The sequence below is a fragment of the Pantoea sp. SS70 genome, from assembly GCF_029866845.1.
GTDB classification, from domain to species: Bacteria; Pseudomonadota; Gammaproteobacteria; order Enterobacterales; family Enterobacteriaceae; genus Pantoea; species Pantoea leporis.
Genome location: NZ_CP117199.1, coordinates 1612873 through 1670543 on the forward strand (window position 1 = coordinate 1612873; position 57671 = coordinate 1670543).

A 57671-nucleotide genomic window follows, 5' to 3' on the forward strand; every position below is an offset into this window, starting at 1 on the left:
CCCAAGCCATTTCAAGCTACACCATGCAACAAACCGCCTTGCAAGCTTCGTATAAGACCTTCACCGATATGTCGAAGCTGTCACTGTTCCAGCTTAATTCGTAATTGACCTGAACCTTTGAGCGTACTTTAACCGGGTGCGCTTAGTTTCTCCCACCGCCTTTCGGGGCTGTGGGATTTTTTTTGCCTGTTATTCAGGTCGCCATAAATGCCGCCTGCAGGCAATAAAAAACCCCGGACTGGCCGGGGTTTGATGTTGACTGACTTGCCAGAGCTTACGCGCTTTCCGGACGGGTTGCCGGTGCGGTTGCCTGATGCGTCGCGCTGTGACCACCGGCTGAGCCGCGGCCCTCGAAGCCAAAGGCTGGACGGACCCAGTCGCTGTTGCGAACCGGTTCAGGTTCCCACGCCGGTGCTGGTGCTTTGGTCATCGGTGCAGTCGCGTGATGCTTGAAGCGCGTCTCAACCGTGGTCACTGCGATATCACGTGCCGCAACCGGCGCATGAGGTTCAGTGACTGGCGTGACTTCGGCTTCAGCCGCGACTGGCGCAGCCAGCACGTCTTCAACCTGAGCTTCAACGGCTGGCGATACATCCACCGGCGCCTGTTCAACAACTGCAGCCACTTCGCTTACTTCAGGCTTCGCTTCTTCAGCCACGGCAGCCGGTTCCGCTTCAGCCGCGGTTTCCTGGGCAACCTGTTCGTCAGCAGCAGAGATCACTGATGGCTCTTCGTTAACGGGCGCGGCAATCGGCGTGACGTCATCCGTATTCACCACGGGCACATCGGTGTGCGCCTGCGGTTCAACCTGATGTACGGCTTCTTCAGCGGCAACCTGCTCAACGGCCGGTTCAACAGCGGCAGCGGGTTGAGTCTCGGCATCCGGTGTTTGCTGGTAACCGTAATCCGACACTTCATGCATCGCATCTTGCGTGCTGTACTCTTCCTGCGCTTGCGCAACCGGGTAAGAGATCCACACTTTGCCTGACGCCATTTCTGGTGAAGCAGCAGCAGATTCCAGCGGCATTGCAGACTGCGTTGGGTAACGCTCGTCACGATAGCGACGACGACGCTGACCGCTTACGCGCAGATGACGCGGTGAACGACGTGAACGGCGCGGCATATTGGCGCTATCACGGTTATCGCTATCATCTTGCTCGTCATTGCTGGCTTCAGGATGCTCTTTGTACTGAGCACGCGGCGCAGTTTCAACGGCAGCATCATGAACCACCGGCGCTTCAACAGTGATGTCAGGCGTTTCGCCAACACGCACGCGCTGTGACAGCTGACGCTGCTTACGACGCGGCATGACCTGAACGCGTTCTTCTTCGTGCTCAACGTTTTCGTCAACCGCAGGCGCCTGAACAACCGGTTCAGCGGCTTTCTGATCCTGCTGCTGAGCACGTTTTTCTTCCTGACGACGACGCTGGCGATCGGCACGCTGTTCGCGGCGCTGTTGCTGCTGCTCATCACGTTGCTCAAGCGCTTCATCGCTCAGTACTGGACGCGCTTCACGCGGCTCGTTCTGACGCTTGTTACGACGGTTGTCCTGATTATCACGCGGTTCGCGGGCTTCACGTGGCTCACGTGCTTCACGCGGCTCGCGCGGTTCACGACCTTCGCGCACCTGACCGTTTTCGCCATTACGCGGCGTACGTTCACGACGGTTGTTGCGACGGTTGTTATTGTTACGACGTTCGCCACGCTGCTGGGTGTTTTCAGATTCAGCGGCAACAACGGCTGGGGTTTCCTGCTTAGTTTCAGCAGGCGCCGCAGCAGGCGCATCACCGGCAAACAGTTTCTTCAAGCCACTCAGCAGGCGAGCCACGAAACCAGCGTTGGTTACTGCAGGCGCAGCAACTGCTGGTTTGGTTTTCACTTCTGCTGCTGGCTGAGACTCTTTCACCACTTCAACCGGCGCAGGCGGCGCATCAGGCATCGCGAAGGCGGCCAGTGCTGGCTGCTCCGGACGACGACGCTCAGCGTGCTCTTCTTCAGAAGGCAGCGCCATTTCCGCTTCGTGCAGTTTCGGTAAGTGATAGCTCAGCGTTTGCGTCTCTTCGCCAGTACGAACACGCAGTACCGAGTAGTGTGGCGTTTCCATCTGATCGTTCGGCACGATGATGGCACGCACTCCGCCCTGGCGTTTTTCAATGGCGCTAACGGCATCACGCTTTTCGTTCAGCAGGTAAGAGGCGACCTGAACCGGAACAATGGCATGCACTTCTTTGGTGTTGTCTTTCAGCGCTTCTTCTTCAATCAGACGCAGAATAGACAGCGACAGCGATTCGTTATCACGGATGGTGCCGGTTCCGCTGCAGCGTGGGCAGACGTGATGACTGGATTCACCCAGTGACGGGCTCAGACGCTGACGCGACATCTCCAGCAAGCCGAAGCGTGAAATGTGGCTGATCTGAATACGCGCACGATCCTGACGTACCGCCTCACGCAGACGATTTTCCACCGCGCGCTGGTGGCGCACTGGCGTCATGTCGATGAAGTCGATAACAATCAGGCCGCCGAGATCGCGCAGACGCAATTGGCGAGCAATCTCATCGGCCGCTTCCAGGTTGGTGTTGTACGCGGTTTCTTCGATATCACCGCCGCGAGTAGCGCGTGCGGAGTTGATATCAATCGCCGTCAGGGCTTCGGTGCTATCGATAACAATCGATCCGCCTGATGGCAGACGCACTTCACGCTGGAAGGCGGATTCAATCTGCGATTCGATTTGGTAGTGGCTGAACAGCGGGATTTCACCGGTGTAAAGTTTGATTTTGCTGCTGAAGTCCGGACGACCCAGTGCAGCAATGTGCTGACGGGCCAGTTCCAGTACTTTTGGATTATCGATAAGGATTTCACCGATATCCTGACGCAGATAGTCGCGGAAGGCGCGCACGATAACGTTGCTTTCCTGATGGATCAGGAAAGGCGCTGGGCGGCTGTCTGCGGCTTTCTTAATGGCTTCCCAGTGCTTCATACGGAAGCTGAGATCCCACTGCAGTGATTCGGCAGATTTGCCCACGCCCGCAGTGCGGACGATCAATCCCATGCCGTCTGGAAGTTCCAGTGCGGAAAGTGCTTCTTTTAATTCGGTACGGTCGTCGCCCTCAATGCGGCGTGAAATACCACCGGCACGTGGGTTGTTCGGCATCAATACCAGATAGCTACCGGCCAGGGAAATAAAGGTGGTGAGTGCTGCCCCTTTATTACCGCGTTCCTCTTTATCAATTTGAACGATAACTTCCTGGCCTTCACGCAGCACATCTTTGATATTCGGACGACCATGTGCGTTGTAATTGGCGGGGAAGTATTCGCGGGAAATTTCTTTCAGAGGGAGGAAACCGTGACGTTCTGCACCATAATCGACAAATGCAGCTTCAAGGCTGGGTTCAACGCGGGTGATTTTACCTTTGTATATGTTGGCTTTTTTCTGTTCGTGTCCAGGACTTTCAATATCCAGATCGTACAGACGTTGTCCATCAACCAGGGCAACGCGCAACTCCTCCTGCTGAGTTGCGTTAATTAACATTCTTTTCATCGTGACTTACTCGTTATTCTCACATGAGTGATCTAGCTGCGGGCATCGTTACCCTGGACGAGAATCAACCGATGGCCCCGTGTCTTAATGCACTGACGTCAACCTCACGGTTGTCGGCGGCTAAAGGGGCGCAAATCTTGTCGGTGGCCTGTTTTTCATAAGGAAATCCAGCGCCTGAAGGTGGAAATGTTACAGAGTATTCAAAAATCCACACATCCTGGTCTGTCGTCCAGGCCGCAACCCGCAGCCCGCTAAGTGCCTGATTTAACATTACGTCTTACGCCATTGCTGCGTGTCCGTTAAATCCGGCAAAATGACTTATTTCGCTCTTTTTCCTGCCTGAATCTTTCCAGGGCAGAAACCCCTGCATTATTCCATTGCTAACTCACATTAAGCAAGGCGACTTTTGCCAAGCTGAGAAGTTTATTCATCCATAACCTGTTCATTTGCAGGGCTAATCATCGCATCGCTGAAAATGTCGCCATTTTCACCGTTTCAATACGCGACAAAGAGAGAGTTAAGCACAGAAAAAGGGGTGGCGCTATCCAGGGACACTAATTAGAATCGCCGCCATGAAAACAGAGAATCCCGGCGTACAGTATGTCGCCATCACGGCTGAAAATGCCGGACAACGAATTGATAACTTTTTGCGCACCCAGCTCAAGGGCGTGCCGAAAAGCATGATTTATCGCATTTTGCGTAAAGGCGAAGTACGGGTAAATAAAAAGCGCGTTAAACCGGAATATAAGCTGGAGGAGGGCGACGAGCTGCGTATTCCGCCGGTCCGGGTTGCCGAACGCGAAGAGAATACGGTTTCACCGAAACTGGATAAAGTCGCGGCGCTCACCAATGCCATTCTGTATGAAGATGATTACCTGATGGTGCTGAATAAACCGTCGGGCACTGCGGTGCACGGTGGCAGCGGATTAAGTTTTGGCGTGATTGAAGGGCTGCGTGCGTTGCGTCCGGAAGCGCGTTTCCTTGAGTTAGTCCATCGTCTGGATCGTGATACTTCTGGCATTCTGCTGGTGGCGAAGAAGCGTTCTGCTTTGCGCTCGCTGCATGAGCAACTGCGTGAAAAGGGCATGCAGAAGGATTACCTTGCGCTGGTGCGCGGTGACTGGCCGTCGCATCTGAAAGTGGTGCAGGCTCCGCTGTTAAAGAACATTTTGCAGAGCGGCGAACGCGTGGTGCGCGTGAGTGCGGAGGGCAAACCTTCCGAGACGCACTTTAAAGTAGAAGAGCGTTTTGGTTTCGCGACCTTAGTGAAAGCCAGCCCGGTGACGGGCCGTACCCATCAGATTCGTGTGCATACGCTGCACGGTGGCCATCCGATCGCTTTTGACGATCGTTACGGCGACCGCGACTTTGACGCACAGCTGGGTTCGACGGGCTTGTCGCGTCTGTTCCTGCACGCGGCTGCGTTGACCTTTACCCATCCCAACACCGGAGAAGTGCTGCGGATGGAAGCGCCACTGGATGGCGCACTGAAACATTGCCTCGCGCAACTGCGTCAGAAGAAAGACTGATTAAAGGGGCATCAACATAATGCGTTGATGCCCACCGCTCTTAACATCTCATTTAGCGCGATCAGCGGTAAGCCAATCAAGGTATTAGGATCGCGACCTTCTAGCCTGTCAAATAAACAAATCCCCAATCCTTCGCTTTTAAAACTGCCGGCACATTGTAGCGGCTGTTCCTTTTCGACATAGCCGCGAATCTCTTCGGCACTCAACTCGCGGAAATGCACGGTAAAGGGTTCGCAAATAACCGATTGGATGCCGCTCTGCGGTTGCAGAAGTGCCAGGCCGGTATAAAAGGTGATGGCGTTACCGCTGGCGGCCGCGAGTTGCTGGCAGGCCTTCTCTACGGTATGCGGTTTACCGGTTATCTCGCCATTCAATACACAAACCTGATCGGAACCGATAATCCAGCGGTCCGGGTAACGTGCGGCCAGCGCCTGCGCTTTGGCTAATGCCAGCCGCTGCACCAGCTCGGAGGCTGATTCGTGAGGCAGCGGGGATTCGTCGCAATCGGGAGCGGCGGTAATAAAAGGCAGGCCCAGTTTGCTTAGCAGCGCCTGACGAAAAGGGGAGGTAGAAGCTAAAACCAAAGGTGTCGTCATTTTTTTTCAGAATAGATAGCGTAAAGATGACAGTCATTTTAAACTATGCGCCGCACTGGATGCGACTAACGGGTGAAAGATGCCGTAAACCGGCCTTTTTCTTTGACTCTATGACGTTACAAAGTTAATATGCGCGCCCTATGCAAAAGGTAAAATTACCCCTGACGCTCGATCCGGTCCGCGCCGCGCAAAAACGCCTTGATTATCATGGTGTTTATGCACCTGAATTGGTGGCGCGCTTGGCCGAAACGGTCGTGAGTGTGGACAGTGAAGTTGAATGCGATATGTCGTTTGCGGTTGATAACCAGCGCCTCGCCGTTCTGCAAGGAACAGCCGAAGTGCAGGTGACTCTGTCATGTCAACGCTGCAACCAGTCGTTTCCACGTCATGTTCACGTAAGCTATTGCTTCAGTCCTGTCTCTTCTGATGAACAGGCCGAGGCACTACCGGAAGCCTACGAGCCAGTTGATGTCAATGATTTTGGTGAGATCGACTTGCTGGCAGTGATCGAAGATGAGCTCATCCTCGCGCTGCCCGTGGTTCCGGTGCATGATTCTGAACACTGTGAAGTGTCCGACGCGGACATGGTATTTGGTCAATTGCCTCCAGAGGCAGAAAAACCAAATCCCTTTGCCGTATTAGCCAGTTTAAAGCGTAAGTAATAGGAGTAAGGTCCATGGCCGTACAACAGAATAAACCAACCCGTTCTAAGCGTGGTATGCGTCGTTCACACGATGCGCTGACCACTGCTGCTCTGTCAGTAGATAAAGTTTCTGGCGAAACTCATCTGCGTCACCATATCACTGCGGATGGTTACTACCGCGGTCGCAAGGTTATCACCAAGTAATCCTCGCGATTACACAAGGCGATACCTTGACACGTTTGACCCTGGCAGTTGATGCCATGGGCGGGGACTTCGGTCCTTGCGTGACAGTGCCTGCAGCCTTGCAGGCACTGGCCTCTCATTCGGAGCTGGTTCTTCTTCTGGTCGGCGATCCCGACATCATCTCGTCATTTCTTGCCAAAGCGGATTCCTCGGTACAGAGGCGTGTGCAGGTTATTCCTGCCGAATCGGTTATTGCAAGTGATGCCAAACCTTCTCAGGCGATTCGTAACAGCCGCGGCAGCTCCATGCGTGTGGCGTTAGAGTTGGTCAAAGAGGGGAAAGCACAAGCCTGTGTCAGTGCGGGAAATACCGGCGCACTGATGGGCCTGGCGAAAATGCTATTAAAACCGCTGGATGGCATTGAGCGTCCGGCGTTGATGACGGTGTTGCCGCATCAGCAGCATGGCAAAACGGTGGTGCTGGATCTCGGCGCTAACGTTGAATCCGACAGCGCCATGCTGGTGCAGTTTGCGATCATGGGCGCAGTGATGGCTGAAGAAGTGCTGGAGATCGCCCAGCCGCGTGTTGCGCTGCTGAATATTGGTCAGGAAGAGACCAAAGGATTGGAAACAATCCGCGCCGCATCTGCGGTGCTGCGAGCGTCACCGCAAATCAACTATATTGGATATCTTGAGGGGAACGATCTCCTCACCGGCAAGACGGATGTGCTGGTTTGTGATGGCTTCGTTGGTAACGTCACGTTGAAGACCATGGAAGGCGTGGTAAGAATGTTCCTCTCTCTGATTAAATCGTCAGAGGAAGGAAAAAAACGGGCCTGGTGGCTAACATTGCTGGGACGCTTGATTCAAAAGCGTCTGGCGAAGCGTTTCGGCCATCTCAACCCCGACCAGTACAATGGCGCTTGTCTGTTAGGATTGCGCGGGACAGTGATCAAAAGCCACGGTGCGGCGAATCAACGTGCATTTGCCGTGGCGATAGAGCAGGCAGAGCAGACGGTGCGAAAGCAAGTCCCTGAAAGGATTGCGGCGCGCCTTGACACTGTATTAGCCAGGAGTGACAAAGCGTAGATGTTTACCAAAATTATCGGTACGGGCAGCTATTTGCCTGAGCAGATTCGCTCCAATGCGGATCTGGAAAAAATGGTCGAGACGACGGACGAGTGGATTGTCACCCGTACCGGCATCCGTGAGCGTCGTATTGCCGCTCCGGAAGAAACCGTTGCTACTATGGGCTTCACCGCAGCACAGCGCGCGTTGGAAATGGCGGGTGTGAATGCGAGCGAAATTGGCCTGATCATTGTGGCGACCACCTCTTCCAGCCATGCCTTCCCAAGTTCAGCATGCATGATCCAGCAAATGCTGGAGATTAACGATTGCGCTGCCTTCGATTTGGCCGCTGCTTGTGCGGGCTTCACCTATGCACTGAGCGTTGCCGATCAATACATTAAAAATGGTGCGGTAAAACATGCGCTGGTGATCGGTGCAGACGTGCTGGCACGTACGCTCGATCCTAACGATCGCGGCACCATCATTCTGTTTGGTGATGGCGCGGGCGCGGTGGTGCTGAGTCAAAGCGAAGAGCCAGGCATCCTTTCTACCCATCTGCACGCCGACGGCCGTTACAGCAAACTGCTGACGCTGCCGTATCAGGATCGTGCCCATCAGGATGAGCCTGCTTATCTGACGATGGCGGGGAATGAAGTCTTCAAAGTGGCCGTGACTGAACTGGCGCACATTGTGGATGAAACTCTGCAAGCCAACAATCTTGATCGTGAAATGCTCGACTGGCTGGTGCCGCATCAGGCGAATCTGCGCATTATTAGCGCAACCGCCAAAAAGCTCGGTATGGGCATGGAGAAAGTTGTGGTCACGCTGGATCGTCACGGTAATACCTCGGCCGCGTCAGTGCCAAGTGCACTTGACGAAGCGGTGCGCGATGGCCGTATCAAGCCAGGACAACTGATTCTGCTGGAAGCCTTTGGTGGCGGTTTCACCTGGGGTTCTGCGCTGGTTCGCTTTTGATTGACAGGAACGAAAGATGACGCAATTTGCTTATGTTTTCCCAGGACAGGGATCGCAGACCGTCGGCATGTTAGCCGAGCTGGCCGCTGAAAACCCGCAGGTTGAAGCCACTTTCCGTGAAGCTTCTGACGCACTGGGTTATGACTTATGGCAGCTGGTCCAGCAGGGACCAGCTGAAGAATTGAATAAAACCTGGCAGACACAGCCTGCGCTGCTGGCGGCTTCTGTTGCCATCTATCGCGTATTGCAGAGCAAAAATGCGGTGCAGCCAAGCATGATGGCCGGTCACAGCCTTGGTGAATACTCGGCGCTGGTTTGTGCCGGTGTGCTGAATTTCGCTGACGCCATTAAATTGGTTGAGCTGCGCGGCAAACTGATGCAGGAAGCGGTACCGGAAGGTACTGGCGCTATGCAGGCGATTATCGGCCTGGATGATGCATCCATCCGTAAAGCCTGTGAAGAGAGCGCTCAAGGCCAGGTGGTTTCACCGGTTAACTTCAACTCGCCGGGCCAGGTGGTTATCGCGGGCAACAAAGAAGCGGTTGAACGTGCGGGTGCAGCCTGTAAAGCTGCCGGTGCCAAACGTGCATTGCCGCTGCCAGTCAGCGTGCCATCGCACTGTGCGTTGATGAAACCTGCTGCCGATAAGCTGGCAGTAGCGCTCGAAGCGATCACCTTTAGTGCGCCTTCGGTGCCGGTGGTGAATAACGTCGACGTGAAGTGTGAAACTGAAGGTGCTGCGATTCGAAGTGCGCTGGTCCGTCAGCTGTATAGCCCCGTGCGCTGGACCGAATCGGTCGAATTTATTGCTGCGCAGGGCGTTGAGCAGCTGCTGGAAGTCGGTCCAGGTAAAGTTCTGACCGGTCTGACCAAACGTATTGTGGATAGCCTGAGTGCCGCTGCGGTGAACGATTCTGCTTCACTGAGCGCTGCACTTACCCAGGAATAAGAGGAAAAACATGAGCTTTGAAGGTAAAGTAGCGCTGGTTACCGGTGCAAGCCGTGGAATTGGTCGCGCCATTGCGGAAACGCTGGCTGCGCGCGGTGCCAAAGTGGTGGGAACCGCCACCAGTGCAAGCGGTGCGGAAGCAATCAGTGCTTACCTCGGCGACAAGGGCAAAGGCCTGCTGCTGAACGTTACTGATGCCGCCTCAATTGAGAGCGTCCTCGAACAAGTTCGCGCCGAATTTGGCGAAGTGGACATTTTAGTCAATAATGCAGGCATTACGCGTGACAATCTGTTGATGCGCATGAAAGACGATGAGTGGGCGGATATCCTTGATACCAACCTGACATCTGTCTTCCGTCTTTCTAAGGCGGTTATGCGTGCCATGATGAAAAAACGCGTGGGCCGTATCATTACCATCGGTTCTGTAGTTGGGACCATGGGTAACGCGGGTCAGGCAAACTATGCGGCAGCAAAAGCAGGTTTGATTGGCTTTAGCAAATCACTGGCGCGAGAAATTGCGTCACGTGGCATTACTGTAAACGTCGTAGCACCGGGCTTTATCGAGACGGACATGACGCGTGCACTGAACGAAGATCAACGTTCGGGTATTTTGGCAGAAGTTCCCGCAGGTCGTTTAGGTGACCCGCAGGAGATTGCCAATGCTGTTGCATTCTTAGCCTCTGACGAAGCAGCCTATATCACGGGTGAAACGCTTCATGTCAATGGCGGCATGTACATGGTCTGATAATCACGAAAACATTTGCTTTATCTACGGTAAACACCGCAGAATAACGCAAAATCGTGGTTCGACCAGCCGGGATTTTGTTGCATCTTTTTCAACATTTTATACACTACGAAAACCATCGCGAAAGCGAGTTTTGATAGGAAATTAAATAGTATGAGCGATATCGAACAACGCGTTAAGAAAATCGTAGCTGAGCAGCTGGGTGTTAAAGAAGACGAAGTGATTAACACTGCTTCTTTCGTTGAAGACCTTGGTGCAGATTCTCTTGACACCGTTGAGCTGGTAATGGCTCTGGAAGAAGAGTTTGATACTGAAATTCCAGACGAAGAAGCTGAGAAAATCACTACCGTTCAGGCAGCGATCGACTACATCACTAGCCATCAAGGTTAATGAATATCTTCAGGCGGTCACCTCGACCGCCTGAGTTTTATGTTTGCCCCACATAGCGTTATTTTTTCCCTCCCTGGAGGACGTGCGTGTCTAAGCGTCGTGTAGTTGTGACTGGTCTTGGCATGTTGTCTCCTGTCGGCAATACCGTAGAGTCTACCTGGAGTGCTCTCCTTGCCGGTCAGAGCGGCATTAGCCTGATCGACCATTTTGATACTAGTGCCTATGCAACGCGTTTTGCGGGCTTAGTAAGAGATTTTAATTGCGATGATTTCATCTCGCGCAAAGATCAGCGCAAGATGGATGACTTCATCCAATACGGCATCGTTGCTGGTATTCAGGCTATGGCAGACTCCGGTCTGGTCGTAACCGATGAGAATGCTGGTCGCATTGGTGCGGCAATCGGTTCTGGTATTGGCGGACTGGGTTTAATCGAAGATAACCACAGCTCGCTGGTCAACGGTGGACCGCGCAAAATCAGCCCATTCTTCGTGCCTTCAACCATCGTCAACATGGTTGCTGGTCATCTCACCATCATGTACGGCCTGAAAGGTCCAAGCATCTCTATCGCAACTGCCTGTACGTCTGGTGTGCACAACATTGGTCATGCAGCGCGTATCATTGCGTATAACGATGCTGATGTGATGTTGGCCGGTGGTGCGGAGAAAGCCAGTACGCCACTTGGTGTCGGTGGTTTTGGTGCTGCTCGTGCGCTCTCCACGCGTAATGACAATCCTCAGGCGGCAAGCCGTCCGTGGGATAAAGATCGTGACGGTTTCGTGTTGGGTGACGGTGCTGGCATTGTCGTACTGGAAGAGTACGAACACGCTAAGAAACGTGGTGCGAAGATTTATGCTGAGATCATCGGTTTCGGCATGAGCAGCGATGCTTACCACATGACGTCACCTCCGGAAGACGGTTCAGGTGCAGCCGCGGCGATGGTTAACGCGCTACGTGACGCGCAGCTGAACGCTGAGCAGATCGGTTATGTCAACGCGCATGGCACCTCGACGCCAGCCGGTGACAAAGCGGAAGCGCAGGCGGTGAAATCGGTGTTTGGTGCGGCAGCTCACAGTGTTATGGTCAGCTCTACCAAGTCGATGACTGGCCACCTGTTGGGTGCGGCGGGTGCAGTAGAAGCGATTTATTCGATTCTGGCGCTGCGCGACCAGGCGATTCCACCGACCATCAACCTCGACAATCCTGACGAAGGTTGCGATCTGGACTTCGTGCCGCATACGGCGCGCCAGGTCAGCGGACTGGAGTACACCTTGTGTAACTCCTTCGGATTTGGCGGCACTAACGGCTCGCTGATCTTCCGCAAGGTTTAATCGCTCCTCAGCCATACAGAGGCCCGCAATGCGGGCCTTTTTTATATTTTTAACGGGCTAATCAAGGCGGCCAGCATGTGGATAAACGGCATACCGCAAACCGAGCTTTCAGCACGCGATCGCGCAGTGCAATTTGGTGATGGCTGCTTTACCACCGCCGCGGTGATTAACGGCCATGTTGTGATGCTGGATGCGCATCTGCAGCGGCTCAAAGAGGGCTGTGCAAGGCTAATGATGGATGCGCCGGATTTAGTTCAGCTCGCTACAGAAATGCATAATGCCGCTGCGGGACACACACAGGCGGTGCTGAAGGTGATCGTGACGCCGGGCGCAGGCGGACGCGGTTACAGCCGCGCAGGCTGCCACTCACCTACGCGCATTCTTTCGCTCTCGCCGTGGCCGCAGCATTACGCCACGTTGCAACAGCAGGGCGCTGTGCTCCACACCAGCCCAATACGTCTGGCGCGCAATCCGTTGCTGGCCGGCGTAAAACACCTAAATCGCCTTGAGCAAGTGCTGATTCGCCAGCATCTTGACCAGACGGGCGGTGACGAGGCGCTGGTGCTTGACACTGGCGGGACGGTGGTGGAATGCTGTGCGGCCAATTTGTTCTGGCGTAAGGGCAACAATGTTTTTACGCCGCAGCTTGAGCAGGCTGGCGTGGATGGCATTATGCGTCGTTATCTGATGGCGCAGATGGCCGCAAATGGCCAGACTTGTCAGCTGATTGATGGCAGCAGGGACGACGTATTGAACGCCGATGAAGTGGTGATATGTAACGCCCTGATGCCCGTTTTACCCGTGCGACAAATTGACGACGTTTCATTTACCGCACGCTCGCTGTATCAGCAACTGCGCGCCAGTTGCCCGACGATGGAAGTATCATGACTCGAATGAAAAAAATTCTCGCAGGCGTTGTAATTGTCGCAGGACTCACCGCCGCCTTTGGCTATTGGCAGATTGAACGTTTAGCTGATACGCCCTTAACACTGCAGCAAGAAACCATTTACACCTTGCCCGCTGGCAGCGGTCGCGTGGTACTGGAAGCGCAACTGGAAAGTCAGAAGATCATTCCGCAAAGTATCTGGTTTGGGCCGCTGCTGAAACTGGAACCGGAACTGGCACGTTTCAAAGCCGGTACCTATCGCCTGGAAACCGGCATGACGGTGCGCCAGCTACTGCAACTGTTGGCCAGCGGTAAAGAAGCGCAGTTCCCGGTGCGTTTTATTGAAGGTTCGCGTCTTACCGAGTGGTTAGCCGAGCTACGCAAAGCGCCATACCTGAAACACACGCTGAGCGACGATCAATTTGCCACCGTTGCCGCCGCGCTTAAGCTTGATGTTAGCCAGCTGGAAGGCGGTTTCTATCCGGATACCTATCTCTATACCGCCAATACCAGCGATGTGGCGCTGCTGGAGCGTGCCCACGCGCGCATGAACAAGTTGGTTGATGAGATTTGGCAGGGACGTATGGAAAATCTGCCTTATAAGAAAGCGCAGGACATGGTCACCATGGCGTCGATCATTGAGAAAGAGACCGGCGTGAGCGAAGAGCGCGCGCGCGTGGCGTCGGTGTTCATCAATCGACTGCGGACCGGAATGAAGCTGCAGACCGATCCCACGGTGATTTACGGCATGGGCGACAGCTACACCGGCACGCTAACGCGTAAAAATCTGGAAACGCCGACCGACTACAACACTTATACCATTAGCGGTTTGCCGCCGGGACCGATTGCGATGCCGGGCCGTGCTTCACTGGAAGCGGCTGCGCATCCGGAAAAAACCAACTACCTCTATTTTGTCGCGGATGGCAAAGGTGGACACACCTTTACCACCAATCTGGCCAGCCACAACAAAGCGGTGCAGGTTTACCGGCTGGCAATGAAGGAAAAAAATGAAAAGTAAGTTTATCGTCATTGAAGGCCTGGAAGGTGCAGGCAAAACCACCGCACGCGATGCGCTGGTTGCCGTGCTGCATGAGCACGGGATTAATGATGTCGTCTTCACGCGCGAGCCCGGCGGTACGCCGCTGGCGGAACAATTGCGTATATTGGTCAAGCAGGGCATAGACGGCGAGCAGGTGACCGATAAAGCCGAGCTGCTGATGTTGTATGCGGCACGCGTGCAGCTGGTAGAGAACGTCATCAAACCGGCGCTGGCACGCGGTGCCTGGGTGGTGGGCGATCGTCACGATCTCTCTTCCCAAGCCTATCAGGGCGGCGGACGCGGACTGGATGCGCAACTGATGACCACGCTGCGTGATGCGGTGCTGGGCGATTTCCGTCCCGATCTCACGCTCTATCTCGACGTCACGCCAGAAATTGGACTGCAACGCGCCCGCGCACGCGGTGAGCTGGATCGCATTGAGCAGGAATCATTGCGCTTCTTCGAGCGTACGCGTGAACGCTATCTGACCTTAGCTGCTCAGGATCCCTCGATACTCACCATTGATGCGACGCAAAACATTGCAAACGTGACATCGTCACTTCAACGCACCTTGCGTAGCTGGCTGGCAGGCCAATCCGCATGAATTGGTATCCGTGGTTGAATCAGCCTTATCGACAAATTATCGCCCGTCATCAAAGCGGCCAGGCGCATCACGCCTTGCTGGTACAAGCCATTGCAGGCATGGGTGACGATGCGCTGATTTGGGGCGTGAGCCGTTGGTTGATGTGTTTACAGCCGGAAGGATTGAAAAGTTGCGGCCATTGCCACGGCTGCCAGTTAATGCAGGCGCACACGCATCCCGATTGGTATCGCCTGGAAGCCGAAAAGGGGAAATCTTCGCTCGGTATTGATGCGGTGCGCGACGTCACTGAAAAGCTGTATCACTTTGCCCAGCAGGGCGGCGCAAAAATCGTTTGGTTGCCCGATGCTGCGCAGCTGACGGAAGCCGCCGCCAACGCATTATTGAAAACGCTGGAAGAACCACCGGCCAATTGCTGGTTTTTCCTCAGCGTGCGCGAACCTTCACGCTTGCTGCCTACGTTGCGCAGTCGCTGCATGACGTGGCATCTGTCGCCGCCGGAAGAGGCGCATAGTTTGCAATGGCTGCAGAAACAGCAACCGCAGCCGGAAGAGAAGCTGCGCGCTGCCTTGCGTTTGAGTAATGGCGCACCCGCCGCCGCCTTGACGCTGTTGCAGCCCGAGCGCTGGCAGGCGCGTGAAACGTTGTGTGAAACGCTGATTAAAGCGCTCAACGGCGATGTGCTGCAGCTGTTACCCGCGCTAAACAGCGAAGATGTGGCCGTACGTCTCAGCTGGCTGATTTCACTGCTGGTGGATGCGATGAAAGTGCAGCAGGACGCAAGTCAGTGGCTGAGCAACGGCGATCGTCCGGATGTGGTCACACAGTTGGCGCAAAGAATGAACAGCAGTGCGCTCAACAGCAGCGCGCAGCAATGGATGCAGTGTCGCGAACAGCTGTTACATGTCGCCGCACTCAATCGAGAATTAATGTTGACCGATCGTTTACTCGCCTGGGGACGTTTACTGGCTCCGGCAACGGTCGGCTAAGCGAAAAGAGAGCTCTATGTTTATTGTCGATTCCCACTGCCATCTGGATGGCCTCGATTATGAAAAGCACCATCGCGATCTGGATGATGTCATCGCCAAAGCGGCGGCGCGCGATGTGAAGTTTATGCTGGCGATTGCCACCACCTTGCCGGATTACTACAAAATCAAACAGCTGGTGGGCGATCGTGAAAACGTCGCGCTGGCTTGTGGCGTCCATCCGCTTAATCAGGAAGCGCCGTACGACGTTGAAGAGTTCCGCCGTCTGGCCGCAGAGGATCGCGTGGTCGCGCTGGGTGAAACCGGGCTGGACTATTTCTATCAGCAGGAAACCAAAGCGCAGCAACAAGCTTCGTTTCGTGAGCACATTCGTACCGGCATTGCGTTAAATAAACCGATCATCGTGCACACGCGTGATGCGCGTGAAGACACGCTGGCGATTCTGCGCGAAGAGCAGGTAGAGAAGTGCGGCGGCGTGCTGCACTGTTTTACCGAAGATAAAGAGACCGCCGCCAAATTGCTCGATCTCGGTTTTTACATCTCTTTCTCCGGCATTCTGACTTTCCGCAACGCCGAACAGATCCGCGATGCGGCGCGCTACGTGCCGCTTGATCGTATGCTGGTGGAAACCGATTCGCCGTATCTGGCGCCGGTACCGCACCGTGGTAAAGAGAATCAGCCGGCGTATACGCGTGATGTGGCGGATTACATGGCGGTGTTAAAAGGCGTTGATATCGAAACGCTGGCCGCTGCCACCACCGAAAATTTCTCCCGCCTGTTCCACATCCCGATGAGTCGCCTCGGCGGCTAAACGCTTTATTTCAAACGCTGTAATTAATCACAAATCACTCTACTACACTGCGTCTTACGGGACGCAGGCAGTGTTTTATTGCTGTTTATTAGCGCAAGTCAGTAAGAAATGACTGAAAGGAAAGGGACGTCCTTAGCGAAATGTGATGGACGTCAATTTAACAATTAGCGATTTATTTTACTCTTCGTAATAAATCAAAAGACGCTCAGCGTCACCCCGGCGAAGGATCCTCCCCCTAAGCCATGCGCACTGCGCAAAAAATTGCACTCATACTCAGGAGTTTCTATGTTCAAGAACGCATTTGCGAACCTGCAGAAAGTAGGTAAATCGCTGATGTTGCCGGTATCTGTTCTGCCGATTGCCGGTATTTTGTTAGGTGTTGGTTCTGCAAACTTCAGCTGGCTGCCGGAAGTGGTTTCCCACGTCATGGCCGAAGCGGGTGGTTCGGTGTTTGCCAATATGCCGCTGATCTTTGCGATCGGTGTGGCGCTTGGCTTTACCAATAACGACGGTGTTTCCGCGCTGGCGGCCGTGGTTGCCTACGGCATCATGGTGAAAACCATGGCGGTGGTTGCACCGCTGGTGCTGCATATGCCTGCCGGAGAAATTGAGGCTAAGCATCTTGCAGATACCGGTGTGCTCGGCGGAATCATCGCCGGTTCCATCGCGGCGTATATGTTTAACCGCTTCTATCGCATCAAACTGCCTGAGTATCTCGGCTTTTTTGCCGGCAAGCGCTTTGTGCCGATCATCTCCGGTCTGGCGGCGATTTTCACCGGTGTGGTGCTGTCATTCATTTGGCCGCCAATCGGTACCGCGATTCAGGAATTCTCACAGTGGGCAGCCTATCAAAACCCAGTCGTCGCCTTTGGACTGTACGGTCTGATTGAGCGTTCGCTGGTGCCGTTTGGTCTGCACCATATCTGGAACGTCCCTTTCCAGATGCAAATTGGTGAGTTCACCAATGCCGCAGGCCAGGTATTCCACGGTGATATCCCACGTTACATGGCGGGCGACCCAACGGCAGGCAAACTGTCTGGCGGCTTCCTGTTCAAAATGTACGGTCTGCCAGCGGCAGCGATTGCGATTTGGCATACGGCTAAACCAGAAAACCGCGCCAAAGTGGGCGGTATTATGATCTCCGCCGCGCTGACCTCGTTCCTGACCGGTATCACCGAGCCAATCGAGTTTGCCTTCATGTTCGTGGCGCCGATTTTGTATGTGATCCACGCGATTCTGGCAGGTCTGGCCTTCCCAATCTGTATTCTGCTGGGGATGCGTGATGGCACCAGCTTCTCACACGGTTTGATCGACTTTATCGTGCTGAGCGGTAACAGCAGCAAAATCTGGTTGTTCCCGATTGTGGGTATTATCTACGGCCTGATTTACTACACCGTATTCCGTTTCCTGATTGTGAAACTGAATCTGAAAACCCCTGGCCGTGAGGAAACCGCGATGGAGCAGAGCAGCGCAACCGGCAGCGAAATGGCGGGTAAACTGGTTACCGCGTTTGGTGGTAAAGAGAACATCACTAACCTTGATGCCTGTATCACGCGTCTGCGTGTCAGCGTGGCGGATGTCGGCAAGGTTGATCAGGCTGAACTGAAAAGCCTCGGCGCACGTGGTGTGGTGGTAGCAGGTTCAGGCGTTCAGGCGATTTTCGGCACCAAGTCCGATAACCTGAAAACCGAAATGGATGATTATATCCGCAGCATGTAATCGTCTGTTCTGACAGCACGCACATGCGTTGAGAGCAGGAAGAGGCGGCAGAGGAGTAAAGCGTCCCGCGACAAGGATGTCGCGGGCCGAGCCCCAGGGACGGTTTATGGCGACTTTACGATCTGACGCCTCTTCCAGCGTAAGTAGTTAAACCCTCAGACGAGGGTTTTTTGCTATAAATAAACCCGCAAATACTCCGTCAAACACAGCAGCGCCATGGCCTGACCATACGGCATTGAGGTGAGCGGGATTTGGCGGTAATACTCGAGATCGCTGCCCATCGCTGTTCCGAACGACACCTGCTTCAATTCCCCATCCTCATCGATATTGCCGATCACGCCGCGCAACGCTTTCTCCGCCAGCGGCAAATATTCGGGCGAAAGATAATGTTTGCGCACCGCTTTAAGAATGCCATAGGCGAAACCGGCGGTGGCGGAGGCTTCCGGGTAGCTGTTGGGATCGTCGAGCAAGGTGTGCCACAAACCGCTGCTGTGCTGACAGGCGCTCAGCGCCTTCACCTGACTCTCCAGCACCTGCTGCAGGAAACGCCGCGTGGCGTGCTGTTCCGGCCAGTTCATCATCTCGAGGAAATCAGGAATGACGATAGTCAACCAGCTGTTGCCGCGCGCCCAACGTGCATTGGCAAAGTTGTGCCGTCCCTCAAACGTCCAGCCGTGGAACCACAAACCGGTTTGGCGATCCATTAAGTATTGGGTATGAATCAGGAACTGATAACTGGCTTCTTCGACAAACTCAGGACGATCCAGCAGCTGGCCAATCTTCGCCAGCGCCATCACGCTCATCATTAAGGTGTCATCCCACAGCTGCTGGGTATTTTCGTTGTTGTAGACGATGTGCTGCAAGCCGCCTTGCTCGGTGCGCGGCATCTCATACATCACCCATTCAGCCCAACGCTCCAGCACCGGTCGCCATGCGGCATTGCGCGTCTCTTCATAGCGATACGCCAGCGTCAGGAACGGGCAAACGGTATTGACGTTCTTGGTTGGCGTACCTTCCGCCAGGCGCGTGCTGAACCAGTCATCGATAATCTTCAGCGTCGCTTGATCGCCGGTTTGCTGATAATAGTGCAGCATGCCGTACAGGCCGATGCCGTGCGTCCACTCCCAACCGGCCCAGCCTTTGGTATCGATCACGCGGCCATCATCGAGGCGCAGCAAAAACTCGCCGCTGTGATCGGTAATATTCACCAGATTATGGGTTAGCCGCTGAATCAACTGCACCAGCTCAGTACGTGGCAACAGATATTCAGGCTGGCGCAGTAACGCGCTGTGCTTTACAGGAAATACAGTCATGGTTCATTCCTATCGTTAATCAGGGTAGAGAGAGAAGGTAAAGATCGTGGCTGCGTCGGCAGCGGCGGTGCGGAAGGCTTGTGACGGTTGAGATACCCGACGTTGTTATTGCCCCACAGATTTTCATACGGCATGCCCGCCAGCATTTCGACCACTTCACGCGCCTGTGGCGAAATACGCTCTGGCACCACGCGTCCGGCTTCGCGCATTTTCAACGTCTCTTCGCGCAGCACGGTGTGGGTTTGCAGATTGAGTTTAAAGCGCAGTGAAATAATGAAGCCGCAGGCCAGCACGCAGAGCGTGCCCACGCTGAGGATCGCCAGAATGGTATGGCCGACAGCCGGCACCTGCGTGGCCTGGCCGGAAGAGAAGCCCGCCAGCTGCAACACGATACCGACGAACATCACCGCACCCGCCTGCGAGGCTTTGCGCGTCAGCGTCATGATGCCGGCAAAAATGCCTTCGCGACGTTGGCCGGTAATCACTTCATCGACGTCAGCGATATAAGTGTAAGTATTCCACGGCACATAGTTGATGCCGCCGCGACCGAGTCCAGCAAGGCCAGAAATCAGTACCAGCAGGGCGAAATTATCGTTCATGCCGGTGTACCACAATCCGGCGTAGGAGAGGGCGCTAAGACCAAACAGCACCACCACCATACGATACGCGGGCGCAGGTCCAAGGCGGATACACAGCGGAATCATCGCCATCACCGCAATAAACTGCATCACCGCCATGGTGCCCATCAGGTTGGAGGCGATCTGCGCGCTTTGCATCAGCACAAACACCACATACCAGGTGAACACCGCGTTAAACACGTCCTGCGCAATATAGCCGCCGAGATACATGCCCAGATGCTGGCGGAAAATACGAATGCGCAGCGTTGAGGCCAGCTCGGTGTAGAGGCGCTTCAGGCTCTGCAGCAAGGTCAGCTGTGATTTTTCCTGCTCGGCGCGGCGCGATTCGGCAGAGAAATCGTCGGGATCGCGTTCCCAGGTAAACAGCCACACCAACGTTAATACCAGCGCACAAATCACCGAGAACACCAGGCTGGCGTAGAAGAAGGAGATCGGATTCTCTTTGCCAAACCAGCCAATCAGTATGCCCGGCAGGAACGCTGCCAGAATGGCCGACAGCTGCGCCAGGCCAATACGCGCGCCAGAGAAGCGGGTTTTCTGTTTGAAATCATCGGTCATCTCCGGTACCAGCGTTTCGTAAGGCACCAGAATCATGGTGTAGACCATATCGAACAGCAGATAAGTCAGCAGATACCACCAAAAACTCATGTCGCCAACCCACATCAGGCTGTAGCTGAACACGCACGGAATACCGAGCAGGATAAAAAATTTGCGGCGGCCAAAGCGCTTGCCGAGCCAGGTCGAACCGAAGTTATCGGTCAGGAAACCCATCAGCGGGCTCACCACCGCATCCAGTACGCGGGCGGCGGCGAAAATGAAGGTCGCCTGAATCGGCGAGAGCCCACAAAAGGTGGTGTAAAAGTAGAGCAGCCAGGCGGCAGTTAGCGCCGTGGTGCCTGCACCGAGGAAATCCCCGGACCCATAGGCCAGATAATGGCCCAGGCCAATCTTACGAGAGCGCATGGCAGGTTCTCCTTGAATTAGTCGGTAAACACATCCCTCATCACTCCGTACAACTTGCGCGGATTGGATTGAAAGTAGAGCGGCTTAAGCTGGCAAACCTTCGTGATTTCGCAATGACTTGCAGATGAGTGGCAAAATCACAAAGAAAAAGGCGTGATATCTCTAATTTATAAAACAGCGTTTCATTTTTATGGTTAAGGAGATGTCAGGAATGCGAGCTGCAGCACATGCGTGGCGAAGGGTTAAATCGGCTTAAAGGCAGCCATTTAATGCAGGAATTGTGGTCCTGAGGTTGAAAGAAATGGAATTCCTCACGCATACTGCCTGACTGAACTCAGGCTTAAGGAAATGCACCATGGCTGAAGAAACCATTTTCAGTAAAATCATCCGTCGCGAGATCCCCGCCGACGTGGTTTATCAGGACGAACTGGTCACCGCCTTCCGTGATATCGCGCCGAAAGCGCCTACCCATATCTTGATCATCCCCAACGTATTGATTCCCACCGCCAATGATGCGCAGCCCGCACACGAGCAGGCGCTGGGCCGGATGATCATCGTGGCCGCCAAAATTGCCCGTGAAGAAGGCATTGCCGAAGATGGCTATCGTCTGATCATCAACTGCAACAGCCATGGCGGTCAGGAGGTTTATCACATCCATATGCATTTGGTTGGCGGTCAGCCGCTGGGCCCGATGCTGGCCAGCTAACTCAGGCGGACAATGTGATGCGTCAATGGCTGAGTGGCTTGCTGTTGCTGACCCTTGCAGGTTGCAGCAGCGATAAGCCGATGATTAATACCTCGCAGTCGCTGGTGATGGAATCGGCGGTGTTATCCGCGGGCATTATTACCGATGATCCGAAGTTGACCGAACAAGATGGTCAGCAGCGTGCCATGAGCATGTTGTACAACCAGCGTGAAACGCCGGTGAAAGTGCACTATCGTTTCTATTGGTACGACGACAAAGGATTGGAAATCACGCCGGAAGAGCCGGCGCAAAGCCAAATCGTTCCGGCGCACGGCAGCGTAGAAGTGGCCTCACAAATGGGCAATCCGACCGCCAGTAAGGTGCGTCTCTATCTTTATCTTTGAGGAGTAAGCTGTGATTCGCAGTGTAAAACGTTCGGGCGCGTTGTTATTTGCGCTAATGCTCACCGGTTGTGTGGTGCAACAACAGACGCCGGCACCGGTAGAACCCACGCAGCCGACTACGCCCACTCAGCCGGTTGAACCTACGCCGCAGCCAGTGCCGCCGCCGCAAACCGTGCCGCAGCCACCAAAGCTGAAAACCATTAACTGGGATGCCAGCGTCCAGCCGTTGGTCGGTAAGATGGTGCAATCTTCAGGCGTAAATCCGGGCAGCGTGCTGCTGGTGGATCGCATCAAGAACAGTACTAATGGCGCGCTGCAAACCGACAAAGCCACCGACGCGATTCAGAATGCGCTGGCCAACAACGGCAAGTTCACGCTGATCACCCCAGAACAGCTGGCGCAGGCCAAGCAAACACTGGGCTTGTCGCCGGATGACAGCCTCAACTCGCGCAGTAAAGCGATTGGCCTGGCGCGCAACGTTAACGCGCAGTATGTGCTCTACAGCAATGCGCAGGGCGATGTGAAATCACCGACGCTGCAAATGCAGCTGATGCTGGTACAAACCGGTGAAATCATCTGGTCAGGAAACGGTGTTGCTCAACCCTGATCCCCAGCTGCAAAACCTGCTTCAGCAACAATGGCCGACGGCGCAAGCTGCCGGTCATTTTTTCGCGCTGCCGGGACTGAGCGGGCAAAGCGTGCGCGTGCAGATGCCGCAGGGCGAATTGCTGGCGCGACGAGCGCCGCCGCAGCCGATCCCGTTTGTCGATCGCCAGCGCGAATACCGCATTCTGCAGCAGCTCCGGCATGCACAGCTGGGGCCGCAGCCGCTGGCGTGGCGCCATCCCTGGCTGCTGCAAAGCTGGCTGCCGGGTGAGGTGCTCACTTCCGCGCAGTTTAACGCGCAGCGGCAGGCGATTGTGGCGCTGCTGCAGCGTCTGCATCAACAGCCGCTCACCGGCTACCGTTTACGATTAGCGCCGCTGCTACAGCGCTATTGGCAGCTTTGCCGGCAGCGTCACTGGCGCTGGCAGCGTCGTCTGCAACGCTTATTACAGCAGGGCGAACCGCAGCCGCTGCGCCTGGCACCGCTGCATATGGATGTCCACGCCGGCAACCTGATTGCCACGCCGGAAGGTTTACGCCTGATCGACTGGGAATATGCCGCCGACGGTGACGTGGCGCTGGAGCTGGCGGCGGTGTGTGCGGTTGATGGCGATACGCGTTCTGCGTGGATTACCGATTACGCCGCGCGCGCGCAACTGGATGAGCCAGCACTGGCGTGCCAGATGCAGCGCTGGCAACCATGGCTGCAGCTGCTGATGGCCAGCTGGTATCAGCTGCGTGCCGAGCAGAGCCAGGATGACACCTTACTGCAGCTGGCGCAGGCCAGCTGGCACGACCTTTAACTCAGGATTTTAATCATGACCATGAACATGCCCGGACCGCTGATGCTTGACGTCGAAAGCTATGAGCTGGACGCCGAAGAACGCGAAATTCTGCAGCATCCGCTGGTGGGCGGACTGATTCTGTTTGCCCGCAACTTCCACGACGTTGAGCAGTTAGCAGAGCTGGTGCGCCAGATTCGCGCCGCTTCGCGCAATCGTCTGGTGGTGGCGGTGGATCAGGAAGGCGGTCGCGTGCAGCGTTTCCGCGACGGCTTCACGCAGCTGCCGGCGATGCAATCGTTCGCCGCGCTGCACGATCTCAATAGTGCCGGTGAACTGGCGCAGCAGGCGGGCTGGCAGATGGCGTCGGAGATGATCGCCATGGACATCGACATCAGTTTCGCGCCGGTGCTCGATATTGGCCACATCAGCGCGGCGATCGGCGATCGTTCATTCCATGAAGATCCGGCCATCGCCCTACAGGTCGCGCGCCGTTTTATCAACGGCATGCATGAAGCCGGCATGAAAACCACCGGCAAACACTTCCCCGGTCACGGTGCGGTCAGTGCCGATTCGCATAAAGAGACGCCGCGCGACAACCGCGATGCCGCCACGCTGCGTCAGCATGACATGGCGATCTTTAAGCAGTTGATCGACGAGCAGCTTCTTGATGCGGTGATGCCGGCGCACGTTATCTATACTGAGGTGGATCCGTTGCCTGCCAGCGGTTCGCCGTATTGGCTGCAAACCGTATTGCGCCAGGAGCTCAGCTTTAACGGCGTGATTTTCTCTGACGATCTGTCGATGGAAGGTGCCGCGGTGATGGGCAGCTACGCCGAACGCGCGCAGCAGTCGCTGAATGCCGGTTGCGATATGATCCTGGTGTGCAATCAACGCGCGGGCGCGGTGAGCGTGCTGGATAACTTGACGCCGATCGGGGCAGAGCGCGTGACGCAGTTATACCATCAAGGGCGTTTTACCCGTCAAAGCCTGCTGGCAAGCGAGCGCTGGCGGCAAAATCAGCGTCAGTTAAGCGCGTTGCAAGAGCGCTGGCTGGCGCACAAAGCCTCGGGCAGATAAGCTTCGCTGCCCGGATTTCACTCCACGCTGAGGATAATCATGATCATCTATCTGCACGGTTTTGATTCCAACAGTCCGGGCAACCATGAAAAGGTGCTGCAGCTGCAGTTTATTGACCCGGACGTCAGATTAGTCAGCTACAGCACCCGCCATCCCAAACACGACATGCAGTTTCTGCTGAAAGAGTGCGACAAGCTGCTGCAACAGGGCGACGATGCGCATCCGCTGATTTGCGGGGTTGGGCTGGGGGGTTATTGGGCCGAACGCATTGGCTTCCTGTGCGGCATGCGTCAGGTGATCTTCAATCCAAATCTGTTCCCGTTTGAGAACATGGAAGGCAAAATCGATCGCCCGGAAGAGTATCTCGATATCGCCACTAAGTGCGTCAACGATTTCCGCGAAAAGAACCGCGAAAAGTGTCTGGCGATTTTGTCTCGACAAGATGAAGCGCTGGATAATCAGCGCAGCGCGACGTACCTGCAGCCGTTCTATGAAATTATCTGGGATGACGCAGCCAGCCACAAATTCAAGAACATCGCGCCGCATTTGCAGCGCATCAAAGCCTTCAAACTCCTCGCCTGACCGTCCGCGCGCCGTGTGATGCGGCGCATAAAATGTGTAACATTCTGATAATGCAGCTGAAAGATTGATGTACATCAATTTTCTTATGTGATGTCTCTGACGCCGTGATATTCTGCCCTCAGCTCGCGATTTAACGTCGCCAACCCTATGTTTATTAAGGTTTTTATTAACCATTAATTAACTATTGGTTTACAACTTTGAGGGGGTCCTTGTTGACTACATCTATGGAAAAAATCGTTATCATCGGCGGTGGTGCTGGCGGCTTAGAGCTGGCAACGCAGCTCGGTCACAAGCTGGGACGCAAGAAGAAAGCCGAGATCATCCTGGTCGATCGTAACCACAGTCATCTATGGAAACCGCTGCTGCATGAAGTGGCAACCGGTTCGATGGACGAAGGGATTGATGCGCTAAGCTATCTGGCGCACGCGCGTAATCACGGTTTCCAGTTCCAGCTGGGATCGCTGACGCAAATCAATCGTGAAAACAAAACCCTTGAGCTGGCCGAAATCCGCGATGCGGAAGGCGCACTGTTAGTGCCGCAGCGTGAGCTGGCCTACGATCGTCTGGTCATCGCGCTTGGCAGCACCTCAAATGACTTCGGCACGCCGGGCGTAAAAGATCACTGCATCTTCCTCGACAACCCGCATCAGGCGCGTCGTTTCCATAACGAAATGCTCAACCTGTTCCTGCGTTTCTCGGCCAGCGAAGGCAGCCTGGAAAAAGTCAACATCGCCATTGTCGGCGGCGGCGCCACCGGCGTGGAACTCTCTGCAGAGCTGTATAACGCGGTGAAACAGTTGCACAGCTACGGCTACAAAGGTCTGGATAGCAGCTCGCTGAACGTCACGCTGGTGGAAGCCGGTGAACGCATTCTGCCGGCGCTGCCACCGCGTATCTCGGCGGCGGCGCATCAGGAGCTGACCAAACTTGGCGTACGCGTGTTGACGCAAACCATGGTCACCAGCGCCACCGAAAACGGCTTGAATACCAAAGGCGGCGAATTCATTGATGCCGATCTGATGGTGTGGGCGGCCGGTATCAAGGCGCCAGACTTCCTGAAAGAGATTGGCGGTCTGGAAACCAACCGCATCAATCAGCTGGTGGTAAAAGAGACGCTGCAAACCACGCTGGATGACGACATCTACGCCATTGGTGATTGCGCCTCCTGTGCGCTGCCGGGGGGCGGATTTGTACCGCCGCGCGCGCAGTCAGCGCATCAAATGGCGTCGCGCGCGCTGGAGAACATCCTTGCACAGCGTAAAGACAAACCGTTGAAAGCCTATGTTTATAAAGATCACGGTTCGCTGGTGTCGCTGTCGCGCTTCAGCACCGTCGGCAGTTTGATGGGTAACCTGATGCGCGGATCGATGATGGTGGAAGGGCGCATTGCGCGTTTTGTCTACATCTCTCTATATCGTATGCACCAGATTGCGCTCCACGGATACTTCAAGACCGGTCTTATGATGCTGGTCGGCAGTCTTAACCGCGTCCTGCGTCCGCGTCTCAAGCTACACTGATGATTTTCGGGCGGTGAATGCCGCCCTCCGCCACACCAGCTGCCGTAACCCGCTGAAAACTGCACGTTCAGCTTTAGGTTACGGCACTATTTCATCCGCTCTCGGAACTCTCCTAAAAGCTGGCCCTGATGGGTTTCCGCTGCGTTTCCTCCATTAATCTGATGTTGCAATTACGGTCCATCTGTAAAACTTATCACCAACAAACACGGCGCGGCGCGCACGCCGGTTATGCCTCGGCTACACAGGATCTGGTAGCGGCAGGAATGCGCGGTAACAACCTTCAGGAGGATATTCCTGTGAATAAATCAATGTTAGCGGGTATCGGTATCGGCGTGGCAGCAGCATTAGGTGTTGCCGCAGTCGCCAGCATGGATGTTTTTGATCGCGGCCCGCAGTTTGCACAAGTCCTGTCGGCGACGCCGATTAAAGAGAGCATCAAGCAGCCGCGACAGGAGTGTCGCAATGTGACGCTGACCCATCGTCGTGCGGTCCAGGATGAGAATCGCATTGCCGGTTCGGTGCTGGGCGCGGTAGCCGGCGGCGTGTTGGGCCATCAGTTTGGTGGCGGACGCGGGCGCGATGTGGCTACGGTAGCGGGTGCGTTAGCTGGCGGTTACGGTGGTAATCAGGTGCAGGGTGCGCTGCAGGATCGCGACACGTACACCACCAACGAGCAGCGTTGCAAAACGGTATATGACAAACAGGAAAAAATGCTGGGTTATGATGTGACCTATAAAATAGGCGACCAGCAGGGCAAAATCCGCATGGAAAACGACCCTGGTACCCGCATTCCGCTCGACCGTAATGGTCAGCTGATCCTCAATTCAAATCAGGCCTAATTGGGCAAAGATGCATCACAGCAGCAGTAACGAAAAAAGCGCCGCAAGGCGCTTTTTTTATGTGTGAGATCCTCAATGCGCACGGATTCGTAGCGGCGCAATTTGTTGCGCATCATCAATGGCGCACGGAGTCAAAGGCGCGCGATGAATCGCGCCGCAACGATTCCGTGCGGATATCCACTAAACCCGGTTTTTCGCCAGCTCGCTGACAAATCCCTGCACCCACTCCATACGGTTTTTCCGGTCCGCCATATCGCGGGTGAACTTCAATCGTGTTGGGCCATCCAGCTTCCATTGCTGAGGATCTTTCTGCAGCAGGCCAATCAGCCAGCCCGGATCAACCTGATTCTGCGGCGCAAACTCGAAGAATCCGCCTTTGTCGCTGGCTTCAATCTTACGAATCCCCAACTGGCGCGCCACTAAACGCAGCCCGGCAACATCCAGCAGATTACGCGCGGCATCCGGCAGCTTGCCGAAGCGGTCAATCATCTCAACCTTCAGCTCCGCCAAATCCTGCTCATCGGCGGCGCTGGCCACACGCTTGTAGAGCGACAAGCGGGTATTCACATCCGGGATAAAATCATCCGGCAGCAGGGCAGGCATACGCAGTTCAATTTCGGTTTGATTGCTGGTGAGATCTTCCAGCGACGGCTCGCGGCCCGCCTTCAGCGCATCGACCGCGTTCTCCAGCAGCTCCATATACAGCGTGAAGCCGATGGTTTCCATCTGGCCGCTTTGATCTTCGCCGAGCAGCTCACCCGCGCCGCGAATCTCCAGATCGTGGGTTGCCAGCGCAAAACCGGCGCCGAGATCTTCCAGCGACGCGATAGCTTCCAGACGTTTTTGCGCATCAGTGGTCATCGCTTTTGGATGCGGCGTCAGCAGCCACGCATAGGCCTGATGGTGCGAACGTCCCACGCGGCCACGCAGCTGATGCAGCTGCGCCAGACCAAAGTGGTCGGCGCGTTCGATGATAATGGTGTTGGCGCTGGGTACGTCGATACCGGTTTCGATGATGGTGGTACACACCAGCACGTTAAAGCGCTGATGGTGGAAATCATTCATCACCCGCTCGAGATCGCGTTCGCGCATCTGACCGTGACCAATGGCAATGCGCGCTTCCGGCACCAGATCGGCCAATCGCTGCGCCGCTTTCTCGATGTTCTCTACGTCATTGTAGAGATAGTAAACCTGGCCGCCGCGCAGCACTTCACGCAGGATTGCCTCGCGCACCACCAGGCTGTCGTACTCACGCACAAAGGTTTTCACCGCCATGCGTCGTGCCGGTGGCGTGGCAATAATCGACAGATCGCGCATGCCGCTCATCGCCATATTCAGGGTACGCGGAATCGGCGTGGCGGTGAGCGTCAGGATATCGACATCGGCGCGCATCGCCTTGATCCGCTCTTTATGACGCACGCCAAAGCGGTGCTCTTCATCGACAATTAGCAGGCCGAGATCGTGCCACTTCAGGTCGCTCGACAGCAGCTTATGGGTGCCAATCAGAATATCGACTTTGCCCTCGCGCGCCTGTTCCAGCACCTGACTCTGCTCTTTGGCGGTGCGGAAGCGCGACAGCATTTCAATGCGCACCGGCCAGTTAGCGAAACGATCGCGGAAGTTGTCGTAATGCTGCTGCGCCAGCAGCGTGGTGGGCACCAGCACCGCGACCTGTTTGGCGTTCTCAACCGCCAGAAACGCAGCGCGCATCGCCACTTCGGTTTTACCAAAGCCGACGTCGCCGCACACCAGACGATCCATCGCCAGCGGCTGACACATGTCGCTCAGCACCGCGTTGATCGCCTGGCCTTGATCCGGCGTGGTTTCAAACGGGAAGCCTTCGCAGAACAGCTGATACTGATCGCGATCGTGCTTAAAGGCAAAGCCGGTTTTGGCTGCGCGCTGAGCGTAAATATCCAGCAGCTCTGCCGCCACGTCGCGCACTTTCTCAGCAGCTTTCTGCCGCGCGCGTGACCAGGCATCGCTGCCAAGTTTATGCAGCGGCGCGTTTTCATCCGCGCCACCGGCATAGCGGCTAATCAGATGCAGTGATGAAACCGGCACGTACAGCTTGGCGTCGCCCGCATAGGAGAGCATCAGATACTCAGCGACGATGCCGCCGGCTTCCAGCGTGGTCAGGCCGATATAACGCCCAACGCCGTGCTCCAGATGCACCACCGGCTGGCCGGGATGCAGCTCGGCGAGGTTGCGGATCAGCACATCAGGATTGATGGTGCGGCGATTATCCTGGCGACGACGACTGACGCGCTCGCCAAGCAGATCGCTTTCGCAGATCAACGCCAGCTGGCGTTGCGTATCGATAAAGCCGCGCTCGCTGGCGCCAATCATCAGGCTAAGCGGCTGATTGGCGGCCTGATCAAAGTGATCGATAGCCTGTGGACGCAGTTTAATGCGCGCCAACAGCTCTTGCAGGCTTTCACGGCGGCCTTCACTCTCAACCGAGAAAATCACCTGACCGCTGAATTGTTCAAGGAACTGACGCAGCAGATCGAGTGGCGCTTTGGCCTGCGCCTGCACCGTCAATTCCGGCAGCGGCTGATAACCGAGATTGGTATTCGCTGCTTTTTCCGGCAGCGTCTCGCTGCTTAACTGCATGCGCGGCCAGGCTTTCAGTTCGCTCATCAGCGTGTCGGGACGCAGCCACAGCGTGACCGGCTCCAGCAGCGGGCGCATCGGATCGATACGGCGATTCTCAAAGCGCGCGTTGGCGTCAAGCCAGAAGCGCTCGGCGCTGGCCAGCAAATCGCCGCTATTGAGCAGCAGCGTATTGGCGGGCAGATAGCTGAACAGCGTCGGCAACGCCTGCTCAAAGAACAGCGGCTGCCAGTATTCGATACCGGCGGGTAGCGTGCCTTTGCTCACCTGCTGATAGACATGCTCCGGCTCGCGCCGTACGTCAAAGGTTTCGCGCCAGCGGCTGCGGAACAGCTCGATGGCGGCTTTATCCGTGGGGAATTCATGCGCCGGCAACAGGTTGATCGCGTTGACCGCCTCCAGCGTGCGCTGCGTATCGACATCAAACAGACGCAGGCTGTCGATCTCATCGTCAAAGAAGTCGATGCGATAAGGTTGGTCGCTGCCCATCGGGAACAGATCGAGCAGCGCACCGCGCGTGGCGTATTCACCGTGCTCCATCACCTGATCGACGTGACGATAACCGGCCTGCTCCAGCTGATCGCGCAGCGCATCGCGCGACAGCTTTTGCCCTTGCTGCATCACCAGCGCATGGCCGTGCAGGAAGCTGTGCGGACACACGCGCTGCATCAGCGTGTTGACCGGCATAATCAGCATCCCGCGCGTTAAGTTGGGCAGTTGATACAGCGTGGAGAGGCGAGCTGAGATGATGTCCTGATGCGGCGAGAAGCTGTCGTAGGGCAGCGTTTCCCAGTCAGCGAGATGGGTGACCGGCAGATCGGTGAACTGGCGAATCTCCTCCTGCAGACGCAGGGCAGATTGCATATCCGGGGTAATCATCAACACCGGACCGCTGTGGCGTTCGGTGATGCTGGCGCACTCAAGCGCTTGCGCGGCGCCGACGAGCTGGCCGAGCTGGCGATGGTCGCCGGCTTTGACTGGCAGGGTATAACGACTCTGTTCCGACATGGGATCTCGACATTCTCTCCTTGGATTACAGGGCGTCATCATTCCATAATCCGCCCTGAGGATCATCTGTCGTGGTGCGATTTCTCACACTTTTGCCGGTTGAGCTACTTACTCGATTGCTGTGTGTAGTGCATACGTGGGCGGTCGACATTGGCCCAGGACAGCTCTTTCTCCAGATGGTAGCTGTGGTTGCCGTCGTCCCACTTCACGTAATAGCCGGTTGGCGCATCTCCCTGTTCAAAAACGTTGACGATCTCGCCTTTAATTTCACCCGATTTATGCTTAACAATGCTGCTTTTGGGGAACTTGAACATGGTGTACTCCTCGTCGCCTACGGTAATTCACCTTTAAGTCTACGCCAGCCAATGACGAATAAACGTACAAATAACATCATTAATTTGTCGCAATTTTATGCATAAGCGTTGGCTGGGACGGTTTTTGACACAACTTTGCCGCAGACTCAGAGGGTTAGAGGTTTCATAAAGGGGACGCCTCCTTTATCATCCCACTACTTATTTTCAGGCAACTGCCAAGACGGATCTCATGTATCAACCAGTCGCGTTATTCATCGGTTTACGCTACATGCGTGGACGTGCCTCAGACCGCTTTGGTCGCTTCGTCTCCTGGCTCTCAACTATCGGCATCACGCTCGGCGTGCTGGCGCTGGTCACCGTGTTGTCGGTGATGAATGGCTTTGAGCGCGAGCTGGAAGGCAATATCCTCGGCCTGATGCCGCAGGCGCTGATCACCAGCGAAAAAGGCAGCATCAGTCCGAAGGCGTTGCCCGCCGATAATCTCAAACTGCAAGGGGTTAAGCGCATCGCACCGCTGACGACCGCCGATGTGGTGCTACAAAGCGCGCGTAACGTCTCGGTCGGCGTGATGCTCGGCATCAATCCCGACGAACAGGATCCGCTGACGCCATTCCTCGTCAACACCCAACAAAGCGTGCTGCAGCCGGGCCAGTACAACGTCATCCTCGGTGAACAGCTGACTGCACAGCTGGGTGTGAAGCGCGGCGATCAGCTGCGTCTGATGGTGCCATCGGTCAGCCAGTTCACGCCGGTAGGACGTTTGCCGAGCCAGCGTATTTTCACCGTGGCTGGCACCTATGCCGCCAACAGCGAAGTGGATGGCTATCAAATTCTGGTCAATCAGCAGGATGCGTCACGCGTGATGCGCTATCCGCTCGGCAACATCACCGGCTGGCGTTTGTGGCTGGATAAGCCGTTAAGCGTTGATGCGCTCAGCCAGCAGAAACTGCCGGAGGGCCTGACGTGGAAAGACTGGCGCGAACGCAAAGGCGATTTGTTCCAGGCGGTACGTATGGAAAAAAACATGATGGGGCTGCTGCTGAGCCTGATCATCGCGGTGGCGGCTTTTAATATCATTACCTCGCTGGGCCTGCTGATCATGGAGAAGCAGGGCGAAGTGGCCATTTTGCAAACGCTGGGGTTAACCCGTCGCCAGATTGTCGCGGTGTTTATGGTGCAGGGCGCCAGCGCGGGCATTATTGGCGCGCTGCTGGGCACCGTGCTTGGCGTGCTGCTTGCCAGCCAGCTGAATAACTTGATGCCGGTGATTGGTCTGTTCCTTGATGGCGCGGCGCTGCCGGTCGACATCAATGTGTTGCAGGTGATCACCATTGCGCTGGTCTCAATGGCCGTCGCGCTGCTTTCTACCCTTTATCCGTCGTGGCGCGCTGCCGCCGTCCAACCCGCTGAGGCTTTACGTTATGAGTAATACTCCTTTGTTGCAGTGTCGTGACCTCTGCAAACGCTATCAGGAAGGCAGCGTGCAGACCGATGTGCTGCGCAATGTGGCTTTCAGCCTGCAGCCGGGTGAACTGACGGCGATTGTCGGCAGCTCCGGTTCGGGTAAAAGTACCTTACTGCATCTGCTCGGCGGCCTGGATGCGCCGACTTCCGGCGATGTGGTTTTTGATGGTAAATCGCTGAATGCGATGTCGTCAGCCGCGAAAGCCGAGCTGCGCAACCGTGAGCTGGGCTTTATCTATCAGTTCCACCATCTGCTGCCGGATTTTAGCGCGCTGGAGAACGTGGCGATGCCGCTGCTGATTGGCAAAATTGGCAAAGCGGAAGCGGAATCACGCGCGCGTGAAATGCTGGCGGCGGTCGGGCTGGAAAAACGTGCTGCGCATCGGCCTTCTGAACTTTCGGGCGGTGAACGTCAGCGTGTGGCGATTGCCCGCGCGCTGGTGAATCGTCCGCGGCTGGTGATGGCCGATGAACCTACCGGTAACCTCGATGCGCGCAACGCCGACGCGATTTTTGAACTGCTCGGCGAGCTGAACGTTAAACAGGGCACCGCTTTTCTGGTAGTGACGCACGATCTGCAGCTGGCGAAACGCCTGAGCCGCCAGATGGAGATGCGCGACGGTGAGCTGAGCGACCAACTGACGCTGGGAGTGATCTGATGGCTTCGTCATTATCCCTGCTGCTCGGGCTGCGTTTTAGCCGCGGTCGGCGGCGTGGTGGCATGGTCTCGCTGATCTCCATCATCTCCACCATCGGCATTGCGCTGGGCGTGGCGGTGCTGATCATCGGCCTGAGCGCCATGAACGGCTTTGAGCGTGAGCTGAATAACCGCATTCTGGCGGTGGTACCGCACGGTGAAATCGAGCCGGTGAATCAGCCGTTCCGTCACTGGCAACCGATGATCGCGCCGATTGAGCAGGTGGCCGGCATTGCCGCCGCAGCGCCCTATATCAACTTCACCGGGCTGATTGAGAGCGGCGCAAAGCTGCAGGCGCTGCAGGTGAAAGGCGTCGATCCGCAGCAGGAAGCGCGTCTTAGCGCCTTGCCGAGCTTTGTGGCCGGAGATGCATGGTCGCAGTTCGCGGCTGGTAAACAGCAAATCATTCTGGGTGGCGGCATCGCTAAATCGCTCAATGTGAAACAGGGCGACTGGATCACCATCATGATCCCCAATAATGATGGCGAGAATAAGCTGCTGCAGCCGAAACGTATTCGCCTGCAGGTCAGCGGCGTGCTGCAACTGAGCGGCATGCTCGATCACAGCCTGGCGCTGGTGCCGCTGGCCGATGCGCAGAAATATCTGGATATGGGCGACAGCGTCAGCGGTATTGCGCTGAAGATGAATGACCCGTTCCAGGCGCAGAAGTTGATACATGACGCCGGTAAAGTGACGCACTCTTACGTCTACATCAAGAGCTGGATTGGCACTTACGGCTACATGTACCGTGACATCCAGATGATTCGCGCCATTATGTATTTAGCCATGGTGCTGGTGATTGGCGTGGCCTGCTTTAACATCGTCTCGACGCTGGTGATGGCGGTGAAAGACAAGAGCAGCGACATCGCGGTGCTGCGTACGCTGGGCGCCAAAGATGGTTTGATTCGCGCCATCTTTATCTGGTACGGCTTGCTGGCGGGCCTGCTCGGCAGCGTCAGCGGCGTGGTGGTCGGCGTGCTGGTGGCGCTCAATCTCACGCCGGTGATGCGCGTGTTTGAGCACCTGACCGGGCATCAGCTGCTGGCGGGCGATATCTACTTTATCGATTTCCTGCCGTCCGAACTGCACTGGATTGATGTGATTTCGGTGCTGGCCACCGCGATTGTCCTGAGCCTGATTGCCAGCTGGTATCCGGCACGACGCGCCAGCCGTATCGATCCGGCCCGCGTACTCAGCGGTCAGTAAAGATAAAACGCAGCCGCTGTGCGGCTGCTATTATCGGGCAGAGTAGCCCGAAAAATCCCCGATGCGCGGCAATAAACGCCGCAGATAAGGAGCTTTTATGCGCATACCGCGCCGCCGCCTACGACTCGCCCGCGACAAAAAAAACCGCCGCAAAGTGCATCAGCGCTTTCGCCAGCGCATCTTCGAGCGCGATCGCAAAGCTGAACTGGCCGCGCATCCGCAACCGCGCGTGGTGGTGCTGACTGGCGCGGGGATCTCCGCCGAATCCGGTATTCGCACTTTTCGCGCCGCCGATGGCTTGTGGGAAGAGCATCGCGTGGAAGATGTCGCCACGCCGGAAGGTTTTCAACGCAATCCGGCGCTGGTGCAGGCGTTTTACAACGCGCGGCGTCAACAGCTGCAGCAGCCAGAAATTCAGCCCAACGCCGCGCACAAAGCGCTAGCGGAACTGGAGCAGGTGCTGGGCGATAACTTCCTGCTGGTGACGCAGAATATCGATAACCTGCACGAACGCGCCGGCAGCCAGCGCGTGCTGCATATGCACGGTGAACTGCTGAAAGTGCGCTGCGTCAGCAGTGGACAAGTGCTGGACTGGACCGAAGATTTAACCGCGGACGATCGCTGCACCTGCTGCCAGTTCCCGGCCATGCTGCGCCCGCACATCGTGTGGTTCGGCGAAATGCCGCTGGGGATGGAAGAGATTTATCAGGCGATTGAGCAGGCGAATCTGTTTATCGCCATTGGCACGTCGGGCCATGTCTATCCCGCCGCCGGTTTTGTCCACGAGGCGAAACTGCAGGGCGCGCATACCGTGGAGCTGAATCTGGAACCGAGCCAGGTCGGCAATGAGTTTGCCGAGCGTCATTACGGCTTAGCAAGCGAAGTGGTGCCGGAGTTTGTGCATACGTTTTTGCGTGGGTTGTATAAGTAGGTTTGTGCGCGCTTTCCCTCATCCCAACCTTCTCCCAGAGGGAGAAGGGGCTAGACGGAACCCTCTCGCGCTTGCGAGAGAGGGTAGAGTGAGGGGAAGCCGCAGAGAGTTAACGTCCCGCCTTCAGCTTCTGGAACAACGTCTCATACTGCACGCTGGCGTCACCGACATCGTTTTGCCACTCGCCGTTTTTGATCACATCCTCAGCAGGATAAAGCGAAGGATCGCTGGCCACTTCCTGTGGCAGTAACTTCTTCGCTGCCAGATTTGGCGTGGGATAGCCGATGGTTTCCGCCACCTGTGCCGCCACATCCGGACGCAGCAGGAAGTTAATCAGCTTCAGCGCGCCTTCACGATTTTTCGCATTGGCCGGAATCGCCAGGTTATCCATCCAGAAAATCCCGCCTTCCCGCGGCCAGATAATCTGCAGCGGCGTGCCCGCCTGACGCGCCACGTAGGCGGAACCGTTCCAGATCATCCCAACGTTCACTTCGCCTTCCATAAACGGATTTCCTGGATTATCGGAGTTAAACGCCAGCACGTTCGGCATCAGCTTTTTCAACTCTTCATAAGCGGCTTCGATCTGCTTAGGATCGCGGGTGTTGCCCGAATAGCCCAGCTTACGCAGCGCCATCTGGAATACTTCACGCGCATCGTCGGTCAGCAGCAGGCTTTGCTTATACTCAGGCTTCCACAAATCGGCCCAGCGGGTAATGCTTTTGGCATCCACTTCGTCAGTGTTGATGCCAATGGCGGTCGCGCCCCAGATATAGGGGATCGAGTAATCATTATTAGGATCGAACGGCTTGTTGAGCAGGTTAGGATCGAGGTTTTTGAAGTTGCTGAGCTGGGTTTTATCGATCTTTTGCAGCATGCCTTCATTACGCATTTTGGCGACGAAGTAGGTTGAAGGCACCACCAAATCGTAGGCGCCATCTTTCCAGGTCTTCAGCTTGGCATACATGCTTTCATTGGATTCGTAGGTGGAATAAATCACCTTGATGCCGGTCTCTTTGGTGAACTGCTCCAGCAGTCCCGGCGGCACGTATTCGGTCCAGTTATAGAAGTAGAGCGTTTTGCCGGCGTCCGCCTGCGCGCTCTGCATGCCCAATGCCAGCGCCCCAGCCGCCAGCCAGTGAGACCACTTTTTCATCGATTATCCTCTATTTGGTTTTATCACGGAGCAACAGCTGACTGAGCGCCACCAACAGCAGCGACAGCAGCAGCAAAATTGTCGCCAGCGCGTTCACTTCCGGTGACACGCCAACTTTCACCATCGAATAGATTTTTAACGGCAAAATTTCGAAGCTCGGGCCGGTGACGAACGACGATACCACGACATCGTCCATCGACAGCGTAAAGCTCAGCAGCCAACCCGCTGCGACCGCCGGCAGCGCCAGCGGCAGCAGAATTTTGCGCAAAATGGTGACTTCGCTGGCACCAAGATCTTTGGCGGCTTCCAGCATGCGCACATCAAACCCTTTCAGGCGCGAATAGACGGTGATGACCACAAACGGCAGGCAGAAGGTGATATGCGAGAACAGCAGCGACCAGAAGCCCAGCGAAATGCCCAGCAGCATAAACAGCACCAGCAACGAAATCGCCATCACGATATCCGGCGACATCATCACCACAAACAGCATGCCGCTGACGAACGGTTTACCACGGAAGCGATAGCGATAGAGCGCGACGGCGGTCAGCGAGCCGATTATCGTGGCGCAGCTGGCAGAGAGCACGCCCATCAGCAATGAATGTTGTGCCGCCTGAATCAGGCTGTCGTTATTCATCAGCAGGCGATACCACTGCGTGCTGAAGCCCTGCCAGTTAATCCCGAAACGCGAGCGGTTGAAGGAGTTGACGATCAGAATGCTGATCGGGATATAAAACCAGGCATAAATCACGGCCATGAAGCCGCCACGTAACCAGCGCGCCATCATTGCAGTTCCACCTTGCTGTTCAGCATACGCGCTGCGCGCCAGTAAGCCACCAGCATCAGCCCCATCAGCAGCGTCATCACAATGCTGGTGGCAGCACCGAACGGCCAGTCACGGATATTCAGGAACTGGCTCTTGATCACGTTGCCAATTAACAGGTTTTTCGCGCCGCCCAGCAAATCCGCTACAAAGAATAAGCCCATCGCCGGGATAAACACCAGCAGGCAACCAGCGACAATGCCCGGCATGGTGAGCGGCAGAATGATGCGTAAAAAGGTTTTCACTTTGTTCGCGCCAAGATCGCGCGCCGCTTCGAGGCAGGATTTATCAAGCTTTTCCAGGCTGGAGTAGAGCGGCAGCACCATAAACGGCAGCAGAATGTAGATCAGCCCCAGAATCACCGCTTCCGAGGTGTACATGATGCGAAACGGTTTATCGATCACCCCAAGCCACAGCAAAAATTCATTTAGCCAGCCGCGCGTGCTGAGGAATATTTTCAGACCGTAGATACGGATCAGCGAGTTGGTCCAGAACGGCACAATCAGCAGGAACAGCATCAGCGGACGCAGGCGCGCCGGCAGTTTCGTCAGACACCAGGCAAACGGATAACCGAGCAGCAGGCAGCACAGCGTGGCGATCAACGCCATATTCAGCGAGTGCAGCAGCACATCAGCGTAGAGCGGATCGAGCAGCCGCGTGTAGTTATTGAGGGTGAAGGCCATACTGACAAAATGCGCATCATCGCGCGTCAGGAAGCTGGTGGCGAAAATCATCAGGTTAGGCAGCAGCACAAACAGCGTTAGCCAGCTGACGATCAGCGCGACAATGACTTTCTGCAGGCGGTTACGCATCAACTTCATACGGCAACACCACCTCCCAGTTGGCGACCCAGCTGACGGCCATTTTCTGGTTCAGCGAGTGATCAAAATCGGGATCGTCTTCATTAAAGAACTCGCTCACCGTCAGCAGCTTGCCGTTCTCCAGCTCAACAGTAGACTCCAGCGTCATGCCTTTATAGTTGCGCTCGCGCACGAAGCCGATCAGATTATCGCTGCGGCTGTCGTGGTCGATCTCTTCAACGCGCAGATCTTCCGGGCGCAGCAGCACGTGCAGTTTATCGCCGACGCTGACCGGGAAATCACATTGCAGCGTGCATTCAAGGCCTTCCACGCGCGCGCGGATTGTAGGCGCATGATCGCTGTTCAGCACCTCGGCATCGAACACGTTAATCTCGCCAATAAAGCGCGCCACAAACAGGTTGGCGGGCTCTTCGTAAATCTCGCGTGGCGTGCCGTCCTGTTCGATGCGGCCATCGCGCATTACCACGATACGATCGGACATGGTCAGCGCCTCTTCCTGATCGTGCGTCACAAACACAAAGGTGATGCCAAGCTTACGCTGTAGCGCTTTGAGCTCGTTTTGCATCTGGCGACGCAGTTTGTAATCCAGCGCCGACAGCGACTCGTCCAGCAGCAGCACTTTCGGGCGATTGACCACCGCGCGCGCAATCGCCACGCGCTGCTGCTGACCGCCCGAAAGCTGATGCGGACGGCGATCGGCAAAACTCTCCAGCTGCACCATCGCCAGCGCATCGTTAACGCGCGTGGTGATCTCCGCCGCCGGGGTTTTCTGCATGCGCAGGCCAAAGGCGACGTTCTCAAACACCGACATGTGCGGGAACAGCGCGTAGCTCTGAAACACGGTGTTAATGTGGCGATGCTCGGCGGGCAGTTCGGTGATGTCATTGTCATCAAGAGTGATATGACCGCAATCGGCCACTTCCAGCCCGGCAATCAGGCGTAAAATGGTGGTTTTTCCGCAGCCGGAAGGGCCAAGCAGCGTGATGAACTCGCCGTGACGGATGGTCAGGTCTAAGTCAGAGATGATGGTTTTGCCATCAAAAGCTTTACTGATGCCAGAAAGCGTAACCAGCGCAGGCGCGCGTGTTTGCGTCATTTTAGTCACTCAGTCTGATGGTGAATCAGGTTACAGCATAGCCGCTGGTGGCCGCTTGCTGTGATGAAGGGCGCGATGATACCGCAAAAATGTGTCAATGCCATGTTTTGCCACGGATTTACCTTGAAAACTCTGAAAAATGCCGGAGTATGCGTAACGGATAAGTCGGACAGGCGCGAGTGAGCGAATTTTCAACGCAAGTCACGTTGAGAGAGCTAACCTGAAGGATAATGATTTGACGCAACATGGTGCCATTTGGCCACCATGATAATGACGCAGGTTCTTTAGAGGGATGACAGATGGATCAATTACTTGAGCGTTTTCTCAGTTATGTTGCAGTAGAAACTCAGTCAAAACCTCAGGCACGACAGGTGCCAAGCAGCGAAGGGCAGTGGACGCTGGCGCGTCAATTACAGGAAGAACTTATCGCGCTGGGCTTTGTTGATGTCTCTCTGAGCGATCACTGCTGTGTGATGGGCACCTTACCGGCTAACGTTGATTGGGCCACGCCGGTAATCGGCTTTATTTCGCACATGGACACCTCGCCGGATTTTACCGCCAAAAACGTCAATCCGCAGATTATTGAAAACTATCGCGGTGGCGATATCGCACTCGGTAACGGTGATGAAATTCTGTCACCGGTGATGTTCCCGGTCCTGCATAAGCTGATCGGTCATACGCTGATCACCACCGATGGCAAAACGCTGCTCGGCGCGGATGATAAAGCCGGTATCGCCGAGATCATGACCGCGATGGCGCGTCTGGCAAAAGGGGATACGCCACACGGTGCGATTCGCGTGGCTTTTACACCGGATGAAGAGATTGGTCGCGGCGCGTCGCACTTCGACGTCGAAGGCTTTGCCGCCGATTGGGCGTATACCGTTGATGGCAGCGATCTCGGCGAGTTCGAGTTCGAGAACTTCAATGCCGCTACCGCGATGGTTAAAATCACCGGCAACAACGTGCATCCAGGCAGCGCTAAAAATGTGATGGTCAATGCGCTGGATCTGGCGATGCGCTTCCACGCGGAACTGCCAGCCAAAGAGAAGCCGCAGTATACCGACGGCTATGAAGGCTTCTTCCATCTGCACACCATCAAAGGCACGGTTGAGCACGCCGAGCTGATGTATCTGATCCGCGATTTTGATGCCGACAGCTATGAACAGCGTAAACAGCTGCTGGAAGAGATTGGTCAGCGCGTCAGCAAAGGGCTGCAAAGCGAATGTTCGGTGAAAGTGGAGATCAGCGACAGTTATCGCAACATGCGCGAGAAAGTCGAACCGCATCCGCACATTATTGAGCTGGCGCTGCAGGCGATGCGCGATTGCGGCATCGAACCGAACGTCAAACCGATTCGCGGCGGCACCGACGGCTCTGCGCTGTCGTGGAAAGGATTGCCATGTCCGAACCTGTTCACCGGCGGCTACAACTATCACGGCAAGCACGAGTTCGCCTCACTCAATGTGATGGCGCAGTCGGTGGATGTGATTGTGCGTTTGGCTGAGCTGGCGGGGCAGAAGAAGGGCTGATGGTGATTGCTTAGCGCGGGTTGTCCCCCATCCCGGCCTTCCCCCATAAATGGGGGAAGGAGACGCTGCCCCATGCAGCTCCCAACTCCCTACTCACATATTGCAGCATCTTCCTCCCCCATTTATGGGGGAGGACCGAGGAGGGGGACAGCGAGCACCGTCCGAGCACCCACCGAGTTTTAGAAACCCCGAGACAGACTGAAACTTACTCGCCGAAGAACCAATAACCGCTATTCACCAACGCCGCCAGCTGCGCCAGCAGTGAAGGGTCATCCAGCGCATCGCCGAAATCTTCCAGCGTCAGCACGTGATTGTGCGCCAATGCCGCCAGCACATGCGGATGGCTGCTGGTGACCGATTCACCGTTCACAAACACCACATCGCCAATGGTCAATACGCGCAGGCCGCCGAGCCGCGTCAGCGCATCGCCTTGCTGCAATGCATCGTAGATTTCGTCCGGTTGATACGGCGGCTCCGGCGGCGCGACGTCCAGCTCATGACGCGACTGAGAAATAAACTCGCCAAACCACTGATTAAACTGCTCCGGCTGGTTAATCACATCCATCATGACTTTGCGGATGCCTTCCAGTTCTGACGGCAGAATTTGCGATGGGCAATCGCGCGATGGCACATCGGGATCGCTGTAGCGGTAGCTGCCCAATTCGTTGGCCAGCATGTGATCGGCAAAACCGCTGATCAGCTCGCGACCGTTCGGTGCGCGGAAGCCGACCGAATAGTTGATGGCGTTTTCCAGCGAATAGCCTTCGTGCGGGAATCCTGGCGGAATATAGAGAATATCGCCGGGCTCCATCTCTTCATCGATGATGGCGTCGAAAGGCTCAACCTGCAGCAGATCCGGATGCGGGCAGTGCTGTTTCAACGGCACTTTTTCACCCACGCGCCAGCGACGGCGGCCAGTGCCCTGAATGATAAACACATCGTACTGATCGAAATGCGGACCGACGCCGCCTCCCGGCACGGCAAACGAGATCATCAGGTCGTCAACACGCCAGTCGGGCAGAAAACGGAACGGACGCATCAGTGCGGCAGAAGGTTCATGCCAATGGTTGACCGCCTGCACCAGCAGCGACCAGTTGCTCTCACCGAGATGATCGTAGCTTTCAAACGGGCCGTGGCTGACTTGCCATTTGCCCTCGTTATGGCTGACAAGACGGCTATCGACCTCATTTTCCATCGCCAGACCGGCCAGCTCGTCAGGAGAAATAGGATCGACGAAGTTTTTAAATCCACGTTTAAGCACCACCGGGCGTTTCTGCCAGTAGCGCTGAATAAAGTCGGGCCAGTTGATATCGAGCTGATAGTCCATATGAGGAGTCCGTTTGCTGCAAAGAATGATGGCAAGTATAACAGCCCGCGTCCCTTTCTACTCGCGGTGATGCTCGACTTCCTGGCGCTGGAAAATCACTTCCATGCGCGCGCCGCCGAGCGGGCTGGTGGTGGCGATCACCTGGCCGGCGTACTGTTCGAGGATGTCGCGCACCACGGCTAAACCTAATCCCTGGCCGGGACGCAAGGTGTCGGCACGTTGACCGCGCACGAAGATCAGATCGCGTTTGCTTTCCGGAATGCCGGGGCCGTCATCATCAATAAACAGATGCAAGGTGTTGTCGGTTTGTCGTGCGGTGACTTCAATAAATTCGAGGCAATATTTGCAGGCGTTATCCAGCACGTTGCCGAGCACTTCCATGAAGTCATTTTTATCGCCGATAAAGGTCAGCTCCGGCGAGATATCCAACGTGATCGCCACGCCCTTGCGTTGATAGACTTTATTCAGTGCCGAGCACAGGCTATCGAGCAGCGCCGAAACCGAATGCAAATCGCGCTGCAGAGGATTGTGATCGGCCTGCATGCTGGCACGATGCAGGTAATAACCAATCTGCTGCGAGATGCGGCTGATCTGCTCCAGCATCACCGGTTCGGCCTGTTCAATGGTTAACTCTTTACCATTGCGTAACGATCGCAGCGTACTTTGCAGCACTGCCAGCGGGGTTTTCAGGCTGTGGGTGACATCCGACAAGGTGGTGCGATAGCGCGTGTAGCGCTGGCGTTCGTTGGTCAGCAGCAGGTTAAGATTGCGCACCAGACTACGTAGCTCTTGCGGCGGATTGTCATCGAGATTCTCGCGCTGACCGGTTTCCAGCTCGCGCACCTGCGAAGTGAGATCGCCAATCGGCCGCAAACTCCAGTGCGCCGCCAGCCACAGCAGCGGGATCACCAGCAGCAGATTGGCCGCCAGCACATAGCTAAACCACGACCACACCACATCGGAATGCTGCAACTCTTGCGGAATTGAGTCGACCACCACAATGGTCAGCGCCGGTAAGTTGGTGGTGGCATCGTAGCGATTGACCGCGACCGAGTGGGTGAAGGTGTCACTGCTGTCGCTATCCAGCGCGTGCAGCCGCTCTTTCGCCTGCGGGTTGTTGCCCATCGCCGCCATGCTGGTGCGATTGCTGGTATCGATTTCGTAGAAATCGGGCTTGAGCAGCCATTCACGATGGATCTTTTTGCGGATTTCGGGCACATCGCGCTGCTGCCACAGCAGTTTGCCGCGTTCATCGTAGATAAAGACCAGCGTGGGGAAATTGAGCGTCATGCGCTCCGGCTGGCCAATAGTGAGCTGATTGTCGTGCCACTGCGCCAGCGTGAAGAACAGATTGCTCTCACCGCGCATCACGCGATAGGTATTTTTATCGAAGCTGGCGACATAGCCAACCACCGCGACCATGCCGTAGGAGAGTGACAAAAACAACACGATCGCCGCGGTCGCCAGCAGAAAACGAGCGCGGAGAGAGAAGGGGCGTAAACGCCGGAACCACGTCATAAATCAGAGATCAAAGCGATAGCCCTGGCCGCGTACGGTGTTGATCACTTCGGTTGGATAGAGTGAGAGAATTTTTTTACGCAGACGGCCCATCAACACGTCGATGGTGTGACTTTCGCGCAGTTCGGCATCCGGATAGAGCTGCAGCATCAGCGAATCTTTGCTCACCACTTTACCCGCGTTGCGAATCAGGGTTTCGACGATGGTGTATTCGAAAGCGGTCAATTTTACCGGTTCATCTTGCACCGTCAGTTCGCGGCGAGAGAGATCGACCTGGAACGGCGGCATAGAGATAATTTGCGACGCGTGTCCGCTGTTGCGACGCATCAACGCCTGCAAGCGTGCAGCCACTTCTTCAATGTGGAACGGCTTGGTGACATAGTCGTCGGCACCCGCTTCCAGCGCTTCCACTTTGGCCTGCCAGCCTTCACGCGCGGTTAAGACCAGAATCGGTTGACGTACCGCATCGGTGCGCCAGCGGCGAATCAGCGACATGCCATCTTCATCGGGCAAACCGAGATCGACCAGCGCGATGTCGGGGACATGTTCTTGCAGGAAATAATCCGCTTCTTTGGCATCTTCTGCGGCGTCGACCTGATGGCCCATTTCACGCAATTGCACGGCGAGGTGATGGCGTAGCAGCGCATTATCTTCCACAACCAGAACACGCATAGTATTTCCTTAGCTTCGAACGTAGTGATGATGAGGAGAGTATACGCAAAGCCAGCTAAACCAGAGAACAACCAGGCGCGCGAAACGCGCCTGGCCACCGCATTACTTCAAATCATCAACCATCTGAATCGCACGGCCGAGGTAGTTGGCTGGCGTCATCTGCTTCAGACGCACTTTTTCCTCTTCCGGCAGTTCGAGGCTATCGATAAAGGTTTGCATACCGGCAGCATCAACGCGTTTACCGCGCGTCAGCTCTTTCAGCTTCTCGTACGGTTTTTCAATACCGTAACGACGCATCACGGTTTGGATCGGCTCAGCCAGTACTTCCCAGTTGTGATCCAGCTCGTCCAGCAGACGATCGCGGTTCACTTCCAGTTTAGAGATGCCTTTCAGTGTGGCTTGATAAGCGATCAGTGCATAACCGATGCCCACGCCAAGGTTACGCAGCACGGTGGAGTCGGTCAGGTCGCGCTGCCAGCGTGACACCGGCAGTTTGCTGGCGAGATGCTGCATCATGGCGTTAGCCAGGCCGAGGTTGCCTTCGGAGTTTTCGAAGTCAATCGGGTTCACTTTGTGCGGCATGGTGGACGAACCGATTTCACCGGCGATGGTTTTCTGCTTGAAGTGATTGAGCGCCACGTAGCCCCAGATATCACGATCAAAGTCGATCAGAATGGTGTTGAAGCGCGCGATGCAATCAAACAGTTCAGCGATGTAATCGTGCGGCTCAATCTGCGTGGTATACGGGTTCCAGGTGAGACCTAAGGAGGTAACAAACTGCTCGCTCAGCTGGTGCCAATCCACTTCCGGGTAGGCGGAGATGTGGGCGTTATAGTTACCGACCGCACCGTTGATTTTACCCAGCACGTCAATTTTGCTCAGCTGACGCAACTGGCGCTCGAGACGGTATGCCACGTTCGCCATCTCTTTACCCATGGTTGACGGCGTTGCCGGCTGGCCATGGGTGCGCGACAGCAGCGGAATGTCACGGTATTCGTGTGCCAGACCTTTAACAGCATCGATCAGTTGGTTCCAGAACGGCACGATCACATCACGACGAGCGGTTTCCAGCATCAGCGCATGCGACAGGTTGTTGATATCTTCGGAGGTACAGGCGAAGTGAATGAATTCAGACACCGCATGCAGCGCGGGTACATCGGCCACTTTCTCTTTCAGGAAATACTCCACGGCTTTGACGTCGTGGTTGGTGGTGCGCTCGATGGTTTTGATGCGTGCCGCGTCTTCTTCGCTGAAATTGGCGACAATGGCATCAAGGAAAGCGTTTGCGTCGGCATCAAATGCAGGAACTTCCTTGATCTCGACAGTCGTGGCCAATTTTTGTAACCAGCGAACCTCAACCTCAACGCGGAATTTCAGCAAACCGAACTCGCTGAAAATGGCGCGCAGTGGGCTGACTTTATCGCCGTAACGACCATCGACAGGTGAAACGGCGGTCAGAGAGGATAATTCCATCAGTGCAACTCCTGAATCGTTTAACAATTATGCCGGGGCGGCGCTTAATACGCCGGGCCCAGGCGGGATAAAATGGTTTTAGCTTCGCTCAGCAAGCGCTGGCGCGAGAACATCAGCTGCAGACGGCCACCGCCAACCTGCTGCCATAACACCGCAGAGCGAATGCCGGCCAGCAGGGCGGCGCGCACTTTACTCTGCACTTGTGAATTCTGTAGCACCTGCGGTGAACCGGTCACCTGAATGCGCGGGCCCAGCGGGCTAATCACATCCACATAAATGCCGGCCATTGCGCTGATGATGGTGTCCGATTCCAGCTCGTAATGCGCCAGCTGGCGGTCAAGCTGGCCGATGCGTTGTGCCAGCGTGTTCATCGCGGTTTTGTTGCCATGCAGCTTACGCTCCAGCACCATCATGCATAAGGTATAACGGGTCAGTTCAGCGCTGGCACCCTGACGATTGCTGCTGTTGAGCACCGCCATCAAGGTCTCTAATCCAACCTTTAAATTGGCTTCGTCGTTGCCAAACACTGCCAGCGTCGAACCGGGATTGAGATCGATCAGGCTGCGCAGCGACACATTCAGTGCCGCGTTATTGCAATTTCCCTGCTGCGCGAGCTGTTGCACCACATGGGCGGCCTGGCATACGCCCGCCAGCGCCAGCGTAATCTCATAATAGTTCTTAGCCACGCTTAACTCCTGTCGTCGCGTCGGGCAGCGCCGACCTTAGGCTTCTGCCAGAGGCAGGCGTTGTTCGATAATGCCGCCGCCGAGGCAAACTTCACCGAGATAGAACACGGCGGATTGGCCTGGCGTGACGGCCGCAACCGGCTCGTCAAAACGGACTTCAATACGGTCATCGCCGTGCGGAATAATTTCACACGGAATGTCGGTCTGGCGATAGCGGGTTTTCACCGTGCAGCGCAGCGGCGCGGTCATTGGCTGGCGATCAACCCAGTGCAGCTGTTGGGCAATCAACCCCACGGACATCAGGCGCGGATGCTCGCCGCCTTGCGCCACGATCAGGCGATTGCGCGCCACATCTTTATCGACCACATACCAGGGATCGTCGTTGCTCTCTTTACGGCCGCCTATGCCCAGCCCCTTACGCTGGCCGAGCGTGTGGTACATCAAGCCCTGATGTTCACCGACGATTTCGCCGTCAACGGTTTCGATTTCGCCCGGCTGCGCAGGCAGATAACGACCAAGGAAGTCGCGGAACTTGCGCTCACCGATAAAGCAAATGCCGGTGGAATCTTTCTTCTTCGCGGTGATCAGATCCAGCTGCTCAGCGATGCGGCGCACTTCCGGCTTATCCAGTTCGCCAACCGGGAACAGGCTTTGCGCGATCTGCTGGTGGCTGAGCGTGTAAAGGAAATAGCTCTGATCTTTGTTGCCGTCGAGGCCGCGCAGCAGGCGGCTTTGACCATCCACATCCTGACGGCGCACGTAGTGGCCGGTGGCGATGAAGTCTGCGTCGAGATCGTCCGCCGCGAATTCGAGAAAGGCTTTGAACTTGATCTCTTTGTTGCACAGGATGTCAGGATTCGGCGTGCGGCCGGCTTTGTACTCTTCCAGGAAGTGCTCGAACACGTTATCCCAGTACTCAGCGGCGAAGTTGATTTTGTGCAGTTTGATGCCGAGTTTGTCACACACGGCTTGTGCGTCAGCCAGATCATCGGCGGCGGTGCAATACTCCTCGCCATCGTCTTCCTCCCAGTTCTTCATGAACAGGCCTTCAACCTGGTAGCCCTGCTGCTGCAGTAACCAGGCGGAAACGGAAGAATCGACGCCGCCGGACATTCCGACGATCACTTTTTTCTGGCTGTTGTCAGACATGACGCACTCTTAAATTACGATAAAAACAGGCGGCGCATTCTATCATGCAGAAGCGGGGCGCGCACCCTCATGAAACGGCCACTGGAACGGCGCGACCAGATGCAGCGGATAACGCTCGCCTTGTTGCCACAGTCGCACGCTCTCTGCCACTAACGGCGAACGCAGGCGATTGGCCGTCAGAATCTGCTCTGGCGGCAGCCACCAGCAGCAGTCGATGTCGCGATCGTGCGGCGAGGTATCGACTTTTTCGGCCAGATCGAGGCCAAACAGGAAACGCACAAAAGGTGTATCGTCCGGCGCAATCCACTGCTGCACGCCGAGAAAATATTCAGGTTCGGCGTCAATGCCGGTCTCTTCAAACAGTTCACGCTGAGCGGCTTCGAGCAGGGTTTCATTGGCCTCAAGATGCCCGGCGGGCTGGTTCCAGGTAATACGACCGTGCACGCGCTCTTCAACCACCAGCAAATGTCCCTGTGCCTGCACAATACAGGCGACCGTTACATGAGGTTTAAACATCCTTCCTCCGAAATTGTTAACTAAAAGTTATTAAATGGCTGCACTGATATCGCGCCATTCACCCGGGGGCAAATCGCCTAACTGATGTTCGCCCATCGCAAAGCGAATCAGGCGCAATGTCGGAAAGCCGATGTGTGCCGTCATGCGGCGCACCTGGCGATTTCGTCCCTCAAACAAGGTGATTTTCAGCCAGCTGGTGGGAATCGCTTTGCGTTCACGAATCGGCGGCTGGCGCGGCCATAGCCACTCTGGCTCGCCCACTAACTCAATCCCTGCCGGCAAAGTGGGGCCATCGTTCAGCGTCACGCCGCTGCGTAACAGGGATAAATCTGATTCCTGCGGCGCACCTTCCACCTGCACAAAATAGACCTTTCCGGTGCGCTTGCCGGGCTGCGTCAGCGCGGCCTGCAGCGCGCCATCGTTGGTCAAAATCATCAATCCTTCGCTGTCGCGATCGAGTCTGCCAGCGGCGTAGACGTCGCTCACCGGCACAAAATCCTTCAGCGTGCGGCGTCCGGCTTCGTCACTGAATTGCGGCAAAACATCGAATGGTTTGTTAAAGAGTATGACGCGTCTTGGACCTTTCGGACGGGTATCGCGGCGCACGGGCTTACGTGCCGGGGCGCTTGCGCGCTTATCCTGGTGAATTCGTTGAGAAGTTTTTCGCATGGGCTTTGCAGTCGGAAACATTCGGCGCATTATAGCGCGAAACTACGGTGATTGGCGTAGCGGAAATAATCAAGTAGTATTGACCCGCATCTTACAAATCATTAACAAAAAATCGCTCGAAGGAGAGGTTGATGGAAAGCAAAGTAGTTGTTCCGGCGGAAGGTCAAAAAATCACCCTGGATCAGGGAAAACTGAATGTTCCGAATAACCCGATTATTCCTTACATTGAAGGTGACGGTATCGGCGTTGATGTTTCCCCGGTAATGTTGAAAGTGGTTGATGCCGCTGTGAAGAAAGCCTACAACGGCGAGCGAAAAATTTCCTGGATGGAAATTTATACCGGCGAAAAATCAGTAGAACTCTACGGCCAGGACGTCTGGCTGCCGCAGGAAACCCTCGATTTAATCAAAGAATATCGCGTTGCCATCAAAGGCCCGCTGACTACTCCAGTTGGTGGCGGTATTCGTTCTCTGAACGTTGCGCTGCGTCAGGAGCTGGATCTGTACGTTTGTCTGCGTCCGGTTCGCTACTACAAAGGCACGCCAAGCCCGGTTAAGCGTCCAGAAGAGACCGACATGGTGATCTTCCGTGAAAACTCAGAAGATATCTATGCCGGTATCGAGTGGAAAGCGGGCACGCCAGAAGCGGATAAAGTGATCAAGTTCCTGCGCGAAGAGATGGGCGTGAAGAAAATTCGCTTCCCTGAGCAGTGTGGTATCGGCGTTAAGCCATGCTCGGAAGAGGGCACTAAACGTCTGGTGCGCGCAGCGGTTGAATACACCATCACCAACGACCGTGATTCTCTGACCCTGGTTCACAAAGGCAACATCATGAAGTTCACCGAAGGTTCTTTCAAAGACTGGGGTTACCAGTTAGTGAAAGAAGAGTTCGGCGGCGAGCTGATCGATGGCGGCCCGTGGATGAAGTTCAAGAACCCGAACACCGGTAAAGAGATCATCGTTAAAGACGTGATCGCCGACGCCTTCCTGCAGCAGATCCTGCTGCGTCCGGCGGAATATGACGTGATCGCCTGTATGAACCTGAACGGTGACTACATCTCTGATGCCCTGGCGGCACAGGTTGGCGGTATCGGTATCGCACCAGGCGCCAACATCGGTGACGAATGTGCCCTGTTCGAAGCGACGCACGGTACAGCACCGAAGTATGCAGGTCAGGATAAAGTGAACCCAGGTTCAGTGATCCTGTCAGCTGAAATGATGCTGCGTCATCTGGAGTGGTTCGAAGCGGCTGACCTGATCGTTAAAGGTGTTGAAGGCGCTATCGCTAACAAAACCGTGACCTACGATTTCGAACGTCTGATGGAAGGCGCTAAACTGCTGAAATGTTCAGAGTTTGGTGACGCGATCATCAACAACATGTAATAACTCATGTTATTGTCACCCCGATTTCCTGTCAGGGAGTTGGGGTGAATTAACCACCTTGAAATCTCTTCTGCAAAACTCCTGCAAAACCCTTCTGCAAAACTGGCTAAAAATCTCTCTAATTTAGACAGCCACTATCAGCCATTCTTTACCCCTGTCATCATTGTATTTTTCCGTTTGAACCTGGTTTTTATGTCCAAGTAGGCGTTTTGTATCACGTTGCGCAGGCGATCCGTACTTCAGCGCTCTGTGAGGCGGTGAATACGGTGACGAATTTACCAAAGTCCACAGCCTCAACCACGGTCACAAGTGAACAATCCTCTACAGCGGTAATAGTGTCGCACCCGGCAGTGAATGATTTACTGGAAGATGACACAGCTGTGGGCGTTATCACCTCTACAGGAACGGATACGGTTCCGTCCTGGGATGATCTCACCGAAGTACGAGACACGCTTAACACCGCCATCGATCAGGAGATGGTCCGTGTTACCGATGACGGGCTGTTTCTCGCGCTGCGGCAGGTACGCACCGCGCTGAATGAAGATATCACTTCGCGACTTGAGCAAACCTCCAGAACGATTGAGCGCGTACCGCCAGAAGTTTTACCCGCAGTAGTGCTTGCTGCTGACTGGTATGACGATGCCGGGCGTGAATATGACATTACCGCGCGCAACGCCATTCGGCACCCGGCTTTGTTCCGGTAAAAACCCTGAGAATGCCCTCCCATTGAATACAACCGTACTTCTACGCGTTAATGGCCGTGAGTGGGGCGGGTGGACATCCGTTCGCATTGCGTCAGGCATTGAACGCATCGCAAGGGATTTCAACGTCCAGATCACCCGGTCATGGCCGGGTGATGAATCACAGGTGAGTCGCCGCAGTCGCATTAAAAAATCCGATCAGGTTGAAGTGCAGATTGGTGATGATCTAGTCATCACCGGATGGGTGGAAACAACGCCTGTAAGGTATGACGCCAACAGCATCTCAATGGGTATCGTTGTCCGCAGTAAAACAGTAGACCTTGTTGATTGCTCAGCAATACCCTCGCAGTACAACGGACGTTCAATCGTTCAGGTTGCCGCAGACCTTGCCAGACCGTTCAGTATCAACGTTGTGGATGCGGGCGGCGTGTTCGGCATACTGCAGGGCGTACAGCCCGACCAGGGTGAATCTGTTATGGATGTGCTGAATAATATGCTGGGCCTGCAGCGGGCGCTGGCCTATGACAATGCGGCGGGTGATTTAGTCATCGGCGGCATTGGTACGGTCAGGGCTACTACCGCTTTGGTGCTGGGAGAGAACATCCTGACATGTGACAGCGAACAGAGCATCAAGGACCGCTTCAGATCCTATCAGGTTTCAGGCATTCGCGCCGGAAACAACGATGATTTTGGCGAGGCAACGACTACGGCGATTCGTGGCACAGCTACCATACCGGAATAGCTAGGTTCAGGCCGTTGCTGGTCAGACAGGCCGGCAATGCCACGACAGAAACCTGTGCTGAACGCAGCGAATTCGAGATGCGCCAGCGCGCCGCCAGGACTGACGAAGTGACTTATACCGTTCAGGGCTGGCATCAGGAAGACGGTAAGCTTTGGCAGCCTAACATACTGGTGAACGTGTTCGATCCTGTTCTGGGGTTTGATAACCGTGAAATGGTGATTGCGGAGGTGACCTACCAGCAGGATGAAAACGGCACCATCAGTGAGCTGCGTGTTGGCCCTGCAGATGCTTATCTTCCCGAGCCTGCCAAGCCCGGCAAACGTAAGAAAAAAGCCGCAGCGGAGGATGATTTCTGATGGCTGGTCGATTCAATGCGTTTAACCGCGCACTTTCAAATATTCTCGCTCGCACGGTATTGCGGGGTATCGACACGGCCAGCAAATGCCAGATGCTGGAAATCAGTATGCCAGCCGGGGAGGGCAAAAGTGATATCGAACACCTTGAGCCTTACGGCTTTACCTCAGCTGCACTGAGCGGCGCAGAGGCCGTTGCGGCTTACTTCGATGGTGATCGCTCTCATGGCGTCGTGCTGGTAGTCGCGGATCGTCGCTACCGCCTGAAAGGCTTAAAGGGTGGAGAGGTTGCCATTAATGACGACGAGGCTAAGTCGGTGACGCTTACCCGAACTGGGATCGTTGTGGATGGTGGTGGGAAACTCATCACACTCAAAAATGCCCCCAAAGCTCGTTTCGAAATGGACATAGAGGCAACCGGAAACATTACCGATTACTGTGATTCTGACGGTGTCTCCATGGCCCAGATGCGTGTGACTCATAACGGGCATACGCATAAAGAAAACGGGGACGGCGGCGGCACCACGGATGCAACCTTGCAGAAAATGGGTGGATTATGATTCTCACAACAAATCGCGACGAATGGTGCTATTACTGGCGCGTGAATATTCCGGCATCCGTAAAGATAAAACCGATGAAATGCATCGGTGAATGCACTGATTCAATTCGAAACTGGGGCGACACCGTTGTTGAATGCGTCCTCGGCAAGCTTGCGCCATTTCACACCTGCGTAATCTTTTTGTAAACGGAGTAATTATGCATCGCATAGATACCTCTACCGCTCAGGTGGATAAATTCGGCACGGGTAAAAATGGCTTTACTGGCGGCAACCCGCAAACCGGTGAGTTGCCCACTGCGCTTGATGAAAACTTCTTTGATTCAGTTCAGGAAGAGATTTGCAATATAATTTAAGGGGCGGGTATCGCGCTGGCAAAAGGCACCCGCAATCAGTTGCAGTCAGCATTAAAACTTTTGCCTCGCCTTTCAAATCAGGTGTTTTATACAGATACTGGGGTTGCGAACGCGATTGTAATTTCCTCTACACCTGCAATCACAGCGCTGGTGGACGACCAAGCTTTTGATATCGCATGTGCTGCACCTAATACCGGTGCAGTAACTCTGAAGGTAAATGCTCACCAAGCTTATCCGGTTATTGGGCCAGTAGGCGCATTGCAGGGCGGTGAAATTGGTGCGGCGAAGGGTGTTATTCGTGTTGTTTGGTCAGCAGCTAAAAGTTCATCCCTCCTTGTTGCACAAAACACGATGGGGCCGCAACAAGTTGCTCCAGCTTCTCAGTCAAATCACGCCATTAACCTCGGTCAGTTTTCTCTGCTGTCGGGTGATTCCGGCTACATCAAATCTCCGAATGGGGTGATTATTCAATGGGGGTCGGGATCTATTGCAGGGGGAGATAGAATTTTAAACGCGCCTCCACTGCAAAAGACAGCGGAGGCGATATGTTTACTTACAGCTACTTTCAACTTTCCAAACTGGTAGGGATTTATATATATTCATTGAATGACCTTTATATACTAAAATTCCGCCGGCTTTAGATATTTGGATTTCTAATTTTCTGTCGTCTTGTGAGTCATCAAAGAGAAGATACAGAACGTCTTTTTTCTGGCAAAAAGCGCTTTTTCGCGATAGCCAGTGGCGAGCAAAAAATTTGTTGCCTGAAATTGAAATCTCACCTGTTACGATATCATTCGACAGCAAGCCAAACGGCATGATGCGCCAAAAATTAGTACCATATAGATTAACTATACCCGTATTGTTAACAGCAGATTCAACTAAAGGTATAAGAGACTTATTTTGAGGTAAGAAAGTTATGCTGGGGTACATAACATTTTTGCTCAGTGAGTAACCAGCCCAAAAGGAAGTGCATAAAAAAAAGGCAACCATGAGTATTTCAGCCAATGCTTTTATTTTATGTGTTAACTTGCTTAGGATATTCAATGATGTAATGGTGAATGCAACCTCAAAAATTGCAACAGCTGGTATTATGTGCCTTGACGAGTCCGGATTGAAGCATGCAGTTGCTAATATATTAATAATTAAAGCCACAACGGCCGTGGAGGAAATAAAAGTCACAAAATTACATTCTAATATATATGCTACGCTGTATTTCTTTAAAGACGCAACCCAAAATTCTTTAAGTGAATATGAAAAAAACACACAAGATAAAATAATTGCTAAAATTGTTATGGAATAGAAAGCGAACGCTATGCTTACAACTGGAAGCCCAGAATAGAAATTGACTGAGCTTGATGCCTTAAGTAAAGAAAATGATATGCTTATAATATTCGAGATGTCGGAGTCTAAGCTAAGTATTTTCATGCCCTCTGATAAATCCATCTGAAGCCTGCCTGTGTGTTTCAACAGGTAATGATTCACTATTGCTCCGGAGGCTAAGGAGGCAACTGAGCATGCGATGATTTTAAGGCTGCTTTTGTTTTTATATGATAGGACGGTGGAGATGATGATTGGCAATGAAATTAGTGCGCCTCGAATGGGTAATTCAGAGGTTATTAATAAACCTGAGGAAAATACGACGAATAAATCTATGTTCCGTCGCTCTTTAATAAAAAGATAAGTAAATATTGTAAAAATCAAAGTTAATGATGCAATAGCTAGATGTGATTGTTGTCCCAGCATGAAGTCATTGTCATTATAGCCGAATGGTATAAAAACTGACAACACACAGACAATTGAAGTGGCTTTATTTCTTAAAACCCTTTTCAAACTAAAATATATCAAGCTGAACCAGAGGCCTGCTGATAAGCATGAGCCGACGATAAATGCGTTTAGACCATTAAATCCTAGCAGCATTGCAAGCGCAATGAAGCTGCTAGATCTTAAGAAAATAATTTGATTGCCGTAGTAAAAATCCTTCGGCAATAAACTATGACTATCTATAATGGCTTGAGCAAGGGTTTTCATCACTGCTGCATCACCATGAATATAATTTACATAGAAAAAATTCTGATGAATGAAGCAAATTAAGTAGCCCATTGAATAAATAAGAGCGACCATGAGGGTTTTTTTGATAAGTGTAATATTCCTATGCATCACAATTAATTATCCTGAAAAATCTTTTTTTCGTTGATCTGCAAATTTAATTTTTCTTCAATAAAGAAAAGCGGTCTTCTCTTTACTTCAGTATAGATTTTACCAATATACTCACCTACTACTCCTAAGCATAATAACTGGGCTCCACCAAAGAACAAAATTGATAGTGTGAGCGAGGTCCATCCGGTTAGTGTGTTGCCTAAGTAATTTTGAATGAGAGTATAAAAAATTAATGTAATCGCAATCAAACATGTTGTTAAACCAATATAGAAAATTCCTCTAAGCGGGAACATGGTCGCGGAGGTTATGCCTTTTGCGGCTAAGGAAATCATTTTGGATAGAGGATAGCTTGTTTCTCCAGCGCACCTTTCAGCTCTACAATAAAAAACCCTATCAGTTCTGAATCCAATTAGGGGGATCATGCCTCTTATATATAAATTACGTTCATCGAGCTTCGTAAAAGCCTCTAGAGCTAAAGTGCTCATCAGCCTGAAATCAGCGTGATTTGCTTCTTGTTCAACACCCATCAATGCCATTAATTTATAAAATAAGTTTGCTGAATTTCTTTTAAACCATGTGTCAGTATTCCTCCTTAGCCTTACTCCATAGACGATTTCATTGCCATTCATGTAAGAATCAATCATTTTTTCAATGCATGACACATCATCTTGTAAATCTGCATCAATACTTATTGATACATCAGAACTAACCATTGCTTCGTTCAAACCAGCAAGAAGGGCTGCCTGATGACCGAAATTTCTTGATAGTTTCAAACCAGAAACAATATTGCTCTGGGCTGAATTGGTTCTTATCAACTCCCAAGTGTTGTCCTTGCTGCCATCATCGACAAAAAGGATGTAACTTAAAGGATTGATTTTATTTTTCGATACTAAATCATTCAAAACTCGGCTCAAGGAGTCAAGAGTTTGAGGGAAAGCCATACTTTCATTGTGGCAAGGTACAACTATACATAACTTGGGTTTTGAGTTCCTGCTAATCATTTATAGGCCCATTTTTTTGAGATATAAAAATTACTGCCGGTATAAACCAGCATTCCAAGAATCTGATTAACAAACATCACATTTGGATATAAAAGTTTCACTAAAAATAAGACGAGAATGTTAAGCGAGTAGCACATGCCGCAAGTGATTAAAAACTTAATGAATCGCTCAAATTTTATGCGTTCTTTAAATGTGAATATGCTATTCATAATAAAGCTAAGGATTATTCCTCCGCTAAAGCCAACGGCATTAGAAAAATAGGGTCCGTAATTCAAATGGATCATTATAAATATTATTGAGACTGTAAACAGAGTGTTGGCACCGCCGACAATACAAAAACGGAAGAATTTAGAATTGAAAAAAATTTTAAAAAACATACGCATTATGAATAAAAATCCATTTCTTACTATACCCTTACACAAAGCTAACACAAATTTACGTTAAATGGAATTATCTTAATTTGTATTATAGATGATTGTTATCACCACATAGTATTGACTTCTCGCGTTCTCTTTGAATCGTTAGGGCTAAATCCAGAATTGATAGCTTGACACGTGAAATTCGTTAGCATTTTAATAGGCCCAAGTCAAAAAGCCTTCTTTGATGTAGCCTTACATAACAAATAAATCCTCAGGAGGCACCTCAGTCCTATGAATCGAGCATCTTTTACTGACTAAGGTGTAGGTTATTTATGGATAAATTCTCATTCAAATCATCTGCTTCAATATAATTCCCTTCCCCGTCAATCCCTTGGTAAAAAACCGCCATCAATCGACTTGATCGATCCTATAGATCGATATAACTGTATTTATATGCAGTATCTATCAGGGAGGGAGGTGACCATGCCCCGCGACTACGAAATCAAAGACGCCTTCAGGTTCACAATCAAACGCGATGCTGCTGGCCGGTACACCGTAAGCACACTCGACTTTGTCAGTGAACTTGAGCGCCTGAACTGGCATTACACGCCACGGCAAGCGAATAACTGGATCGAGGCTCACAAGTCAGTCTTCCGCGATATTTCAACATCGGAAGGTGATGAGCGCGTATTTCAGGTATTCAATCCAAACGGCGGCATGTGATGTTTGCGCTCGTTGACGTGAACTCGTTTTACGCCAGCTGCGAGACGGTGTTCAGGCCTGATTTGCGCGGTAAGCCGGTTCTGGTGCTCAGCGACAACGACGGCTGTGTGATCGTCCGCAGCGCTGAGGTGAAAGAGCTGAAAATCCCAATGGGTGCGCCTTACTTCAAGCTGAAAAACGAAATCCGCCGGCATAAGATTCACGTATTCAACAGCAACTATGCGCTCTAGTAAGTTAAGTGGAATGCAACATTGAGTGAGTAAACTTTGAGCAGCGATATTG

At 54.2% G+C, this 57671-nt stretch carries 56 protein-coding genes and 2 pseudogenes (1 of these 58 running past the window's edge); 37 read left to right on the forward strand and 21 right to left on the reverse strand.

Annotation, left to right across the window (positions count from 1 at the left end; genetic code table 11):
- Positions 1–104: the 3' end of a flagellar hook-associated protein FlgL gene (flgL, locus tag PO881_RS07435; RefSeq protein WP_137385556.1), read on the forward strand. It extends 865 nt beyond the left edge of the window; 104 of the gene's 969 nt are visible here — the last part of the coding sequence; its start codon lies off the left edge, out of view; its stop codon occupies positions 102–104.
- Positions 105–274: 170 nt separating this feature from the next.
- On the opposite strand, the gene rne is transcribed toward flgL, so the two are convergent.
- Positions 275–3538: a ribonuclease E gene (rne, locus tag PO881_RS07440; RefSeq protein ID WP_280172682.1), complete on the reverse strand. Its 3264-nt coding sequence runs from the start codon at positions 3536–3538 to the stop codon at positions 275–277.
- 64 nt (positions 3539–3602) lie between these two features.
- Complete coding sequence (locus tag PO881_RS07445; protein ID WP_101760841.1) at positions 3603–3809, reverse strand: hypothetical protein; 207 nt, start codon at positions 3807–3809, stop codon at positions 3603–3605.
- 301 nt (positions 3810–4110) lie between these two features.
- Here PO881_RS07445 and rluC point away from each other — a divergent pair, with 301 nt between their 5' ends.
- Positions 4111–5067 carry a 23S rRNA pseudouridine(955/2504/2580) synthase RluC gene (gene rluC, locus PO881_RS07450; protein WP_280172683.1) on the forward strand — a complete coding sequence of 319 codons (957 nt, stop codon included), beginning with the start codon at positions 4111–4113 and terminating at the stop codon, positions 5065–5067.
- 11 nt (positions 5068–5078) lie between these two features.
- Here the strand turns inward: rluC and PO881_RS07455 are convergent, their stop codons facing one another.
- Entirely contained in the window at positions 5079–5663 is a 585-nt protein-coding gene (locus tag PO881_RS07455; RefSeq protein WP_280172684.1) for a nucleoside triphosphate pyrophosphatase, read from the reverse strand.
- Between the two features lie 140 nt (positions 5664–5803).
- Between PO881_RS07455 and yceD the strand changes: the two genes are divergently transcribed.
- The 14 genes from yceD to ptsG all read left to right on the forward strand — a co-directional run bounded on the left by yceD (position 5804) and on the right by ptsG (position 17985).
- Positions 5804–6325 carry a 23S rRNA accumulation protein YceD gene (gene yceD, locus PO881_RS07460; protein WP_007885785.1) on the forward strand — a complete coding sequence of 174 codons (522 nt, stop codon included), beginning with the start codon at positions 5804–5806 and terminating at the stop codon, positions 6323–6325.
- Between the two features lie 14 nt (positions 6326–6339).
- Positions 6340–6510, forward strand: a complete 171-nt coding sequence (rpmF, locus tag PO881_RS07465; protein WP_007885783.1) for a 50S ribosomal protein L32 — start codon at positions 6340–6342, stop codon at positions 6508–6510.
- Between the two features lie 26 nt (positions 6511–6536).
- Positions 6537–7577 (forward strand): phosphate acyltransferase PlsX, encoded by a 1041-nt coding sequence (plsX, locus tag PO881_RS07470; protein WP_280172685.1) that lies wholly within the window; start codon positions 6537–6539, stop codon positions 7575–7577.
- Positions 7578–8531, forward strand: coding sequence for a beta-ketoacyl-ACP synthase III (locus PO881_RS07475; RefSeq protein ID WP_110865925.1), 954 nt, complete (start codon positions 7578–7580; stop codon positions 8529–8531). It abuts the gene before it with no gap.
- Between the two features lie 16 nt (positions 8532–8547).
- Complete coding sequence (gene fabD / locus PO881_RS07480) at positions 8548–9480, forward strand: ACP S-malonyltransferase (protein WP_110865926.1); 933 nt, start codon at positions 8548–8550, stop codon at positions 9478–9480.
- 10 nt (positions 9481–9490) lie between these two features.
- Complete coding sequence (gene fabG, locus PO881_RS07485; RefSeq protein WP_007885776.1) at positions 9491–10225, forward strand: 3-oxoacyl-ACP reductase FabG; 735 nt, start codon at positions 9491–9493, stop codon at positions 10223–10225.
- A gap of 153 nt (positions 10226–10378) precedes the next feature.
- A complete protein-coding gene (gene acpP / locus PO881_RS07490) occupies positions 10379–10615 on the forward strand; it encodes an acyl carrier protein (RefSeq protein WP_101760835.1) in 237 nt (78 codons plus the stop codon).
- 86 nt (positions 10616–10701) lie between these two features.
- Positions 10702–11943 carry a beta-ketoacyl-ACP synthase II gene (fabF, locus tag PO881_RS07495; RefSeq protein WP_101760834.1) on the forward strand — a complete coding sequence of 414 codons (1242 nt, stop codon included), beginning with the start codon at positions 10702–10704 and terminating at the stop codon, positions 11941–11943.
- Positions 11944–12018: 75 nt separating this feature from the next.
- On the forward strand, positions 12019–12831 hold the full coding sequence (pabC, locus tag PO881_RS07500) for an aminodeoxychorismate lyase (protein ID WP_192413662.1): 813 nt from the start codon (positions 12019–12021) through the stop codon (positions 12829–12831).
- Positions 12828–13847 (forward strand): endolytic transglycosylase MltG, encoded by a 1020-nt coding sequence (gene mltG / locus PO881_RS07505; RefSeq protein ID WP_210080519.1) that lies wholly within the window; start codon positions 12828–12830, stop codon positions 13845–13847. Before pabC ends, mltG begins: the two co-directional genes overlap by 4 nt.
- Positions 13837–14472: a dTMP kinase gene (tmk, locus tag PO881_RS07510; RefSeq protein WP_192234285.1), complete on the forward strand. Its 636-nt coding sequence runs from the start codon at positions 13837–13839 to the stop codon at positions 14470–14472. The genes mltG and tmk overlap by 11 nt, the downstream gene beginning before the upstream one ends.
- A complete protein-coding gene (gene holB, locus PO881_RS07515) occupies positions 14469–15458 on the forward strand; it encodes a DNA polymerase III subunit delta' (RefSeq protein WP_192413660.1) in 990 nt (329 codons plus the stop codon). Before tmk ends, holB begins: the two co-directional genes overlap by 4 nt.
- 16 nt (positions 15459–15474) lie before the next feature.
- Complete coding sequence (locus PO881_RS07520; protein ID WP_280172686.1) at positions 15475–16266, forward strand: metal-dependent hydrolase; 792 nt, start codon at positions 15475–15477, stop codon at positions 16264–16266.
- A 285-nt stretch (positions 16267–16551) separates the two neighbouring features.
- Entirely contained in the window at positions 16552–17985 is a 1434-nt protein-coding gene (gene ptsG, locus PO881_RS07525; protein WP_101760828.1) for a PTS glucose transporter subunit IIBC, read from the forward strand.
- A 173-nt stretch (positions 17986–18158) separates the two neighbouring features.
- Here ptsG and PO881_RS07530 read toward each other — a convergent pair whose 3' ends face one another.
- Together PO881_RS07530 and PO881_RS07535 are read right to left on the reverse strand one after the other, a co-directional pair.
- Entirely contained in the window at positions 18159–19298 is a 1140-nt protein-coding gene (locus tag PO881_RS07530; RefSeq protein WP_210080517.1) for a glycoside hydrolase family 88 protein, read from the reverse strand.
- Positions 19295–20899: an MFS transporter gene (locus tag PO881_RS07535; RefSeq protein ID WP_280172687.1), complete on the reverse strand. Its 1605-nt coding sequence runs from the start codon at positions 20897–20899 to the stop codon at positions 19295–19297. The genes PO881_RS07530 and PO881_RS07535 overlap by 4 nt, the downstream gene beginning before the upstream one ends.
- Before the next feature lie 355 nt (positions 20900–21254).
- On the opposite strand from PO881_RS07535, the gene hinT reads away from it, so the two are divergent.
- The 8 genes from hinT to PO881_RS07575 all read left to right on the forward strand — a co-directional run bounded on the left by hinT (position 21255) and on the right by PO881_RS07575 (position 27394).
- A complete protein-coding gene (gene hinT / locus PO881_RS07540; protein ID WP_137385568.1) occupies positions 21255–21605 on the forward strand; it encodes a purine nucleoside phosphoramidase in 351 nt (116 codons plus the stop codon).
- Positions 21606–21622: 17 nt separating this feature from the next.
- Entirely contained in the window at positions 21623–21988 is a 366-nt protein-coding gene (locus PO881_RS07545; protein WP_110865934.1) for a YcfL family protein, read from the forward strand.
- A gap of 10 nt (positions 21989–21998) precedes the next feature.
- Complete coding sequence (lpoB, locus tag PO881_RS07550) at positions 21999–22595, forward strand: penicillin-binding protein activator LpoB (protein WP_101760823.1); 597 nt, start codon at positions 21999–22001, stop codon at positions 22593–22595.
- Entirely contained in the window at positions 22582–23397 is an 816-nt protein-coding gene (thiK, locus tag PO881_RS07555) for a thiamine kinase (RefSeq protein WP_192413966.1), read from the forward strand. The genes lpoB and thiK overlap by 14 nt, the downstream gene beginning before the upstream one ends.
- 15 nt (positions 23398–23412) lie before the next feature.
- Positions 23413–24456: a beta-N-acetylhexosaminidase gene (gene nagZ / locus PO881_RS07560; protein ID WP_280172688.1), complete on the forward strand. Its 1044-nt coding sequence runs from the start codon at positions 23413–23415 to the stop codon at positions 24454–24456.
- Positions 24457–24495: 39 nt separating this feature from the next.
- Positions 24496–25038, forward strand: coding sequence for an alpha/beta hydrolase YcfP (ycfP, locus tag PO881_RS07565; RefSeq protein ID WP_192413645.1), 543 nt, complete (start codon positions 24496–24498; stop codon positions 25036–25038).
- A gap of 212 nt (positions 25039–25250) precedes the next feature.
- Complete coding sequence (locus tag PO881_RS07570; RefSeq protein ID WP_085982480.1) at positions 25251–26555, forward strand: NAD(P)/FAD-dependent oxidoreductase; 1305 nt, start codon at positions 25251–25253, stop codon at positions 26553–26555.
- Between the two features lie 296 nt (positions 26556–26851).
- Positions 26852–27394 carry a glycine zipper 2TM domain-containing protein gene (locus PO881_RS07575; RefSeq protein ID WP_007885735.1) on the forward strand — a complete coding sequence of 181 codons (543 nt, stop codon included), beginning with the start codon at positions 26852–26854 and terminating at the stop codon, positions 27392–27394.
- Positions 27395–27574: 180 nt separating this feature from the next.
- Here PO881_RS07575 and mfd read toward each other — a convergent pair whose 3' ends face one another.
- A complete protein-coding gene (gene mfd, locus PO881_RS07580; RefSeq protein WP_280172689.1) occupies positions 27575–31018 on the reverse strand; it encodes a transcription-repair coupling factor in 3444 nt (1147 codons plus the stop codon).
- A gap of 104 nt (positions 31019–31122) precedes the next feature.
- A complete protein-coding gene (locus PO881_RS07585; RefSeq protein ID WP_008103029.1) occupies positions 31123–31332 on the reverse strand; it encodes a hypothetical protein in 210 nt (69 codons plus the stop codon).
- Between the two features lie 229 nt (positions 31333–31561).
- Here PO881_RS07585 and lolC point away from each other — a divergent pair, with 229 nt between their 5' ends.
- The 4 genes from lolC to cobB all read left to right on the forward strand — a co-directional run bounded on the left by lolC (position 31562) and on the right by cobB (position 35630).
- On the forward strand, positions 31562–32761 hold the full coding sequence (lolC, locus tag PO881_RS07590; protein ID WP_280172690.1) for a lipoprotein-releasing ABC transporter permease subunit LolC: 1200 nt from the start codon (positions 31562–31564) through the stop codon (positions 32759–32761).
- On the forward strand, positions 32754–33455 hold the full coding sequence (gene lolD, locus PO881_RS07595; RefSeq protein WP_064740898.1) for a lipoprotein-releasing ABC transporter ATP-binding protein LolD: 702 nt from the start codon (positions 32754–32756) through the stop codon (positions 33453–33455). Before lolC ends, lolD begins: the two co-directional genes overlap by 8 nt.
- Entirely contained in the window at positions 33455–34699 is a 1245-nt protein-coding gene (lolE, locus tag PO881_RS07600) for a lipoprotein-releasing ABC transporter permease subunit LolE (protein WP_277974745.1), read from the forward strand. The genes lolD and lolE overlap by 1 nt, the downstream gene beginning before the upstream one ends.
- Before the next feature lie 97 nt (positions 34700–34796).
- Complete coding sequence (cobB, locus tag PO881_RS07605; protein WP_101760816.1) at positions 34797–35630, forward strand: Sir2 family NAD+-dependent deacetylase; 834 nt, start codon at positions 34797–34799, stop codon at positions 35628–35630.
- A 109-nt stretch (positions 35631–35739) separates the two neighbouring features.
- On the opposite strand, the gene potD is transcribed toward cobB, so the two are convergent.
- The 4 genes from potD to potA are packed head-to-tail and all read right to left on the reverse strand — an operon-like array spanning position 35740 to position 39520.
- Positions 35740–36783: a spermidine/putrescine ABC transporter substrate-binding protein PotD gene (gene potD, locus PO881_RS07610; protein ID WP_192413637.1), complete on the reverse strand. Its 1044-nt coding sequence runs from the start codon at positions 36781–36783 to the stop codon at positions 35740–35742.
- A 10-nt stretch (positions 36784–36793) separates the two neighbouring features.
- Positions 36794–37567 carry a spermidine/putrescine ABC transporter permease PotC gene (gene potC / locus PO881_RS07615; protein ID WP_280172691.1) on the reverse strand — a complete coding sequence of 258 codons (774 nt, stop codon included), beginning with the start codon at positions 37565–37567 and terminating at the stop codon, positions 36794–36796.
- The gene (gene potB / locus PO881_RS07620) at positions 37564–38424 is read right to left on the reverse strand and encodes a spermidine/putrescine ABC transporter permease PotB (protein ID WP_280172692.1); all 861 of its coding nucleotides are present in this window, start codon (positions 38422–38424) and stop codon (positions 37564–37566) included. Before potB ends, potC begins: the two co-directional genes overlap by 4 nt.
- The gene (gene potA, locus PO881_RS07625; protein ID WP_280172693.1) at positions 38408–39520 is read right to left on the reverse strand and encodes a spermidine/putrescine ABC transporter ATP-binding protein PotA; all 1113 of its coding nucleotides are present in this window, start codon (positions 39518–39520) and stop codon (positions 38408–38410) included. The genes potB and potA overlap by 17 nt, the downstream gene beginning before the upstream one ends.
- A gap of 299 nt (positions 39521–39819) precedes the next feature.
- Here potA and pepT point away from each other — a divergent pair, with 299 nt between their 5' ends.
- Positions 39820–41049: a peptidase T gene (gene pepT / locus PO881_RS07630; RefSeq protein ID WP_101760812.1), complete on the forward strand. Its 1230-nt coding sequence runs from the start codon at positions 39820–39822 to the stop codon at positions 41047–41049.
- Between the two features lie 205 nt (positions 41050–41254).
- Here pepT and PO881_RS07635 read toward each other — a convergent pair whose 3' ends face one another.
- From PO881_RS07635 to rluE, 8 genes are all read right to left on the reverse strand, one after another.
- Entirely contained in the window at positions 41255–42376 is a 1122-nt protein-coding gene (locus PO881_RS07635; RefSeq protein ID WP_217546945.1) for a cupin domain-containing protein, read from the reverse strand.
- Positions 42377–42433: 57 nt separating this feature from the next.
- Positions 42434–43894, reverse strand: coding sequence for a two-component system sensor histidine kinase PhoQ (gene phoQ, locus PO881_RS07640; RefSeq protein WP_280172694.1), 1461 nt, complete (start codon positions 43892–43894; stop codon positions 42434–42436).
- Between the two features lie 3 nt (positions 43895–43897).
- Positions 43898–44566, reverse strand: coding sequence for a two-component system response regulator PhoP (gene phoP, locus PO881_RS07645; RefSeq protein ID WP_101760808.1), 669 nt, complete (start codon positions 44564–44566; stop codon positions 43898–43900).
- Positions 44567–44668: 102 nt separating this feature from the next.
- Positions 44669–46039, reverse strand: coding sequence for an adenylosuccinate lyase (purB, locus tag PO881_RS07650; protein WP_101760807.1), 1371 nt, complete (start codon positions 46037–46039; stop codon positions 44669–44671).
- 44 nt (positions 46040–46083) lie between these two features.
- Entirely contained in the window at positions 46084–46725 is a 642-nt protein-coding gene (gene hflD / locus PO881_RS07655; protein WP_280172695.1) for a high frequency lysogenization protein HflD, read from the reverse strand.
- Between the two features lie 36 nt (positions 46726–46761).
- Positions 46762–47874 (reverse strand): tRNA 2-thiouridine(34) synthase MnmA, encoded by a 1113-nt coding sequence (mnmA, locus tag PO881_RS07660; protein WP_280172696.1) that lies wholly within the window; start codon positions 47872–47874, stop codon positions 46762–46764.
- Between the two features lie 42 nt (positions 47875–47916).
- The gene (locus PO881_RS07665) at positions 47917–48390 is read right to left on the reverse strand and encodes an NUDIX hydrolase (RefSeq protein ID WP_280172697.1); all 474 of its coding nucleotides are present in this window, start codon (positions 48388–48390) and stop codon (positions 47917–47919) included.
- A gap of 30 nt (positions 48391–48420) precedes the next feature.
- Entirely contained in the window at positions 48421–49080 is a 660-nt protein-coding gene (gene rluE, locus PO881_RS07670; RefSeq protein ID WP_192413626.1) for a 23S rRNA pseudouridine(2457) synthase RluE, read from the reverse strand.
- A 110-nt stretch (positions 49081–49190) separates the two neighbouring features.
- On the opposite strand from rluE, the gene icd reads away from it, so the two are divergent.
- The 6 genes and pseudogenes from icd to PO881_RS07700 all read left to right on the forward strand — a co-directional run bounded on the left by icd (position 49191) and on the right by PO881_RS07700 (position 53734).
- Positions 49191–50441 (forward strand): NADP-dependent isocitrate dehydrogenase, encoded by a 1251-nt coding sequence (gene icd, locus PO881_RS07675; RefSeq protein ID WP_280172698.1) that lies wholly within the window; start codon positions 49191–49193, stop codon positions 50439–50441.
- A gap of 335 nt (positions 50442–50776) precedes the next feature.
- Positions 50777–51145, forward strand: coding sequence for a hypothetical protein (locus PO881_RS07680; RefSeq protein ID WP_280172699.1), 369 nt, complete (start codon positions 50777–50779; stop codon positions 51143–51145).
- Between the two features lie 22 nt (positions 51146–51167).
- Positions 51168–52240, forward strand: a pseudogene (locus PO881_RS07685) (phage baseplate assembly protein).
- Positions 52240–52797, forward strand: a complete 558-nt coding sequence (locus tag PO881_RS07690) for a phage baseplate assembly protein (RefSeq protein ID WP_280172700.1) — start codon at positions 52240–52242, stop codon at positions 52795–52797. The pseudogene PO881_RS07685 and the gene PO881_RS07690 overlap by 1 nt, the downstream one beginning before the upstream one ends.
- Before the next feature lie 196 nt (positions 52798–52993).
- On the forward strand, positions 52994–53149 hold the full coding sequence (locus tag PO881_RS07695; protein WP_280172701.1) for a hypothetical protein: 156 nt from the start codon (positions 52994–52996) through the stop codon (positions 53147–53149).
- A 39-nt stretch (positions 53150–53188) separates the two neighbouring features.
- The gene (locus tag PO881_RS07700) at positions 53189–53734 is read left to right on the forward strand and encodes a hypothetical protein (protein ID WP_280172702.1); all 546 of its coding nucleotides are present in this window, start codon (positions 53189–53191) and stop codon (positions 53732–53734) included.
- Here PO881_RS07700 and PO881_RS07705 read toward each other — a convergent pair.
- Both PO881_RS07705 and PO881_RS07710 read right to left on the reverse strand, forming a co-directional pair.
- Entirely contained in the window at positions 53699–55309 is a 1611-nt protein-coding gene (locus PO881_RS07705; RefSeq protein WP_280172703.1) for a hypothetical protein, read from the reverse strand. The two genes, PO881_RS07700 and PO881_RS07705, sit on opposite strands and share 36 nt — an antisense overlap.
- A gap of 2 nt (positions 55310–55311) precedes the next feature.
- Positions 55312–56247: a glycosyltransferase family 2 protein gene (locus PO881_RS07710; RefSeq protein WP_280172704.1), complete on the reverse strand. Its 936-nt coding sequence runs from the start codon at positions 56245–56247 to the stop codon at positions 55312–55314.
- Between the two features lie 902 nt (positions 56248–57149).
- On the opposite strand from PO881_RS07710, the gene PO881_RS07715 reads away from it, so the two are divergent.
- Positions 57150–57389 carry a DNA polymerase V gene (locus PO881_RS07715; RefSeq protein WP_280172705.1) on the forward strand — a complete coding sequence of 80 codons (240 nt, stop codon included), beginning with the start codon at positions 57150–57152 and terminating at the stop codon, positions 57387–57389.
- Positions 57389–57616, forward strand: a pseudogene (locus PO881_RS07720) (DNA polymerase V subunit UmuC); the annotation flags it as partial. The gene PO881_RS07715 and the pseudogene PO881_RS07720, both read left to right, overlap by 1 nt.
- Positions 57617–57671 lie beyond the last annotated feature (55 nt).

Excerpts from the sequence above, each read along its gene's own strand:
- rne (WP_280172682.1), bottom strand. The coding sequence starts at position 3,538 with ATGAAAAGAATGTTAATTAACGCAACTCAGCAGGAGGAGTTGCGCGTT.
- PO881_RS07445 (WP_101760841.1), bottom strand. The coding sequence starts at position 3,809 with ATGTTAAATCAGGCACTTAGCGGGCTGCGGGTTGCGGCCTGGACGACA.
- rluC (WP_280172683.1), top strand. The coding sequence starts at position 4,111 with ATGAAAACAGAGAATCCCGGCGTACAGTATGTCGCCATCACGGCTGAA.
- PO881_RS07455 (WP_280172684.1), bottom strand. The coding sequence starts at position 5,663 with ATGACGACACCTTTGGTTTTAGCTTCTACCTCCCCTTTTCGTCAGGCG.
- yceD (WP_007885785.1), top strand. The coding sequence starts at position 5,804 with ATGCAAAAGGTAAAATTACCCCTGACGCTCGATCCGGTCCGCGCCGCG.
- rpmF (WP_007885783.1), top strand. The coding sequence starts at position 6,340 with ATGGCCGTACAACAGAATAAACCAACCCGTTCTAAGCGTGGTATGCGT.
- PO881_RS07475 (WP_110865925.1), top strand. The coding sequence starts at position 7,578 with ATGTTTACCAAAATTATCGGTACGGGCAGCTATTTGCCTGAGCAGATT.
- fabD (WP_110865926.1), top strand. The coding sequence starts at position 8,548 with ATGACGCAATTTGCTTATGTTTTCCCAGGACAGGGATCGCAGACCGTC.
- fabG (WP_007885776.1), top strand. The coding sequence starts at position 9,491 with ATGAGCTTTGAAGGTAAAGTAGCGCTGGTTACCGGTGCAAGCCGTGGA.
- acpP (WP_101760835.1), top strand. The coding sequence starts at position 10,379 with ATGAGCGATATCGAACAACGCGTTAAGAAAATCGTAGCTGAGCAGCTG.
- pabC (WP_192413662.1), top strand. The coding sequence starts at position 12,019 with ATGTGGATAAACGGCATACCGCAAACCGAGCTTTCAGCACGCGATCGC.
- mltG (WP_210080519.1), top strand. The coding sequence starts at position 12,828 with ATGACTCGAATGAAAAAAATTCTCGCAGGCGTTGTAATTGTCGCAGGA.
- tmk (WP_192234285.1), top strand. The coding sequence starts at position 13,837 with ATGAAAAGTAAGTTTATCGTCATTGAAGGCCTGGAAGGTGCAGGCAAA.
- holB (WP_192413660.1), top strand. The coding sequence starts at position 14,469 with ATGAATTGGTATCCGTGGTTGAATCAGCCTTATCGACAAATTATCGCC.
- PO881_RS07520 (WP_280172686.1), top strand. The coding sequence starts at position 15,475 with ATGTTTATTGTCGATTCCCACTGCCATCTGGATGGCCTCGATTATGAA.
- ptsG (WP_101760828.1), top strand. The coding sequence starts at position 16,552 with ATGTTCAAGAACGCATTTGCGAACCTGCAGAAAGTAGGTAAATCGCTG.
- PO881_RS07530 (WP_210080517.1), bottom strand. The coding sequence starts at position 19,298 with ATGACTGTATTTCCTGTAAAGCACAGCGCGTTACTGCGCCAGCCTGAA.
- PO881_RS07535 (WP_280172687.1), bottom strand. The coding sequence starts at position 20,899 with ATGCGCTCTCGTAAGATTGGCCTGGGCCATTATCTGGCCTATGGGTCC.
- hinT (WP_137385568.1), top strand. The coding sequence starts at position 21,255 with ATGGCTGAAGAAACCATTTTCAGTAAAATCATCCGTCGCGAGATCCCC.
- PO881_RS07545 (WP_110865934.1), top strand. The coding sequence starts at position 21,623 with ATGCGTCAATGGCTGAGTGGCTTGCTGTTGCTGACCCTTGCAGGTTGC.
- nagZ (WP_280172688.1), top strand. The coding sequence starts at position 23,413 with ATGACCATGAACATGCCCGGACCGCTGATGCTTGACGTCGAAAGCTAT.
- ycfP (WP_192413645.1), top strand. The coding sequence starts at position 24,496 with ATGATCATCTATCTGCACGGTTTTGATTCCAACAGTCCGGGCAACCAT.
- mfd (WP_280172689.1), bottom strand. The coding sequence starts at position 31,018 with ATGTCGGAACAGAGTCGTTATACCCTGCCAGTCAAAGCCGGCGACCAT.
- PO881_RS07585 (WP_008103029.1), bottom strand. The coding sequence starts at position 31,332 with ATGTTCAAGTTCCCCAAAAGCAGCATTGTTAAGCATAAATCGGGTGAA.
- lolC (WP_280172690.1), top strand. The coding sequence starts at position 31,562 with ATGTATCAACCAGTCGCGTTATTCATCGGTTTACGCTACATGCGTGGA.
- lolD (WP_064740898.1), top strand. The coding sequence starts at position 32,754 with ATGAGTAATACTCCTTTGTTGCAGTGTCGTGACCTCTGCAAACGCTAT.
- lolE (WP_277974745.1), top strand. The coding sequence starts at position 33,455 with ATGGCTTCGTCATTATCCCTGCTGCTCGGGCTGCGTTTTAGCCGCGGT.
- cobB (WP_101760816.1), top strand. The coding sequence starts at position 34,797 with ATGCGCATACCGCGCCGCCGCCTACGACTCGCCCGCGACAAAAAAAAC.
- potD (WP_192413637.1), bottom strand. The coding sequence starts at position 36,783 with ATGAAAAAGTGGTCTCACTGGCTGGCGGCTGGGGCGCTGGCATTGGGC.
- potC (WP_280172691.1), bottom strand. The coding sequence starts at position 37,567 with ATGATGGCGCGCTGGTTACGTGGCGGCTTCATGGCCGTGATTTATGCC.
- potB (WP_280172692.1), bottom strand. The coding sequence starts at position 38,424 with ATGAAGTTGATGCGTAACCGCCTGCAGAAAGTCATTGTCGCGCTGATC.
- potA (WP_280172693.1), bottom strand. The coding sequence starts at position 39,520 with ATGACGCAAACACGCGCGCCTGCGCTGGTTACGCTTTCTGGCATCAGT.
- pepT (WP_101760812.1), top strand. The coding sequence starts at position 39,820 with ATGGATCAATTACTTGAGCGTTTTCTCAGTTATGTTGCAGTAGAAACT.
- PO881_RS07635 (WP_217546945.1), bottom strand. The coding sequence starts at position 42,376 with ATGGACTATCAGCTCGATATCAACTGGCCCGACTTTATTCAGCGCTAC.
- phoQ (WP_280172694.1), bottom strand. The coding sequence starts at position 43,894 with ATGACGTGGTTCCGGCGTTTACGCCCCTTCTCTCTCCGCGCTCGTTTT.
- phoP (WP_101760808.1), bottom strand. The coding sequence starts at position 44,566 with ATGCGTGTTCTGGTTGTGGAAGATAATGCGCTGCTACGCCATCACCTC.
- purB (WP_101760807.1), bottom strand. The coding sequence starts at position 46,039 with ATGGAATTATCCTCTCTGACCGCCGTTTCACCTGTCGATGGTCGTTAC.
- mnmA (WP_280172696.1), bottom strand. The coding sequence starts at position 47,874 with ATGTCTGACAACAGCCAGAAAAAAGTGATCGTCGGAATGTCCGGCGGC.
- PO881_RS07665 (WP_280172697.1), bottom strand. The coding sequence starts at position 48,390 with ATGTTTAAACCTCATGTAACGGTCGCCTGTATTGTGCAGGCACAGGGA.
- rluE (WP_192413626.1), bottom strand. The coding sequence starts at position 49,080 with ATGTTTCCGACTGCAAAGCCCATGCGAAAAACTTCTCAACGAATTCAC.
- icd (WP_280172698.1), top strand. The coding sequence starts at position 49,191 with ATGGAAAGCAAAGTAGTTGTTCCGGCGGAAGGTCAAAAAATCACCCTG.
- PO881_RS07690 (WP_280172700.1), top strand. The coding sequence starts at position 52,240 with ATGGCTGGTCGATTCAATGCGTTTAACCGCGCACTTTCAAATATTCTC.
- PO881_RS07695 (WP_280172701.1), top strand. The coding sequence starts at position 52,994 with ATGCATCGCATAGATACCTCTACCGCTCAGGTGGATAAATTCGGCACG.
- PO881_RS07710 (WP_280172704.1), bottom strand. The coding sequence starts at position 56,247 with ATGGCTTTCCCTCAAACTCTTGACTCCTTGAGCCGAGTTTTGAATGAT.
- PO881_RS07715 (WP_280172705.1), top strand. The coding sequence starts at position 57,150 with ATGCCCCGCGACTACGAAATCAAAGACGCCTTCAGGTTCACAATCAAA.